Here is a 55511-nt window from a genome sequence, read left to right as displayed (position 1 = left end):
CGCGGCGATCCAGGAAGTCGGATTGCGCCGCGAATCCGGCGCGTCCGATCTCCCGATCGAACCGATGATCGAATGGCTGGCATCGATTGCCGCGCAGCCGTCGATCCGCTCGCTGGATGAGAAGGTGCATGCGTCGACGCTGAAGGCGCTCATCGAAGCGAAGCCGGAGATCGAGGCGATCTGGTCGAACCGCGCGGACGGCTCGTTCATCTTCTCCTTCCCGGAAGCCGGGCTGCTCAACGCGCGCGGAAGGGAATGGTGGAAGCGGGCGATGGAAGGCAGCACGTACACTTCCGAAATCTACGTTTCCGCCATCACGAAACGTCCCTGCCTGACCATCTCGATGCCGATTCCGGACGACCAGGGCAAGCCGGCCGGCGTCATCGGCATCGACATCCGGTTGGAACAGGCCGGGCAGGCGCGGCCGCGGGCGGCCGGCGGCTGAAGGCTTCAACCTGAATATCCCAGTCCGGCAGGCGGCTCGGTCTCCAGACCGAGCCGCCGTTCATTCGCGGGGTCCTTCCCGGCATGTCAAGATTCCATGTATACTGGACGTACCACATAAGCAGCAGGAGAGATGGACATGAACATGAAAATATTCGGGCGGGTCTTCTGGGGGCTGGTGCTGCTCGCCATCGGCGGCCTGTTCCTGCTACGGCAACTGAATCTGCTCCCTTTCAATTTCGATATCGGATTTCTGTTCTCGACGTTCTGGCCGATCATTCTGATCGCCATCGGCTTGCAGAGCCTGGTCAGCGGCGGCGGCTGGTGGGGCATGATCCTGGTCGGGCTCGGCGCGTTCTTCCAGCTTCAGAATCTGAATTTCATCCATTTGTCGCTCGGCGAAGTGATCCGGTATGGCTGGCCGGTGCTGCTGATCATCTGGGGGCTCAACATGATTTTCCGGCCGGGAAGGAAGAAGAGAAGCGAAGTCGGCTGGCAATCGTATCCGCCGAAAACGGGAGGTCCCTACCATGGCGGCGAACGCCCGGTTCCGCCTCCGCCTCCGCTCCATCCGAATCCGCTCGACCTCGATTACGAGCCGCCGAAAACCGGTGACACCGGCGCGGACGGACACGCCGGGACAAGCGGGCATCATGGAGCGGGCGGGCATCACGGTCCAAGCGGCTGGAACGGCGCGGGCGGCTGGAACGGTCCGGGCGGCAGACCGAAACATGCGGCGGATGACGATCGGCCGGACTGGATGCCCAACCTGAACGCCGAGAACCGGAGCGGTTTCATCGGCGACATCCACCTCGGCGGCGACTACTGGGAGCTGCGGCCGATGAACATTTCGCTGTTCATCGGGGATACGGTGCTCGATCTGACGAAAGCCCAGATTCCGCTCGGCGAGACGCGCATCAACGTTTCTTCGTTCATCGGCGACGTCAAGGTGTTCGTGCCGAACGACCGCGATCTGGGCGTCAGCGTCACCTCCAATTCGTTCATCGGGGATACGCGGGTGCTGGATCGGCATGAGGGCGGATTTTTCAAGAACGTGAAGTTCGAGACGCCTTATTATCATGAAGCGGACAAACGGATCCGGCTGATCGTCAGCTCGTTCATAGGCGACGTCCGCATCGTGAAGGTGGGATAATCGCCGATGTTGACCCGGATATGGCGCAGCAGCAAGTGGGAGCTGATTCTCATCGTGCTCGGGTCCTCGCTGATCTCGACGGTCATCGCGGCCGTCGGCACGTTCTATGCGGAGGCGGTGCTTCCGCCGGGCGACTGGCGTTCGGCGGCGGCGGCCGCTTTCGTGCTGGTGAACATCGCGATCGGCTACTGGGCGGCGCAGCGGATTCAGCGGCGCATCGACGCCCTTCACTTCGCGATCAAGCAGGCGGTAAACGGCAATCTTGCCGTCCGCATCCCGGAAGACAGCGCGCGTTCGTTCGCGCCGGTCTATCGGGATTTCAACGAGATGGCGGCCAAGCTCGAGGAGCGGCTGCAGCTTCTGCAGCGCATGGGCGAAGAGCAGGTGATGCGGGAGGCGGCATCCAATGAAGCGGCCGTGCTGGAGGAGCGCAAGCGGCTGGCCCGGGATCTGCACGACACGGTCAGCCAGCAGCTGTTCGCCATCCATGTGTCGGCGTCGTCGCTGCCGAAGCTGCTGGAGATCAATCGCGAGCGAGCGGAAGAAGTGATGCGGCAGCTCATCGAGATGTCGAACTCGGCGCAGCGGCAGATGCGCGGGCTGATTGCGCAGCTCCGTCCGCTCGAGCTTGAAGGCCGTTCGCTCCGCGAAGCGCTCGAGAAATGGTTCCCGGATTACTGCCGGCAGAACGGGCTGCAGGGCGAGCTGCGCTGGGACATCGACAGCCCGCTCTCGGAAGCGAAGGAGCATCAGCTCTTCCTGATCATCCAGGAAGCGATGGCGAATATCGTGAAGCATGCCGAAGCGCAGCGGGTGCAGCTGCACGCGACGGAGACGGAAAGGCAGTATGCGGTCACCCTGCAGGATGACGGCGCGGGATTCCGGACCGATCAGGTGAAAGCGGGATCTTACGGACTGACGACGATGCGCGAGCGGGCGCAGAAGCTCGGGGGCGATACGGAAATCATCAGCAAGACCGGCTCCGGCACGCGCATCCGCGTCACGATACCGAAGTACGGAAACGAAGAGAGGGAGACGCATGGGTGAAACGGCTGAATACCGCATCATGATTGTGGACGACCACGACATGGTCCGGACGGGCCTCAAGACGTATCTGATGCTGGAACCGAAATTTGAAGTGTGCGCCGAGGCGGGCAGCGGCGAGGAAGCGCTGAAGGCGCTGGAGACGCTGGAGCCGGACAGGCTGCCGCACATCATTCTGATGGACCTGATGATGCCGGGGATGGACGGCGTCGAGACGACGCGCGCGGTGCTGACGCGCTGGCCCGGCATCCGGATCGTCATGCTGACGAGTTTCCTCGAGGACGACAAGGTGGTCGCGGCCGTCGAGGCCGGCGCCACCAGCTACGTGCTGAAGACCGTCTCCGCGGAAGAGCTGATCTACGCGCTGAACGGCGCCGTCCGCGGCATGCCGGTCATGACGAGCGATGTCTCGCAGGCGCTCACGCGCGGACTGCGGCAGCGCAACGCCCAGGAGGCGGATGAAGGGCTGACCGAGCGGGAGAAGGAAGTGCTGCTGCTCATTGCGGAAGGCCGCTCCAACAAGGAGATCGCCGACGAGCTGCACATCAGCATCAAGACGGTCAAGACGCACGTCAGCAATCTGCTCATGAAGTGCGAGCTGGAAGACCGTACGCAGCTTGCCGTCTACGCCCATCGCAAAGGGCTGGTGAAGCCCGCGGGGCGGTAAGCGCGGGCGAGGCGAGGGAACAGTCGGCCGGACGCCGGGCGCGGGATCTGCATGGCGAATGGGCACGTGCGGTCGGATGTCGGGTGCGGGTTCGGCGTGGCGATTGGGTATATCCCGGTCCGATCAAGCGTTCGGCTGCATATTCGTGCGGAAGTGCGGGCAAGCTGATGGTATGCCAATTCATGCCTGAAAGGGTCGGTCGCAGGCCATGATACCAATCGATTCGAGACTCGAGAATCAGGAGTTCAAATTCGTCGACGTCCGCGGCGTGCTGGGCGATCTCGGCTTCACGCTCGGCGGCGGCTGGGAGTATGACGGCGGATGTTTCGACCGGGTGCTGGACGGGGAGAAGCGGGAGATGTGGCTCAGGCTGCCGTTCACCGCAACGTTCGGCAACATCGACGCCGAACAGGAAGACAGCGACGCGGTCATCCGTTTCGGCAAGCCGTACGCGCTGCGCCATGTCCATCAGGACGGCATAGACGAAGGCGCGGGCATGCGGCTGACCGCCGGCCTGATCGATCAATTCGCAGCCCCGGAGGATCCGGACGCCCGGATCAGCCCGGAATGGGCGGAACGGGCGGCGGAGATGCTGCGGGTCGCCGAATCGGCGCTGCTCCGGAACTGACGTGCCGGCTTCAAGGACGCTTGGGGTTTGCAGACTGCATGGGTAGAAAGCTGGACCGTCGGAGAGTCCCGGCAGCAGGCGGGATTCTCCTTTTTATTTGGCGGATGGCGTCTGTTTTCGCGTCGGCGTGTTTTTATTTGTCTTTTAACCTGGTTTAAGATTGAATTAATGTTGAAATGGCATGTTTGATAGCACAGAGACGACAACTTCGCGAAGCGAATGGGATACGGCAAGGAGGAGAGGCAACGATGGACGACAAGAACAATGTGAATCGGCCTTACGATGATTTCTTCCGGCGGCCTGAAGAGCGAAGCGATCTGAACGGCCGGGCCCGGGAGGAAGACAGAGGGACCGCGGACGGCGGCACGGCGGACGCCGCGGGTGGCACGGCCGCGAAGCCGGTCTATTACTACTCCTACGGCCCGTTCCGCTCCGGCGGCACGGATCGGGATGCTTCGGACGCCGAACCGGTGATCCGGCGCGAGACCGCGGCGGCGGAAAGAAATGACGCCGGCATGGTTGCCCGTCCCGCTCCGGCAGTGCGGACGTGGACGGTCAGGGAGCGCCGGCGCGGCTCGTGGTGGGCGCCCGTGGCCGCTTTTCTGGCGGGCATCCTGCTCACCGGCAGCCTTATGATCGCATCCGACCGGCTGAACCTGTTCACCGGCTCCGACCAGGCGCTGGCGCAGAGCCCGTCGGCCGGCGGCGAGACCGCGAATGCGGCGTCGGGCAGCACAGCCGCGGGCTCGTCCGGCGGCACGGTGTCGAACGCGGTGGACACGGTGCGGCCGAACAATATTGCGAAGATCGTCGAGCAATCGAGTCCCGCCGTCGTGAAGATCGAGACCTATGTGAAGACGCGGTCCCGTTCCAGCGGCAACAGCCTGTTCGATGATCCGTTCTTCCGGCAATTCTTCGGCGATTCGTACCGCATTCCGACGGAGAACGAAGACAGCCAGCAATTGCGGCCGAGCGGTCTCGGCTCCGGATTTTTCTTCGACAAGGAAGGCTACATTCTGACGAACCAGCACGTGGTCGGGGGCGCGGACAAAATTACGGTGACGGTGATCGGCTACGAGGAGCCGTTCGAAGCGGAACTGCTCGGCTCCAGCTACGATCTCGACCTCGCGGTGCTGAAGATCAAGGGCGACAAGGATTTCCCGACGCTGCCGCTCGGCGATTCGGATGCGATCAACGTCGGCGAATGGGTCGTGGCGATCGGCAACCCGAACGGTTTCGATCATACGGTGACGGTCGGCGTGCTGAGCGCGAAGGAGCGGCCGATCACGATCCAGGACACGGAAGGCACGCGGCAGTACCAGCATCTGCTGCAGACGGACGCGTCGATCAACCCCGGTAACTCCGGCGGTCCGCTCATCAACCTGGCGGGCGAGGTCATCGGCATCAACACGGCGGTTTCCACGACGGCCCAGGGCATCGGCTTCGCGATTCCGACCAGCACGATTGTCGGCGTGCTTGACACGCTGAAGGAGAACAAGCAGGTGCCGCAGCCGTTCATCGGCGCGACGCTGGCGGACATCACCAAGCAGGCTGCAAGCCAGCTCGGCCTGGACAGCACGAAGGGCTCGATCGTCGTGAACATTCTGTACAATTCGCCGGCCTACAAGGCGGACCTGCGTCAATATGACGTCATCGTCGGCATGGACGGCAAGAAGTACGACACCAAAGAGGATTTGATCAAGGCGATTCAGAACAAGAAGGTGGGCGAACAGGCGGTGCTGGATGTCATCCGCGGCGGCCGCCAGATTCAGATCACGGTGGAAATCGGCGACAAGAACGATTTCAACGTGCAGTAACGTGCAGGTAATGATTTCAACGTGGAGCAAGGATACGCTCGGCATGACAAGCGCAGCAGGCTTACGGCCGGTCTGCGCTTCTCGCATGTCCGAAAGCTGTGGACAGGGGGAATGCGGATGAGAGCGAAAATACTGGTGGTGGACGACGACGAGAAGATCACTTCCCTGCTCAGGAGAAGCCTGGCGTTCGAAGGTTACGACGTCTTGACGGCGCATGACGGGCGGGCGGGCCTGCAGACGATGCTGGAGACCGAGCCCGATCTCGTCGTGCTGGACGTCATGATGCCGAACCTTGACGGCTGGGAAGTCTGCGAGCGCATCCGGAAGAGCGGAAGCAAGGTGCCGATCCTGATGCTGACGGCGAAGGATGAAGTGAAGGACCGCGTCAAGGGGCTCGACCTTGGCGCCGACGACTATCTGGTGAAGCCGTTCGCCCTGGAGGAGCTGCTGGCCCGCGTCAGGGCGCTGCTGCGCCGAGGCAGCGGCGGCGCGGAGACGTCCGGAGGACGGCTCGTCTTCGAGGATCTCGTGCTCGATCTCGATTCGCGCGAGGCGATCCGCGGCGGGCGGACGTTCGAGCTGACGAGCAAGGAATTCGATCTGCTCCATCTGTTCATGTCCAACCCGCGGCGCGTGCTCACCCGAGAGACAATCATGGAGAAGATCTGGGGCTATGATTACAGCGGCGAATCGAACGTGCTCGAAGTGTATATCGCCATGCTGCGCCAGAAGCTGGAGGAGGGCGGCGAGAAGCGGCTGATCCAGACGGTGCGCGGCACCGGCTACGTCCTTAAGGGAGAGAGCGGTTGATGTCCATCCGGCTGCGGCTGACGTTGTGGTATTCCGGCCTGCTGGCGTTCACGATGCTGGTGCTCGGCGTCGGCATCTATTTGTTCGTATATTACAACACCTATGACAATACGCGGGAGCAGCTGCGCAGCCAATTCAAACAATTGAACGTGCGCGTTTCCTACAATCTGTTTCGCGATCTCCGGCTGGACCTGAGCGGCCGGCTCGGCTACGAAGGCACCTATGTGCAGCTGGTCAATTATGCGAACGGCGAAATCCGGTCTTCGGCGCTGTCGGTGGACGGCACGGAGGTTCATTTTCCGTACCCCGATCTGAAGGATTCGCCGAAGGAAGGGTACACGCGCTTCACGGCGTTCGGCTACCCGTTCATGGCTTACCAGTACCCGATCCCGCTGCCGAACGGCGAAGTGGTCGGCCTGCTGCAGGTCATCGCCAATACGCAGGCGGAAGACGCCTTCCTGGACGGGCTCAGGACCATTCTCATCATCACGTCGCTGGCCGTCATTCTGATCGCGTTCACGATCGGCCTGTTCATCGCGGATAAGGCGCTCCGCCCGATCGAGGAGGTCATCCAGGCGACGAACCGGATCGAGAACGGGGCGAACCTCAGCGTGCGCATCGCGCGGAGCGGGCCGAACGACGAGATGGGGCGGCTGACGGATACGCTGAACGGCATGCTGGCCCGGCTCGAGCGGGCGTACAACGATCTGGAAGAGGCGTACAAGGCGCAGCGCCGGTTCGTCTCGGACGCTTCGCATGAGCTGCGCACGCCGTTGACGACGATCCGCGGCAACATCGACCTGCTCGAGCGGATGTGGCGGGCCAGCGCGTCCGGCCGCCTTGAGGCGCGCGGCGATGCGGACGGATTGCGCGGCGCGGCGGGCGGCGGTGAAGCAGCCGGCGCGGCCGGCGGAACGGTTGCCTCCGCCGACGGAGACGCCGCTGCCGCGGCAGCCGGCGGGCCGGGCGTGCCGGCAGACCGAACGAGCGGGCCCGGGGCGATCGTGCTCGACGCCGAGCGCGCGGCGCTCTCGCTGGAGGCGATGCGGGACATCGCCGAAGAGGCCGAGCGGATGAGCCGGCTCGTCTCGGACCTGTTGTCCCTGGCGCGCGCCGACGCCGGCTATGTGATGGAGAAGACCGAGATCGAACTGCTGCCGATCGTCGAGGAAGCGGCGAAGGGCGCGGTGCATCTGCCGCGCAAGGCGGATTTTCGCGTCGGCGACCTGTCGCCGCTCGAAGGCGCGAAGGTTCTCGGCAACGCCGATTATCTCCGCCAACTGCTGTTCATTTTCATCGAGAACGCCTTCAAATATACGCCATCAGGCCACGTCCTGCTCCGAGCGGTGCGGGAGGCCGATCAGGTCGGCCTGGTCATCACCGATACCGGGATCGGCATGAGCAGCGAAGAAGTGCCGCATATTTTCGAGCGGTTCTACCGGGCGGACCTGTCGCGCGGCAAGACGTCCGGCACCGGGCTCGGGCTGGCGATCGCGAAATGGATCATCGACGAGCACCGCGGATCGGTCGAAGTCCGCACGCGGCAAGGGGAAGGCACGACGTTCACGATCTGGCTGCCCGTTTTGTTTCCCGGGGAGGCGGATTCCGTTATAATGGATGAAGCGGACCGGACGAACGAATGAACCGGTCGGAAAGCGGTGAGTGCTCATGGAAGTTGTGAAAATATCGCCCCGCGGCTATTGCTACGGCGTCGTCGATGCGATGGTGCTGGCGCTGCAGACGGCGCGGAACCTGGATCTGCCGCGGCCGATCCACATTCTCGGCATGATCGTGCACAACCGGCATGTGACGGAGGCGTTCGAGCGGGAAGGCATCATCACGCTGGACGGTGAGAACCGCCTCGAGATTCTGGACAAGATCGACAAGGGCACCGTCATCTTCACGGCGCACGGGGTGGCGCCGGAAGTGCGGCGGAAAGCCAGGGAGAAAGGGTTGACGGTCGTCGACGCGACCTGCCCGGACGTGACGAAGACGCACGACCTGATCCGCGAGAAGACGGCGGAAGGCTACGAGATCGTCTATATCGGCAAGAAGGGGCATCCCGAGCCGGAAGGCGCGATCGGCATCGCGCCGGATCGCGTGCACCTGATCGAGACGGAGGCGGACATCGACCGGCTCGATATCCGCACGGACAAAGTCGTCATCACGAACCAGACGACGATGTCGCAGTGGGATGTCCGCGGTCTCGTCGCCAAGCTGCTGGAGCGCTATCCCGCCGCCGAAGTGCACAACGAGATCTGCCTTGCCACGCAGCTTCGCCAGGAAGCCGTCGCCGAGCAGGCGAAGCAGGCCGATCTGTGCATCGTCGTCGGGGATCCGCGCAGCAACAATTCGAACCGGCTTGCGCAGGTTGCGGAGGAGATCGCCGGCGTCAAGGCGTACCGCGTCGCGGACGTGACCGAGATCAAGCGCGAATGGCTGGAAGGCGTCCGACGGGTGGCCGTCACCTCGGGGGCGTCGACGCCGACGCCGATCACGAAGGAAGTGATCGCGTACCTGGAGCAGTACGATCCGGAGAAGCCCGAGACATGGGAGATCAAGCGCACGGTGAACCCGGCCAAGCTGCTGCCGACCGTGCGCAGCCGGTCGGAGGAATAGAGGTTAGGATGTTGCCCTGCAGGCGGCGTCGCGTGGATGCGGCGCCGTTTTTTGCATGGGGAGGATAGCCGCAACGAAACTGACACACTTTATTCGATGCTAAACAGGCAAAACAGCGGTGTACGGTTTCGTGAGCCCATGCTCTGAGACGGAGGAGCGGCGGAGGCTTGGAGAAACATCAGACCTCGCGGACGGTCTCGACTACGCCGGCACGAACGCCCAACGGAATTCAGAGCCGTTATTTTGCGGATTTTCCCAGTTTGGAAATGCTAACGGAACAGGGTAAGCTTATTTGCCCGACGCGGACGGATTTCGCCCTATTCGAGCGCCGATAAGGTCTTCTGGTTCCGTTATCGTGCCAAAACCGCTTCAACCGTAATAAATAAAGACTGTGCGTTCCGTTGCAATTTCGCCTTGACGAAACGGGTGTCATGCTCTATAGTTACTTTAACGGATAAAAGCATAAAAGCTTAAAAGCGTATAAGCGTTGAAGTGTGAAAGGAGCCAGCGTCATGATTGTGGTAACCAAGCCGGATATCAGCGACGAACGCATTGAGGAGATCGTACAGTACATCGAACGGGCGGGCGTGCAGCCCCATGTGTCGAGAGGCACCGACCGGACGGTCATCGGCATCATCGGCAAGGCCGACCCGTCGCTTGCCGAACATCTGCGTTCCATGCGCGGGGTAGAGGATGTGATCAAGATTTCGAAGTCCTACAAGCTCGCGAGCCGCGATTTTCATCCGGACGATACGGTCATCGAGATCAAGGGCGTGAAAATCGGCGGCGACGAGCTCGTCGTCATGGGCGGTCCGTGCGCCGTCGAATCGCCCGAACAGATCGATGAGATCGCCCGGCTCGTCAAGGCGGCGGGCGGCCAGATTCTGCGCGGCGGCGCGTTCAAGCCGCGCACCGGACCGTACAGCTTCCAGGGCATCGGCGTGGAAGGCCTGATCATGATGGCCGAAGCCGGCCGCAAGCACGGCCTGCTCACGATCACGGAAGTGATGACGCCCGAGTACGTCGACATCTGCGCCGAATACGCCGACATTCTGCAAGTCGGCACGCGCAACATGCAGAACTTCGATCTGCTCCGCAAGCTCGGCACGATCAAGACGCCGGTTCTGCTCAAGCGCGGCTTCAGCGCCACCTACGACGAGTTCTTGAACGCAGCGGAATACATTCTCGCCGGCGGCAACCCGAACGTCATCCTGTGCGAGCGCGGCATCCGGACGTTCGAGCCTTACACGCGCAATACGCTCGATCTGGCCGCGATTCCGTCGCTGAAGACGCTCAGCCATCTGCCGATCATCTCCGACCCGAGCCACGGCACCGGCCGCCGGGAACTGGTCGAGCCGATGGCGAAGGCGTCGGTCGCCGCGGGCGCGGACGGTCTGATCATCGAGATGCACACCGATCCGGACAATTCGATGACGGGCGACGGCGTACAATCGCTCTTCCCGGACCAGTTCGCCGCGCTGCTGAAAGATCTGGAGAAGCTCGCTCCGATCGTCGGCAAACGGTTCGACACGCCGAAGGCGCCGGCGGAAGCGTTCCGCGAGTGGAAGAAATAAAACGCAAAGCCCTGAATCGGGAGAAGATCCCGCATTCAGGGCTTTGATCTTGTCGACCGTTATGCTCCGGTGTAGCCGAGCCCGCGCAACACGAACGCGGTCAGCTCCTCCGTCAGCCGCTCATAGTATTCCGCCGGATCGGCGATGTCGAGCAGCGGTCCGAAATGGTCAATCTTGTTTTGGAACAAAATGGCGCCGAGTACGGACAGGAGCGCATGATCCTTCGACCCGTAGGAGAATATGCCCTGCTTCCGTCCTTCCTCAATCGCCTGCAGCAGACGGCGCCAGACCGGAAAAGCGTGCTTGCGGATCAAGTCGCGCCGCGGCGAGTCGATCATCGTCTCCTGCTGCATGATCGCGATCATCTCCGGCTCCGACAGCTGAAACGCGACCACCCCCGCCACAATCTGGCGGACCGCCTCCGCCGGGTCGGCCATCGGCTGCGCGATCGCCTCCTCGATTCGCCGATGCGGCAGCGCCGTCTCGAACAGGGCGGCGAACACATTTTCCTTGCCGCCGAAGTGGTAGGAGATGAGGGCGATGTTGGCGCCGGCTTCCTCGCAGATTTGCCGGACGGTCGTCGCTTCATAGCCGTGTCTTGCGAACAGTTTCTTCGCCGCCGTCAAAATGCGCGTCTTCACATCCGGACCGTCCGCCTTCATCTTCAACCCTCCGTCCTGAAGTTATCTATCTTCATTATGCCGTGCCCGTTTGGAGGGCGCAACCGGAAGCGGGACGGTGCGCATCGCCCGGTCCGATGCGGTCAGTTCATGTTCAGGTCCGGAGATTTGACAGCGGCGGCTTGCACGGAAGGTCTCCGGATTGCGGTGGAAGCCGCGCCCAGAAGCAGCGCCGCGGCCAGGATGGCCAGCAAGCCGAGCGCTGCCCGGTCGGCCGGCGGTCCGCCAAACAGCAGATTCATCGCGCCTTCCACCGCATAGGTTGCCGGGAATACCTCGCTGATGGAACGGTAGAAATCCGGCAGCAGCTCGCGCGGCATCATCGCGCCTGACGAGACGAGCTGCAACGAGAGCAGCAGGATGTTGAACAGCATGCCGGCCATGCCGAACAGCATGAGGAACAACTGGGAAACGAGGATGAACGCCAGAATGAACAACGCCTCGAAGCCCCACAGCGCGAAGAAACCGCCGGCGGACTGGCCGCCCAGGCCAAGGATGAGCGACACTCCGATGAGGGAAACGATGACGGCCGCCGCGGCGTTGATGACCATGCGCGCCCCGAACCGCTGCCAACGGCCGATTCCCATTGCTGCCGCCGCCATGTTCGATTGTTCCAGGTTCATGCCCATGATCATGACGCCCACGTAGGAGGCGAGCACGATCATCATCGGCACCATCTGGTTGTTGATGCCCTGCACGGGGTTCGTGTACGTGATGTCCGCGGTTACGCGTTCAGACAGGGTTTCGGCCATCGTTCGGGTCTGCTCTTCCGTCATCTGCAGCTGAGAGAGCATTTGCCGCGCACCCGTCATGATCGCCTGCCGGTTGACGGAAGCCGTGATTTGGGCGGCGACCTGGGCCATCATGTTCTTGATCATCATCGGGTTCGATTCATTGATCGTGAATTCCAGCGCGGCCGTTCCGTCCGCTGCCGCCGCCTTCGCCGAGAAATCCGGCGGGATGCGCACGAGCATCTGGATGCCCCGATATTCGAGCTGCCGCGCCGCTTCGGCCGGATCGTCCAACTCGCGCACCCGGACGGGCAGCCCGTCCTTCAATTGCCGAACGATCGCCTCTCCCCACCGGGAGTCTTCATTGACGATGCCGATCACGAGCCGTTCTGTCCGGTCCTGCATACCGTCGTAGCCCGTCATCCAGACGACGGTAAAAATAAGCTGGAACAGCAGCGCCGCTGCGATGCCGATGATCGTTGTCGGCTGTTTCGCCAGCGCCCGCAATGCATTTTTCAATCGGATCTCCCTCCACAAACAGATTTAAACAAATGTTTTAAACATCGGTTTAAATTGTATTTCCAAAATCCGTGCGTGTCAACCGGAGATGCCGTTTGTATGCAGGTCAGAACGATTTCTTCGCTGTTGAAACAGGCTTTTCATCGGCTTTGTCGGACATTCTTCAAACAAGTGTAAGTTAATATAACATATTAGCGAAAAAATACATGACATAGCTATTGACGCAGCAGGAATTCAAGCACTATAATAACGACAGATTATTTGAAAAGTTGAACGTTCGGCGTTCAATTTTACGCAATCGTTCGGGAATGGAGGAAAAACCCATGGGTGCGCAACAAGTTTTGGAGACGATTAAAGAGAAAAATGTCCAGTTCGTCGATTTCCGCTTCACGGACCTGGCCGGCCGCTCGCATCACATCACGCTTCCGGCTGAGCAAGTTGATGAAGATACGTTCGTGAACGGCGTCGCGTTCGACGGCTCCTCGATTCCGGGGTTCCGCGGCATCGAAGAGTCGGACATGGTCATGATGCCGGACCCGGAGACGTCCTACATCGACCCGTTCACCGAGCATCCGACGCTGATCGTCACGTGCAACATCTACACGCCGGACGGCGAACGGTATGACCGCGACCCGCGGAGCATCGCACAGAAGGCGGAAGAATATCTGAAGAGCACCGGCATCGGCACGGCGGCCTACTTCGCGCCGGAATCGGAATTCTTCATCTTCGACGATGTCCGTTTCACGAGCGGCATGAACAAATCTTTCTATGAAGTCGACTCCGAGGAAGGGTTCTGGAACACGGGACGGACGGAAGAAGGCGGCAACCTGGGCTTCAAGGTCCGCGTCAAGGGCGGCTACGTTCCGGTGCAGCCGGTGGATTCGCAGCAGGACATCCGTTCCGAAATGGTGCGGCTGATGCAGGAAACGGGTCTGAAAGTCGAGCGCCATCACCATGAAGTCGCAACCGCCGGCCAGGGCGAAATCAATTTCCGTTTCGACACGCTGACGAAAACGGCCGACAACCTGATGAAGTACAAATACATCATCCACAACACGGCTCGCCAATACGGCAAGGTCGCAACGTTCATGCCGAAACCGCTGTTCGGCGACAACGGCAGCGGCATGCACGTGCACCAGTCGATCTTCAACGGCGAAACGCCGCTCTTCTATGAGAAAGGCGCCTACGCGAACCTGAGCGAGCTCGCGCTGAACTACATCGGCGGCATCCTGTTCCACGCGCCGGCGCTGATCGCGCTGACGAACCCGTCGACGAACTCGTTCAAGCGCCTCGTGCCGGGTTATGAAGCGCCGGTCAACCTCGTGTTCTCGAAGGGCAACCGTTCCGCGGCCATCCGGATTCCGGTCGCTGCGGTTACGCCGAAAGGCTGCCGGATCGAATTCCGTACGCCCGACTCGACGGCTAACCCGTATCTCGCGTTCGCTGCCATGCTGCTGGCCGGTCTGGACGGCATCAAGCGGAAGATCGATCCGCGGGCGCTGGGCTACGGTCCGCTCGACAAGAACATCTACGAGCTGTCCGATGAAGAGAAGCGCGAAATCCGCAGCGTGCCGGGCTCGCTCGACGAAGCGCTGGGTGCGCTGGAAGCGGACCACGAGTTCCTGACGGCAGGCGGCGTATTCACCGAAGGCTTCATCGAAAACTATATCGCGTTCAAGCGTGCAGAAGCGAAGGACGTGGCCATCCGCACGCATCCGCACGAATACAGCCTGTACTTCGATTGCTGATTGCCGGCGGGAGGCATCGGTTCAAGCCGCGTCTCACCGCTTCGCATAACGGCAAAGAGCGCCCCGGCGGCCGTCGCAAGACGGACCGGGGCGCTCTTGTGCTATTCACCGAACGGCGCCCGATGGAGGATCTCGTACATCGGGGAATGGCCGAGCCGGCTGCGGAACAGGCAGGCGTCCCGCGCGGTCCAGGACGCGCCGAACGTCTCGGCCGCCGCTGACGCCGGGTTCCATGGCGCTGCGCCCGCGTACTTGCGCGCGAGCGTCAGATGCGGCCGGACGGGCCGGCGGTCCGAAGGTGCCGAGGCCGCGCAGCTCCACGTCGAACGGGCGGGCGCCGGCCGCCGACTCGTCCAGCGCGCGGACGATCGCGGGGATCCGGTCCGCGTCCGTCTCGCCGATAAAATGCAATGTGATATGCCAATCATCCGGATGCGCCCAACGGGCGAAGGCGAATCGCTCCCGCCATCCGTCCAGCCGCATGAGCAGCTGCCGGCGGACGTCATCCGGAACGGCCAGGCCGATGAAGAGACGCTGCTTCTCGCTCAAAACCATTCCTCCTCGCATGGTATCGGGTGCATCTTTTCCCGCTTCCGTCACTTGATGCCTTTCCGCTTTCTTTGTTATCATAACCTATCATAGACAAGAGCAGGAGTGGAATCGGTGAGCGATCGCAGACACAACTTTAACGCCGGTCCGGCCGCGCTTCCGCTGGAAGTGCTGCAGCAGGCGCAGGAGCAGTTCGTCAATTACGGCGGCGCCGGCATGTCCATCATGGAAATGTCGCACCGCAGCGGCATTTACGAGCAGCTGAACAACGAGACCCAGGCGCTGATGCGGGAATTGCTGAACATTCCCGACCATTATCATGTATTGTTCCTCCAGGGGGGCGCAAGCACGCAGTTCGCGATGGTGCCGCTCAATCTGCTGACCGGCGGACGGGTCGCGGCTTATGTCGAGACCGGCAGCTGGGCGTCGAAGGCGCTCAAGGAAGCGAAGCTCATCGGCGAGACCGCCATTGTCGCCACTTCGAAACCCGACGAGTATCGCCGCATGCCCGATCTGACCAATCTCGTCCTGCCCGAGGGCGCAGCCTATGTGCATATGACGTCGAACGAGACGATCCAGGGGACGCAGTTCAAGTCGTTCCCCGATACGGGCAGCGTGCCGCTCGTCGCCGACATGTCGAGCGACATCATGAGCCGTCCGCTCGATATTTCGAAATTCGGCCTCATTTACGCGGGAGCGCAGAAAAATCTCGGCCCGTCCGGCGTCACCGTCGTCATCATCCGGGACGATCTCGCGTCCGGCGCGCCGGAGCATGTGCCGACGATGCTGCGCTATGATACGCACGTGAAGAATGAGTCGCTGTACAATACGCCGCCGACGTTCTCCGTCTATATGGTCAACCTGGTGCTGAAATGGATCAAGGCGAAGGGCGGGGTGGCCGCCATCGAGAAGGCGAACGCCGAGAAAGCGGCCCTGATCTATGACGAGATCGACCGGAGCGGCGGTTTCTACCGCGGCTTCGCCCATCCGGAGAGCCGGTCGCCGATGAACATCACGTTCCGCATTGCGGACGAAGCGCTGGAGCCGCTGTTCGTGAAGGAATCGGAGAAGGAAGGTTTCGTCGGCCTGAAAGGCCACCGCAGCGTCGGCGGGCTTCGGGCTTCCGCCTACAACGCGGTGCCGTATGAAAGCTGCAAGGCGCTCGCGGAGTTCATGGCCGATTTCCGCCGCCGCCACGGTTGATCCGCGGCGGGCGACAATCGAGCCCAAGGAAGAACCGCCCTCATCCCCTGCCGGAGCGAGGGCGGTTGCTTGTCGGAAGGCGCTCACGCCGTCGGCTCATCCGGCGGACCGGTCAGCTTGTAGCCTACGCTGCGCACGGTCATGATATACTCCGGCGAGCGGGCGTTCTTCTCGATCTTGTCGCGCAGATGGCTGATGTGGACGTCGACGATCCGGGTGTCGCCGACGATCGGGCAGTCCCAGACACCGTGCAGGATCTGCCGGCGGCTCAGCACTTTGCCGCGGCGGCGGCACATGAAGAGCAGCAGGTCGAATTCCTTCGGCGTCAGCTCGACCGGACGTCCGTCCAGTTCGACTTCGCGCGCGTCGGCGCGCACGGTCAGCCGGCCGATCCGGTGCACGCCTTCGCTTTCCGTCCGGGCCGGCTCCCCGGTTCTGCGGAAGATCGCGCCGATGCGCGCGATGAGCTCCTGCGGGCTGAACGGCTTCGTCATATAATCGTCCGCTCCGCCCGCAAGTCCGGCGATCCGGTCGGACACGTCGTGCAGCGCGGTCAGCATGATGACGGGCACTTCGTTCTTCTCCCGCCGCAGCCGGCGGCATACTTCCAAGCCGTCCATCCGGGGAAGCATCCGGTCGAGCACGATCAGATCCGGCCGGAAAGGTCCGAGCGCGTCGAAAACGGCTTCGCCGTCGGACACGCATCTGACGTCGTAACCGGCAAGCTGCAGATTGTATTCCAGCAGCGCGGCAATGGACGGTTCATCATCCACGACGAGAATGCGTCTGCGCACGTTCCATCCCCCTTCGTCGTCCGCTGTTTTCCATTATGGCGGCCGAGGTTGAGGGATGAATCAAAGCTGCGTTAAATCCATGTAAAAATCACGCGATCCGGCATAATGTTGAAAAGAGGAGGACCGGCATGCCGCTGCATATCGTGCTCGTCGAGCCGGAGATTCCGGCCAACACCGGCAACATCGCCCGTTCATGCGCCGCAACCGGCACGCACCTGCATCTTGTGCATCCGCTCGGATTCCGCACGGATGACGCGTCGCTGAAGCGGGCCGGCCTGGATTATTGGCCCGCGGTCCATGTGGAGCATCACGACTCGTTCGAAGAGGTGCGGAAGAAGTACCCGGACGGCAGATTTTTTTTCACCAGCACGAGGGCCGTGAAACGGTACACCGATTTCGAATTCCGGGACGGCGACTTCTTCGTGTTCGGCAAGGAGACGAAAGGGCTGCCGCAGGAGCTGCTCGACGCGAATCCCGAGATGTGCATGCGCCTGCCGATCACGGACAAGGTGCGCTCGCTCAACCTGTCGAACTCGGCGGCGATCGTCCTGTACGAAGCGCTCCGGCAGCTCGGATTTCCAAACATGAGGTAGACAGAATAGTTGCATGATATTAAGCAAAATTTTGGCTGGAGAAGGAAAAGCCGCTTCCTGATCGAAAGCTTATCGTAACGCAAGGTTTCTACAGATGTACAAGACAGACGGATACGGACACAGGAGAGGTGATATATGTGAAACCGGCAGGCGTTGTGCGCAAGGTCGACCAACTGGGACGCATCGTGCTTCCCAAGTCGCTGCGCAAGAGGTATCAGATGAATGAAGGAGATCCCGTGGAGATATTGGTGCAAGGCGACCACATCATCCTGGAGCGCTACCGGCCGCGCTGCGTGTTCTGCGGTTCGATGGACCAGGTCCGGGAGTTCAAGGAACGCTATCTCTGCGCGGCATGCATGAGCGAAATGGCTTCGCTTCGCAAGTGATGGAGAATACCCGCGAGCAGTAATTGAAGCTTCCCGAATGTCGGGAAGCTTCTTGTTTTTACAGGCCTTTCGTCTTGTCGTCGTTATACCCGGCCGTCAGGATCGGCACGATCATCAGCAGCATGACGATCATCACAATCCAGAAAGCGGTACTCATCGCGGACACCTCCAATAGCTTCCCTTATTATACCCGATTGCCGGACAAATGAAAACGAGTTCGCCTGTGAACATCTTGTTACGCGTCAGCCGGATCCGGGACGGCGGCGGATGCGGTTTCCGCGGCGAGCCCGGTCTCTGCGGCGAGATCGTTCTCCGCGGCGGCCGGCGCCCATGCCTTCAGGATGTCCGCATACTCCCGGAGCGCCTTCCGGCCTTCCTCGGCGAGACGGTACACGCCCTTCGCCGGATGCTCGAACCAGCCGTAGTGGTTGTCCCGCAGGATGTCGCCCGCCCGGGCGCAGCCGGCCAGTTCGCGCACGCGCCGGGGCGGCGCCTCGCCGCCTTCGGCGGCCAGCGCCCAGGCGCAGCGCAGCGCTTGTTCGCGGTACGCCGTCACCAGCTTGCGCTGCGTGCTGCCGCCGACGTTGTAGTCGCCGCTCCGCGCGGCAAACTCGGCCATGAGCCGCTCCCGCCGCTTGCGGCGGATACCCCGGAGCGGCGGTTCGCCCGGCTCGGCGAGCCATTCGACCAGCGGCGCCTTCGTCTTGAAGAACGTGACGGTCATAAGCCCGAGCCCAAGCCGGCGGCACAGCTCCGCGAGGTCGCCGAACCGCTGGCCCACCGCGCCGGATTTCTTCCGGTTCCGCTCGACGGCCAGGACGACGTTGTCGGCCAGCCGCTGGCGCTCGATGCCCTGCAGCAGCAGCTCGAGGTTGAACGAGCGCTTCAGTTCGACGATGACGGTCTCTTCCTTGCCGCCTTCGCCCCGCCGCACGGCGACAAGGTCGCAGTGCAGCACCTCGCTCTTCACCTCATAGCCCCGCGCCTCGAAAAAGGTCCGCACCGGCGCGTACAATTCGGTCTCGTGTCGGACGGCCACCGCAGTCGCTCCTTTCCGGTCCGTCAGATCCGTCTCCATGCGCGGCAAGCCCATTATACCACGATGCGCGCCGGCTGTAGGGAAACCAGTCGTTTTATGGGAGATTGATGAAGGAAATATGGAGCAATTTCGGTTCCGGCCATGCATATCTATGTATTACTGCGGCAGGCTCGGGGCAGTGTTCACCGCATGCGGGAACCATTCCGCGTGTCTGCATGAGGCTTCAGCGTCGGCCGGGGGCCGGCGCAGGGGCGGGCGGAATAGTCGAGGAGGAGGTGCGGCTGTGGATATTTTCAAACGGATCGCAGAATATAACGCCGAGAACGAAAAATTGGCCTGGTCCGGGACGTTCCGCGATTATATCGAACTGCTGCGCAAAGATCCATCGCCGGCCATGACGGCGCATGCACGGGTCTATGAGATGCTGAAATCCTATGGTGTGGAGGAAATAGACGGCCGTAAACGCTACAAATTCTTCGAACGCGAGATCTTCGGCCTGGATCGGGCGCTCGAACGGCTGGTCGAGGAATATTTCCATTCCGCTGCCAAGAGGCTTGACGTGCGCAAACGGATTCTGCTGCTGATGGGCCCGGTGAGCGGCGGCAAATCGACGATCGTCACGATGCTGAAGCGGGGGCTCGAGCAGTTCTCGAAGACGGACAAAGGCGCCGTCTATGCGATCAAGGGCTGCCCGATGCACGAAGAACCGCTTCATCTTATTCCGCACGAGCTGCGTCCGGAAATCGAGCAGGAACTGGGCGTCCGGATCGAAGGCAACCTCTGCCCGTCGTGCGCGATGCGGCTGAAAACCGAATATGGCGGCGACATCGAGAATGTCCTGGTCGAGCGGGTGATCATCTCGGAGGAAAACCGCGTCGGCATCGGCACGTTCAGCCCTTCCGACCCGAAGTCGCAGGACATTGCGGATTTGACCGGCAGCATCGACTTCTCCACCATCACGGAATACGGTTCGGAGTCCGACCCGCGCGCGTACCGGTTCGACGGCGAGCTCAACAAGGCGAACCGGGGGATCATGGAGTTCCAGGAGATGCTGAAGTGCGACGAGAAGTTTCTGTGGCATCTGTTGTCGCTGACGCAGGAGGGCAACTTCAAGGCGGGACGGTTCGCGCTCATTTCGGCTGATGAACTGATCATCGCGCACACGAACGAAGCGGAGTACAAGGCGTTCATCGCGAACAAGAAGAACGAGGCTCTGCAGTCGCGGATGATCGTCATGCCGATCCCCTACAATCTGAAGGTGTCGGAAGAGGAGAAAATCTACGCGAAGCTGATCGCCCAGAGCGACATGAAGCATGTCCACATCGCCCCGCACGCGCTGCGCGCCGCCGCCATCTTCACGATTCTGACGCGGCTGAAGGAATCGAAGAAGCAGGGCATGGACCTGGTCAAGAAGATGCGCATGTACGACGGGGAAGAAGTCGAGGGATTCAAGGAATCCGATCTGAAGGAGATGCAGGACGAGTATCTGGAGGAAGGCATGTCGGGCATCGACCCGCGCCATGTCATCAACCGGATCTCGAGCGCGCTCATCAAGCAGGATCTCCAGTGCATCAACGCCCTCGACGTGCTGCGCGCGCTGAAGGAAGGATTGGATCAGCATCCTTCGATCACGAAGGAGGAGCGCGATAGATATCTGAATTTTATCTCCATTGCCCGCAAGGAGTACGACAACCTCGCCAAAAAGGAAGTGCAGAAGGCGTTCGTCTATTCGTTCGAGGAGTCGGCGCGGACGCTGTTCGAGAACTATCTCGACAACATCGAGGCGTACTGCAACTGGACGAAGCTGAAAGACCCGCTCACCGGCGAAGAGCTCGACCCCGACGAGCGGCTGATGCGGTCGATCGAGGAGCAGATCGGCATCTCCGAGAACGCGAAGAAGGCGTTCCGCGAGGAGATTCTGATCCGCATCTCGTCGTACTCGCGGCGCGGCAAGAAGTTCGACTACTCCAGCCACGAACGGCTGCGGGAGGCGATCGAGAAGAAGTTGTTCGCCGATCTGAAGGATATTGTGAAAATCACGACCTCGACGAAGACGCCGGACGAAAATCAGCTCAAGCGGATCAACGAGGTGACGAAACGACTGATCGACGAACACGGGTACTGCCCGGTCTGCGCGAACGAGCTGCTGCGCTATGTCGGCAGCCTGCTGAACCGGTGAGGCCCCGCGAGTTCCTGCGGCGTGGTATTCACGCTACCACAGCGAGAATATGATCCAGACATTGGCGAGCCGCAGGCGACAGCGGCTCGTCTTGCCGTGTATAGAGGGCGATCGGATTGACGGCGTGGACGTCCGGCACATGGATGACAGCGAGCTCGCCCCGGGCCAGCTCGTCCCGCACTTCGAGGGCGGAGACGAAGGCGATGCCGCAGCCGGCCTTCACGGCGCGGAGCGTCTCGTACGGGCCGCTGGCCGTAAGGCCGACACGGGGCAGGCCGGCGTTCAGCGTCCGGCAGCAGGCCAGCAGCTTCTCGCGCGTTGAACTGCCTTCCTCACGGAGGACGAACGGATGCCGCACGACCTCGGCCAGGGGAACCGACCGGCCCGCGAGCGGATGGCCGGCAGGAGCGGCGAAGAGCATCTCGTCCTCGAGGAACGGCGTGCATGCCAGGCCGGCGGGCGCGGGACGGCCGCCGCCGACGACGGCGAAGTCGGCCTCGCAGCGGAGCAGCAGCTCGAACGCGGCCTTCGAGTTGACCGTCGTCAGCGACAGTTCGACCTGGTCGCGCCCGGCCTTGAACGCGGCGAGCGGTCCGGGCAGCAAATGGTTGGCCGGCAGCCAGGTGGCGGCGATGCGCACGCTGCCGGACTTGCCTTCCCGGTACTCGGCGAGCGTGCGCTCGATGTCGGCTTCCAGGCTGAACAGCCGCATGGCGCGTTCCGCAAGGAGGCGGCCGGCTTCGGTCAGCCGGACGCCGCGGCCGTCCGCTTCGAGCAGGGGCAGGCCGAGCTCGGCTTCGAGCTTCTTGATCTGCGATGTGACGGCCGGCTGGCTGATGCGGAGCCGTTCTGCGGCCCGCGTCACGCTGCCCGCTTCGGCAACCGCGCAGAACAGGCGGAGTGCGTGAAGGTTCATGGCGGCGGTCTCCTTTTGCAAATCATAACTTATGATTATGGAAACATTATAACAATATATTATACTTATCGTTCATTTTCCGCTATGGTTAAAGCAAAACCATGCGGGAGGCGGCGGAACAGATGGAGCTGGTCTGCATCGAATGCGGCAAAGCGCGGAGACCGGAGAACGTTTTTGCCATGAGCTGCGATTGCGGCGGACTGTTGGAAGTGAGGCAAGATTTCAGGCTGGCGGACGCGGAGCGGCTGAAGACGCTGTTCGATTGCCGGCTCGCGCTGCGGACGGGGCCTTACGCGAGCGGCGTCTGGCGGTACAAGGAGCTGATCGACCCCGAGCTGGAGGAGGCGCATATCGTCACGCGCGGCGAGGGCAACACGGGCTTGTACGACTGCGCGCCGGCCGCAAGCCACGCCGGCGTCCGGCGGGTATGGCTGAAGGCGCAGGGCGAGAACCCGAGCGGATCGTTCAAGGACAACGGCATGACGGCGGCCGTGTCGCGGGGCGTATTCGCGGGATATCGGGCGTTCGCCTGCGCGTCGACCGGCAACACGTCGTCGTCGCTGGCGATGTACGCGGCTTGGGCCGGCCTGCGGTGCGTCGTGCTCGTGCCGCCCGGCGGCGTTGCGGCGAACAAATTGATGCAGACGCTCGCTTACGGCGCGGAGGTGTACGGGATCGAGGGCGGGTACGATGCCGGCGTCAGACTGCTGAACCGCTGCGGGGAAGCGCTGGGGCTGTACGTGTGCAACTCGGTGAACCCGTTCCGGATCGAAGGGCAGAAAAGCATGATCATCGAGGCGGCGCACCAGCTCGGCTGGACGCTGCCGGACTGGGTCGTGCTGCCCGGCGGGGCGCTCAGCAACGCGTCAGCGCTCGGCAAGGGGCTGCTCGAGATGAAGGCGATCGGGCTGATCGGCAAGGTGCCGCGCATCGCGGTCGTGCAGGCGGAAGGGGCGAGCCCGTTCCACCGGATGATCGCCTCGGGCGGCGGGGAGCTCGTCCCCGAACCGGCGCCGCGGACGGCTGCCTCGGCGATCCGCATCGGCAATCCGCCGAGCTGGCGGAAGGCGGCGCGGGTGCTGCGCGATTGCGCAGGCGTGACCTGCGCCGTCTCAGACGAAGCGATCATGGCCGCGAAGCGCGTCATTGACCGGAGCGGCATCGGCTGCGAGCCCGCCGCGGCCGCGGGGCTGGCGGGCCTGAAGAAGCTGGCCGCTGAAGGCACGATCAGCAGGGACGAGACGGCCCTCGTCGTGCTGACCGGCCACATGCTGAAGGATGCGGACGCGCTCCGGGTGTCGGTGCCGGATCCCGGGCTTTCGCCGCTGGCTCCGGACGAACTCTTTTCCCGCCTGGCGGGTGTCCGCTAACCGAGAAAAAGGGCCGCGGCCTTCAAGCCGCAGCCCACTCCGTCACAAAAACCGGCGCGTTACTTTCTTCCCGTCGTAGCTGAACACGATCGGTTTGTCTTCGACGACGGTCTCGAGATGCACCGGCCGGCCCCAGAGCTTGTGCACGTAAGGCAGCGTCTTCTCGACGTATTTCAGATCAAGTTCGACGCCCTCGTAGCGGTGGGTCAGGTACAGCTCGCCCGCGCGGTTGAAGTCGCCGTCGGTGGCGACGATGTACGGGAAGCCGCCGTTCACCTTCGAGGTGACGAGCTGGTCGCGGATCGCCTCCCACGATTTGTCGGTGATCTTCCATTCCTGCCCCTTCTTCTCGAAGACGTACAGATCCAGCTCCTTCACCAGATCTTTCGTCAAATAGTTGCGCAGGAAGGAAATGTCCGAGTCGTTCTCGCGCACCTCGAAAATTTTCGCCCGTCCCTGGCCCGGCTTTCGTCCGAACCGCTCCTGTTCCTCCTTCGTCGGATTGTCCCAGCGCTTCTCGATGTCCTCGAATATTTTCAGTCCGAGGTAGTACGGGTTGATGCTGCGCCGCGAAGGCGCGGTCACGGCGGCGTTCAGCTTCGCGTACTCGATCGCCTCGTCGCTCGTCAGGTCCAGCTCCCGCACGATCCGCTGGTGCCAGTAGGAAGCCCAGCCTTCGTTCATGATCTTCGTCTCGATCTGCGGCCAGAAATAGAGCATCTCATCGCGCAGCATCGACATGATGTCGCGCTGCCAATCCTCCAGCACGGTCGAATATTCCTCGATGAACCAGACGACGTCTTTCTCCGGCTGGGGCGGAAAACGGCGCGGCGGTTCCGGTTCTTGCTGCTTCTCCCTGGTCCGCTCCTCCTCGTCCAGCTCCCACAGGTCATCGTACGGCGTCTTGCGTTCAGCGGCGCGCTCCGCCTCCCGCTCCATCTCCTTCTTCAGCATCTCGATGTACCGGTTCTTGTCGAGGCCGTACGGGCGGATCAGCGACGGATCGATATGCTCCTGGATCGCCAGCACGGCGTCGAGGAACTGCTCGACCTCACCGGCGCCGTGTTCGATCTCGTAGCGTCGGATGCGCTCGGCCGTCGCCGACATGCTCTCGACCATGTTCCGGTTCGACCGGCTGAAGCGGGCGTTGTTCTTGAAGAAGTCGCAGTGGGCCAGCACGTGCGCGACGATCAGCTTGTTCTGGATGAGCGAGTTGCCCTCGAGCAGGAACGCGTAGCACGGATTGGAGTTGATGACGAGCTCGTAGATTTTGCTCAGGCCGTAATCGTATTGCATTTTCATCTTGCGGAACATTTTGCCGAAGCTCCAGTGGCTGAAGCGCGTCGGCATCCCGTAAGCGCCGAACGTGTAAATGATGTCCGCCGGACAGATCTCGTACCGCATCGGATAAAAATCGAGACCGAACCCGCGGGCGATCTCGGTAATCTCGTCGATGGCCCGCTCCAGCGCCTTGATCTCGTCCTGATTCATGGGCGTTCCCCCTCCCGGTCGGGCAGTTCGGCTGCCGTCAGGCGGCGCCGTAGTACCCATTCTATGAATCCGCGCGCGAAACGTATGACGGGACAGACGCCAAAGTGCGAGCGAATGGTGGAACGTTCGAAAAATGGTGAAAATTGTCCCATTCTGGTCTATAATGGACCCGTCTGAATCCATAATGAACCAGTAAGAAAGGCGGGAAGCATCATGAAATTGTCGGCCAAATGGCAGCAAATGATGGATTACATCGGATTAACTGACGCAGACACGACGCTCTTGCACGGAAAGACCGCCGAGTTCGACAAAATTGCGGACGCCGTTACGGACGAACTGTATCGTCGCGTGACTGCCCGTCCGGAACTGAAAGCCATGATCGAACGGCACAGCACCATCGATCGGCTGAAGCAGACGCAGCGCGCCTATTTCATGTCCATGTGCACGGAGGGAATTGACGACGCTTACATTGAGCACCGGATGCGGGTCGGCCGGATTCATTCGCGAATAGGTCTTACGACGCATTGGTATCTGGGAACCTATATGATCTATCTGGATCTGGCAGTTGCGCATCTGCGCCAGGTCTGTCCGGATGATTGGATGGACGTGACGCTTGCGCTCTCGAAAATGTTCAACCTCGATTCGCAGATCGTCCTGGAAGTTTACCAGGAGGAAGAGAAGGCGAAAGTCGAACGGCTGGCGGAGGAGCGCGGCGGCATGCTGAGCGTCATCACGTCATCGGTGCAGGAATTGTCCGCGATGATGACCCAACTGGGCACGAGCAGCCGTTCGGCCGCCGACAACGCGCGGCAGTCGGTGCTCGCCCAGGAGCGCTCGGGCGCGTCGATCCGGGAGCTGGAACACGAAATTCACGAAATCTCGGAAATCGGCTCCGTCATGCGGGAGCTGTCGGACCGCACGCATCTGCTCGGGCTGAACGCGGCGATTGAGGCGGCCCGCGCCGGAGAGTACGGCAGAGGTTTCGAGGTCGTCGCGGGCGAAGTGCGCAAACTGGCCGCGTCGTCGAAGGAATCGCTGGATGAAGTTCATCGGAAGCTGGACCAGATCCGGCAGTCGATCCGGACGGCGGTCGAGATCTCGGAGCAGTCCGCCGAATACGCCGGCCGGCAGGCGGCGGTCGCGGAAGAGCTGAACGCCTATGTGCAAATGATCGAACGCGTGGTGGCGGAGCTGGAATCGCTCAGGGAAAGCGCGGTGGCGCAAGGCTGAGCGGCCGGTCCTGCCGGTCCTGCCGGTCCTGCCGAAATGTTCCGGCTTCCGATTGAAACGCGACAGGCCCCGAATCCGTATATTTGGGTGTGAATACAGGCAGCAAGGAGGGGGCATATGGAAGTCTACCAAGGCGGTTTGGACGGCAGGACGCGCAAGACGGTCGAGCTTCCGCCGGGATTCTGGAAGAAGATCGCGATCGGCGCCGTCGTCGTCCTTGTTCTGATCATCGGTTATACATCGTTCTATACGGTCGAGGAGCAGGAGCAGGCGGCCATCCTGACCTTCGGCAAGTATTCGGCGACGCAGGAGGAGCCGGGGCTGCATTTCAAGCTGCCGTACCCGATCCAGCAGGTGGTGAAGGTGCCGGCGAACCTGACGCAGAAGCTGCAGATCGGCTACCGTGAAGAAAGCGGACAGATCCGCACGGTCGAGGAAGAGGCGCTCATGATCACGGGCGACGAGAACATCGTGCATGCGGACGCCGTCGTGGAATGGAAAATTTCGGACGTGCGCGCCTATCTGTACAACATCGAAGATCCGGAGCGTTTCCTGCGCAACGCGGCCAGCAGCGCGATCCGCTCGGTCATCGGGTCGACGAAGCTCGATTACGCGATCACGGACGGCAAGACCGTCATCCAGACGGAAGTGAAGCAGAAGCTCGAAGAGCTGATGCGCCAGTACGACACGGGCATCTTCATCAGCGACGTGAAGTTCCAGGACATCGAGCCGCCGGAAGGCGAAGTGCAGCAGGCGTTCAAGGAAGTGACGAACGCCCGAGAAGAGAAGAACACGAAGATCAACCAGGCGCAGCGCTACGTCAACGACCGGCTGCCGAAGGCGCGGGGCGAAGCGCAGGCGCTTATCGAGTCGGCGGAAGCGGAGAAGCGTTCCCGCATCCTGAACGCGGAGGGCGACGTCGCGAAGTTCAACGCGATCTATGCGGAATATGTGAAGAATCCTTCGGTCACGAAGGAGCGGCTCGTGCTCGAGACACTCGAGCGGATTCTGCCGAACGCGAAGATCATCATCACGGACGGCAGCGGCAACACGGTGCAATATCTGCCGCTTGACCAGCTGCTGAACCGCTCCGGTTCCGGGAAATCCGGCGGTTCTTCCGGCTCGGCGTCCGGATCGTCGTCCGGTTCATCGTCGGGCGCGGCATCCGGCACAACGTCCGGCGCGACGGGAGGGGGAACGGAGCAATGAAGAAGCGCGGAATGTTTCTGATCGGGCTCGGCGTGCTGCTGCTCGTCATCGTGCTGTCCGGATCGATGTTCATCGCGAAGGAAGGGGAGTACAAGGTCGTGCTCCGCTTCGGCGAAGCGACGCGCATTCATACCGAACCCGGCATCAAGTTCAAGGTGCCGTTCATCGAATCCGTCCGGACGCTGCCGAAATACCAGAAAGTCTACGACAGCGAGCCGACGCTGATTCTGACGAACGACAAGAAGCCGATCTATGTGGACAACTACACGGTCTGGCGGATCAGCGATCCGCAGAAGTTCCTGCGTTCGCTGAATACGGTATCGAACGCGGAAAGCCGGATTTCCGACGCCGTGTACAACGCGGTGCGGCGGAAACTGTCGGAGATCGAATACGGCAACATTATCAGCGAGAATACGGCGCGCGGCGACCTGAACGAGGAAATTACCAAGATCGTCGCCGATGTCGCCGCGAATCAGGGCTACGGCATCGAAGTGATCGACGTCCGCATCAAGCGGACCGACCTGCCGCCGGAGAACAAGGAATCGGTCTATAACCGGATGATCTCGGACCGGCAATCGATCGCCGCGGGCTATCTGTCCGAGGGCGACGAGGAGTCGCGCAAGATTACGTCGAACGCCGACCGCCAGGCGAAGGAGCTGCTCGCCGAAGCCGAGGCGAAGGCGAAGAAGATCATCGCCGAAGGGGAGCAGGAAGCGGCCCGCATCTACAACGAAGCGTACGGGAAAGATCCGGAATTCTACGAGCTGTACCGCACGCTGGAAAGCTATGTGAAGACGTTCGAAGGCGAACCGGTCATCATGATGCCGATCGACTCGCCGTACGCCCGCCTGCTGCTGGGCGAATGATACGGGACATGCGAAAACGGCCGATCAGGAGATATTCTCCTGACGGCCGTTTTGGGTTGGCGGCGCCGGACCGGTTGGGTTGATCCATGAAACGTCGAATTCCGTCTGTTTATTTTCCGAGGCGTGTAGTAGAATGATGGGGAGTCGAATACTGCTTCGGGGAAAGGCAGACGGATCCGTCATGAGGAAACTGCGCGGCGCGCTGCAGCACATCAAGCTGGAACTTGGGCCGGACGCGTGGCACAATTTCCGGATCGATACATCGGCGTCGCTGCTGTTCGCTTTCTTCAATGTCGTCTACAACCAGTTCTACATTGCGATGGCCTTGCGCGCGGGAGCGACCGACTTTCAGGCCGGATTGCTCGCCGCGGCGCCGGCCGTCGGGCTGATGCTGTCGCCGGTATGGGCTTCGTTCATCGAGCGGTCGCAGCCGCGCCCGTACATGGTCTGGCCGAATCTGATCGGCCGCGCGTTGATCGTGCTGCCGGCGTTCTTCGGCGTGCCGGTCGTCTTCGTCGCGACCGCGCTGGTCTTCCAGCTGCTGATGGGGGTGCAGGCGCCCGCATACGCCGCGCTTATTCCGCGGATGTACCCGCCTCGCCACCGCGGCCGGCTCATGGGCAATGTCCGCGTCGCAATGGTCGTGCTCATGATCCCGATGGCCTACGCGGTCGGCCGGTGGATGGACGAAGCGGGGTCGGGCGGGCCGCTGGCGGCGGCGGCCGTGCTCGGCGTCCTGTCGATTCTTCTGTTCACGCGGATTCGGGAATCCGAGCCGGTGAAAACCTCGTCCGACCCGCCGCGGCGCGACGGACTCAAGGGCCAATGGCAGCTCGTGAGGGAGAGCAAGGAGCTGAGCCTGTTCCTGCTGGCCACGACGTTCACCGGCTTCTGCAACATCGCGGCCGGGCCGCTGTACCAGATCATCCAGGTGGACCGGCTGGCGCTCTCGAACGTGGAGATCGGCTATGCGCGGATCGTCTACTATGTCTTTCTGCTCGCGTCCTATTTCGTGGCCGGCTGGGTGATCGACCGGTATTCGGCGCGGCACACGGTGGTATACGGCCTCGCCGCGTTCGCGATCGTGCCGGTGCTGTACGCCCTGTTCGGCAATTACCCGGCCGTCCTCGCGGGCAGCGCCGTGCTCGCCATCGGCGACGCGATCTGGGACATCGGGTTCATGACCTACGTGTTCCGCCTGGCGCCGGGACGGGAGGCCGCAGCCTTCGGCCTGCACATGATGCTGTTCGGCATCCGGGGTACGATCGGCCCGATCCTGTCAACGGCGTTGTCCGGCATCGGCGTGCCGATGACCGCGCTGCTGGCCGCCGCCGCGCTGTTCGGCTGGATGGGCGTGGCGCTCTTCCTGCTCCTCGGCAGACGGACCCGACACGCATAAACGGAAGCCGCCGGCTTGCTGCCGGCGGCTTCGTACGTCATACGGCGGGCTGTTCGCGTCTGTGGAAGAACGATTTGAGCGCGGCGTAGACTTCATTTTTTTCCCGGATGACATAATAGAGAAACCGCGGATACGTGATATGTTTGTAGGCCGACATCAGCGTGCTGGACCGGTTGTACTGGTTCACTTCGCCGTAACCGAACAGGTTCGACCGCTTGAGCAGCTCCCCGATCAGCTTCACACAGCGCTCGTTGTCGCTCGTCAGGTTGTCGCCGTCGGAGAAATGGAACGGATAGATGTTGTACGAAGACGGCGGGTACCGGGAGTCGATGATCTCGAGCGCCTTCATATACGCGGAGGAGCAGATGGTGCCCCCGCTCTCGCCGCGGTTGAAAAATTCGTCCTCCGACACTTCCTTCGCTTCCGTATGGTGGGCGATGAACACAATTTCGACGTTCTCGTAGCGGTGCCTCAAGAAGCGGGTCATCCAGAAGAAAAACGTGCGCGCGACGTACTTTTCGAAGCTGCCCATGGAACCCGAAGTGTCCATCATGGCCAGCACGACCGCGTTCGATGTCGGCTGCACGATCTCTTCCCATGTCTTGTAGCGCAGGTCGTCCGGCGAAATGCCGTGGATGCCCGGTCTGCCGCTGAGCGCGTTGCGGCGGAGGTTCTCGAGAATGGTCCGCTTCTTGTCGATGTTGGACGAGAGGCCTTTCTTGCGGATGTCGTTGAACCGGATGTCCTTCGTCTGCAGTCGGTTTTTGTCCTTCGGGCTGAGAAAAGGCAGTTCCAGTTCGGCGAACAGCATCGTTTCGATTTCTTCGAGCGTCACTTCCGCCTCGATCACGTCTTCCCCGGGCTGATCGCCCGCTCCTTCGCCCGCTCCGCCGTTTCCGGACGGGTCAATGCCGATCACGTCGCCGACCGAGCTGTTGCCGTCTCCCTGGCCGACATGCCGGCTCTTGTTGTAATTGTAGATAAAACGGTATTCGTCCAGACTGCGGATCGGCACTTTGATGATCTGTTTGCCGTCGGAAAGGATGATGTTCTCTTCGGATACCAGGTCCGGCAAGTTTTGTCGGACGGCTTCCCGCACTTTCTGCTGGTGCCTCGCCTGATCCTGGTAGCCCTTGCGATGCAGCGACCAATCTTCCCGCGAAACGATGAACGACGGCTGGCCGGCTTCCATCATGGACTTGCACCTCCCGCATCGACAACTTGCCGTTTTCTATTCAATATATTCACGGCGAAGGCGGTTATGTGATGAAGGGCTTGCCCAATCCGGAAATGCCGGGACGAGGCGCGGGCGATTTGATTGCGGGGTTAGACGCGCGGTATAGTGATGACAGAGGGAAAAAGCGGCAGGCGGCCCGGCAACCCGGCCGCCTGCATGTTCGCGGTGTTTACTGAACGATGAGCCCGATCACGAACAGGGTGCTCGTGCCGGCAAGCAAAATGGCGTTGAAGACGAGTCCGAGAATGGCGAATACGCGCCGCCGGTTCCGGATGACGCAGCCGACGATGCCCAGCACGACGCCGACGACGGACAGCAGCAAGCCGAGGAGGATCAGCAAGGATCCGATCACGAGCGGGATGTTCCCGGCAACTTCATCCGGTCCCGGCATTGCGATCACGCCGCCCTCGGTCGTGTATTCGGCCATTCCGGCGAGCGTGGCGCCAAATCCGACAATCGCCAGCAAGATGCTGACAAGCCCGATGACGAAGGACGCGATGCCGGGGCCGGAATGCTTCAGGGGCGCGGAATTCACCTCCGGCTGCACAGGGGTCATGAATTGCGATTGTTCCTGAGACCCTTCCACTTGCCCATTGCCTCCCATTTGTCGTAATGTAACCATTATAACCTGACGGAATGGATGTGAAAACCTTGAATTGGAAAAAACATGCCGCCATCGGGGCGATTTATGCGGGACTTGCCGTCGCGTTCGGCGCGTTCGGCGCGCACGTGCTGGAGGCTCGGCTGTCCCAGGATTCGCTCTCGACGTATGAGACGGCCGCCCGCTACCATATGTACCATGCGCTCGGGCTCGTGTTGACGGCGATTCTGGCCGGACGCGCGGAAGCGGGTGCGTCCGGACGGCTGTTCGCCTGGTCCTTGCGGCTGCTGCATGCCGGAGTCTGGCTGTTCTCGGGCAGCCTGTATGTGCTTGTATTGACCGGGATGGGGTGGCTCGGCGCGATCACGCCGCTTGGCGGAGTGTCCTGGGTCGCCGGCTGGGGGCTGGCGGCTGCCGCGCTTCTGCGTTCCGGCCGCTAACTCTTCACGGGCGAAAATTGTAATTGCGATCACAAAAAAGATGCCGAATCCGGCCAAAATCCGGTATAATGAAGAAGATGAATTTTCCATCACCCCGCAAGCAAAACGGCCGGCTCCGTCCTCTTCCGGGCGGGCGCGTTCGTTCTGCGGTGAAATATATCTTGTATCATGTCGTGTCGGGAAGGATGGTTCGCGCAAATGGCATTGCATGATCCGGCCCACGAAGGCAAGCTGCGACGGGGTCCTTCCGCTTCGACCGCCGCCCCGGTGATCTGGATCAGCGGAGCGGTTGCCGCATGGGCCGCGGCGGCTCCCCTGTTGATGCCGGGACAGGCGGCCGTATGGACGACTGCCGTGGCGGCAGTGACCGGATTTGCCGCAGCAACGGTCCTCGCCTTCAGACGCCCGAAACGGGGAAGCGCGGCAGCCGCGCCTGTCCGTGAAGCGGGCGAGACGATTTTCCGACACGCTCCGTTTCCCATCGTCATCGCGGATGCGAAGGGACATGTCCGGGAAGCCAATGAAGAAACCTTGCAATTGTACGGGTATGAACGTGTCGAATTGAGCCGGTTTTCGCTGCCGGAACTGGCGCCCCCCGCCTCGCGAAGCGCGCTGATGGAAGGTCTGAAAGCGGCGGCGGCCGGGGAGAGGCGGCAGGTCGAACTGGCCATGCTGCACAAGAGCGGTTACGAATTGGATATCCGGCTTTTGCTTTCGCCCTGCCCCCTGCAAAGCGGCGAGCCCGGCGTCGTCGCACTCATCCAGGACATCGGGGAGCAGAAGCGCAGCTCGGAACGGATTCGCTATCTTGCGTACTACGACGACATGACCGGGCTGCCGAATCGGCGATTGTTCATGGTTATGCTGACGGAAGCGCTTTCCCGCCCGCGTCCGTCCGGACGGAAAGCGGCGGTTCTGTACCTCGATCTCGACCGTTTCAAACTGGTGAACGATTCGTTCGGGCGGGATTTCGGCGACATGCTGTTGCTGCAGGTGGCGGAACGGCTGTCGCGCAATCTGGGGGAGAGCGATCTGGCGGCGCGGATGGAGGGCGACGAGTTCGCCGTCCTGTACGACGATGTCGCTTCGGAATCAGAAGCGCTGGAACGGGCGCAGCTGCTGCTCCGGCTGCTGGAAGAGCCGTTCGAGCTGCAGGGTCATCCGTTCCACCTCAGCGCCAGCATCGGCATTGCCCTGGCCAGTGCCGGCTGCGATCCGGCCGGGGTGATCAAGCAGGCCGACATTGCGCTCGGCCTGGTGAAGGACAACGGCCGCAACGGCTGCATGCTCTACACCGGCGAGACGGACAATTCCTCGCTCGAGCGGCTGACGATGCAGCACGAGATGAAGCTGGCGCTTGCACGCGGAGATTTCCGGCTGTTCTATCAGCCGCAGTACGAGATCGAGACGGGACGCCTGATCGGGATGGAGGCGCTGCTTCGCTGGCAGCATCCCGAACGGGGCATGATTCCGCCGGGAGAGTTCATTCCGATCGCGGAGGAGAGCGGCCTGATCGTCCAGTTGGGCGATTGGGTGCTGGCCGAGGCATGCAGGCAGAACAAAACCTGGCAGTCCCTCGGACTGCCGGCCGTGCCGGTGTCCGTCAATCTGTCGATGCGGCAGTTTCTGCAGCGCAACCTGAAGGAGCGGGTGGAGCGCATTCTGGCCGAAACGGGACTGGAGCCGCAGTATCTGGAACTGGAGATTACCGAATCCATGACGATGGACGTGAAATACGCGACGGCCTGTCTGCTGGAGTTGGCGGAACTCGGCGTGCGCATCAGCATCGACGACTTCGGCACCGGGTACAGTTCGTTTCATCATCTGAAAAATTTCCCGATCCATCGTCTGAAGATCGACCGCTCGTTCGTCCGCGATATCCGGCAGGATCCGAACGACGCAGCGATCGTCGCGGCCATCATCGCGATGGCGCACAATTTGAATCTGCCGGTCATCGCGGAGGGTGTGGAGTCCGAGGATCAGCTCCACTTTCTGAAGACGCACCGCTGCGACGGTTTCCAGGGGTATTATCGCAGTCCGCCCGTGCCGGTGCAGGATGCGGAATCGCTGCTGCGCGAAGCCGGCGGGCGGGCGGACTGAAGCGGGCCGGCGGGATCAGGTCTCGATGAAATCGTCGATCTCGAACAGCCCGAACGTATAAACTTTCTTCTCGTCGACATGGTACACCGTGACGGTGTACATGGATTCGTCAAGATTGATAATGCGGCAAGGCACGCTCAGCTTGATGCCGCGCCCGCGGTTGACATTGAGCCGGACCAGCCGGTTGCCCGCAATGTATCCGCGAATGCGTTCCATCGCTTTGTCGATGCAGCCCGTGGAGTCGCCGTCATCGGCGGCTCCTTTTGCATTGCCGCCGGCCGTTTCCCGGGAGTTCCCGGTTGACGGGGCCAACGGCTCACTTGCTTCTGCCAGACGAAAGACTGATTCTGCTGCGACCGTTTTCCCATTTGCGAGCTCCGCCGGAGTCGGAAGCGGGTTCGATTGATGCGGTCCCTGGGCGGCCTGTTGGATGGGACTTCCGGTCTCGATGCCCGATTTGATCCGATAGTCCGTGAAGCCGCTTCGGTTCAGCGCCGACACGAGATGTTCCAGCGCCGTTGCGTCCGTGTCGCTTTCGATCATCAGATCCACGTTGAAAATGTACAGGTTTCTCCACGAAGTTTTGACTTTCATCTCTCTAACGCCCCTCACCTTTCCTGATCATATTGTATCACGCATGGGTCCGCCGGCATAGATTTTCACCCCAAAAAAGCAACGAAAAGAAGGACAGGACGCCTGCCCTTACGGGCCGGGAGCGTTGGGAATAGGTTAGGAATAGAGTTGCAGAAATTCCTGACAGAGGGTGATCGGAATGATCCGGCTGGTACCCATGCCGTTTGAAGGAGGCGTTGCCCTGGGCGTGGAAGTCCTTCTGCCGAAAACGACGCTCCTGGCTATCACGACCGATGTCGGATATATCATGTGTGGCGCACTGGATGTGGCGCTGCTCAACGAGAGGCTGCGCGACCGCGGCATCGTGGCGGGCAGGGCCGTCGGCGTGCGCACGCTCGAGCAGCTGATGGAAGCTCCGCTGGAGTCGGTGACGACAGCGGCCGAAGCGCGCGGCATCCTGCCGGGCATGCGCGGGGCCGACGCATTGAAGCGAATGATCTGAACGGTGGATGCAGGATGAACGCCCATGCCGATTGGCATGGGCGTTGTTTTGGTTTCGTTATTTGGTTTCGAACAATGCGCGCAGGTTGACATCGTAAGGCGGGCGTACAATGCCCCGCTCGGTGATGATCGCGTCGACGTACTCGGCGGGCGTCACGTCGAAGGCCGGATTGTAGACGCGGACGCCGCGCGGAGCCGTCCGGCGGCCGAATCCTTCGGTGATTTCCTCCGCCGGGCGCTCTTCGATCGGAATTTCCGCGCCGGTCGGCGTGTTCAGATCGATCGTCGACAGCGGGCAGGCGACATAGAACGGAATGCCGTGCGCTTTCGCCAGCACGGCGACGCCGTAGGTGCCGATCTTGTTCGCCACGTCGCCGTTCGCCGCCACCCGGTCGGTGCCGACGATGACCGCCTGCACCCAGCCGGCGCGCATGACCGCGGCGGCCATGTTGTCGCAGATGAGCGTCACGTCGATGCCGGCCTGATGCAGTTCGAATGCCGTCAGGCGCGCGCCCTGCAGCACGGGGCGCGTCTCGTCCGCGAACACTCGCAGCTTGATGCCGCGCTCGGCGGCGAGATAGAACGGCGCCAAGGCCGTGCCGTATTTCGCCGTCGCCAGGCCGCCGGCGTTGCAGTGAGTGAGCACGCCCATACCGTCCGCAAGCAGCGTGAGCGCATGTTCGCCGATCAGCCGGTTCGTCTCGATGTCTTCGGCGTGAATCGCTTCCGCTTCGCGGACAAGCGCTTCCTGGCAGCTTTCCGCCGGGGCGCCGCTTGCCGCAAGCGCTTCGGCGCGCGCGGTCATCCGGTCGAGCGCCCAGAACAGGTTGACGGCGGTCGGCCGGGATGTCGCCAGATATCCGGCGTGGCGCTTCACGGCCTCCAGCCATGCGTTCGTTCCGGCATGGACGGCCTTCGCGGAGCCGAGCACGACGCCGTAAGCGGCGGCGATGCCGATCGCGGGCGCGCCACGCACGGCGAGGCTGCGGATTGCCTCCCATACTTCTTCCGGCGTGTCCAGATGCAGATACTCGATGCGTTCGGGAAGCTGCCGCTGGTCCAGCAGTTCAAGCTGCGAACCTGTCCAGTTCAGCGGCGAGAGCGGTTGATGCGTTGTCGTCATGATGGATTATCCTTTCAGTGCGGCGGCCGCTTCGCGGGCCGCGTCGATCACGAAATCGATGGATTCGGCGCCGCGGTTGCCCTTGATCAGCGCCTTGCCGATGCGGAGCGCGACGCGCTGCGCTTTCTCCCGGACGGCTGCGTCGGGGATGCGGTCGATGTCGGCGACGTGCGCCAGACCGACGATGCGGCGGACCATTTTGCACCCGGCGTAACCGATCGAGTCCTGCAGCAGGCGGCGCATGTAGTCGTCCTGGTAGCCGGCCGCCCGCGCGGCGAGCCGGTCGACGTTCTTCTCGTTCCAATGCGCCCGGAACTTTCGGTCGAACTGCGTCCAGATGCTCTTCACCGTCTCCAGCAAATATTCGCGGTACGACGTTCTGGAAGCTTCGTCGGCGCTCCAGTGGAGCTGGCCGGCGTAGTTCAGCAGCAGGTTGCCCAGAACAGCGCCGATGTCGAAGCCCATCGGACCGTAGTATGCGAATTCGGGGTCGATCACTTTCGTCGAATCTTCGCGGACGAAGATGCTGCCCGTATGCAGGTCGCCGTGCAGCAGCGCCTGGCCCTGCGTCAGAAATTTCTCGCGCAGCAGCGCGACTTCGAAATGCAGCTTCCCGTCGGTCCGCAGCGCTTCGGCCTCGTCTTCGATCGCCGCGTCGTAATTGTTGTTCGACGAGACGGTGTACGGATCGTCGAAGATGAGATCTTCGGTGATCTTGCACAGTTCCGGATTGATGAACCGGCCGGCCTGCACTTTCTTCTCCTGCTGGTTCATGCCGAGATCGGACGTGAAGAACAGCGTGTTCGCGAGAAACGTCGAGATATGATCAGCGAACAGCGGATAGCGGCGGCACTGCATCAGGCCGCTGCGCATGATGATGTGGTCGCTCAGATCTTCCATGACGGTGAGCGCCAGATCCGGGTCGTACTTGTACACTTTCGGCACGAGACCCGGCGCAAGGCGGCCTTCCAGGATCAGCGCCTCGCTCTCGATGCGCGAACGGTCGAGCGTCAGCGGCCAGGATTCCCCGACGACCTTCGCATAGGGGAGCGCCTGCTTCAGAATGAGGCTGCGGCCCGATTGCTCGTCGCGGATATGGAAGACGAGGTTCAGGTTGCCGTCCCCGATCTCGCGGCACGTCAGCGCGGCTTCCTGCGGGAAGACGCCTTCAATCCGGCGGGCGAGCTCGATCGCTTCCGATTCGGTAAGCGGATGGTATTCGGACAATTGCGGCACCTCCGTGGCGTTGCCTTCAATAGTGACATTATCCCCAATAGTATAAAGAAGTTTTAATCTGATTGGAATACCCTCTATTGCTTCGTTTGCAGGGAATTCGCGGTCATGAATCGGCGCCTGCTTGTCGTCCGGATGTCATCGTTTTCCGCAGGCGGCGATGCGATTGCGACGTTCAAGCCGGACAGCCGGACGGTCCATGTCGGCACCGGCGCCTCCCGGGACGGCGGCCGAATGGGCGGCAGACAAGGCGGGCGAGAGGCCGTCGTCACTCGTTCTCCATAAGGCCGGCCGCCTGAAGGGGACCTTTTGCCGTAAGCAAGGACAATACCTTTGCCATTTCCTCCGGGGATTCCCTGCAGCCGTTGTTCAACCAACATTGGATCATGCTCAAATGCGCGCCGGAAATGTAAGAGGCAACATACTCGGGCGATATCGGCATCCGTTTTGGGCGGGTCCGTGATGCGGCCGTTCTTTCATATAATTGCTCCCACATCGTCTGTCTCAGTCTGGATTGAAAAGCAGGGTCGCCTTTGGGGCTGAGAAGAACTTTTAAAAAGTCCCGATTCCTGTAAAAGTATTGAAAAATGTCAATCGCAATCGGAAGTGAATCGCCGAAGGTTTTGCGGATGGCAGCATGTCTTCTCGCAATGTCCATGATTTCTTCCATAAATTCGGATTCATGGCTGGACAATCGCCTCAAGTGTCTTGGTCACGCGCTGATCTTGCTTTTTTTCCATCGTCCGACTCCCTTGCCCGACAAATTTGCACGGTATGTTGTTTAACCGTCAAACCCGGCAGCATTGCCTGTTGTTGCGGCTGCAGCTTTGATTTTATACCAAACACGCTGATGAATAAACAACACTGTGTAGGGGAGGAAGCAATGACTAATGGGGATCATGGACAAGCTGGCGAAAAGCCTGGCCACACGCGCAACGGTCATCGATAAAACCAAAGCGGCGGAGCACACGTATCGACTGACGATCCGGCCGCAAGGTTCTCAATCGTTTGCGTATCGTCCCCAGGACTTTTTGCGGATTCTTGTCCTGGATGATCCGAAAGTATCGTTGCGAGATCGTGTGCGGTCCTGTTCCATCTGGAACTTCGATGCCCGGACGCAAAGCCTCGATCTGGCGGTGTGCACATTTTCCAACGGCCCCGGAGCGCATTGGATCCAAAACGTGTGGGCGGGCGACGACGTTTATTTCATGAAGCATGCCAGCAACCTGTTCATCCATCGGGATGATGCCGACGCCGTGATGATCGGCGATATTTCCGCTCTGGGCCATCTTTACGGTCTGCGCCAGTTTTTCCGGCATCCGGAACGCGTAACCGGTTTGATTTTTGGCCGGGAACAAGCCGATTTTTTCCCGGATCTCGACGGTGAGTCCCCCTTTCAGTTCATTGCAGGCGGGCCGCATCAAGATCAAACGGTTATATCCGCGGTAGAAGCCGCACTGCCCCGCCACGCCGGCAAAACCGCCATTGATGTCGCGGGTGACGGCGAAATGTGCAAATTGCTTTATAAGTATCTGAAGAGTTTGGGATGGAGCGGCAAACAGGTCAAGGTCAAGCCGTTTTGGATCCAGGGGAAAAAGGGATTGGAGTAAACATGCCCCGGATGTTCGCAATCGGGCGTCGGTATCTGGTATAATGAAGACTCAGCATGGATCGGGGGGATGCCGGGCAATGGACGGAAACGTGACGCGGCTTGCCGGCGTGCGGGACGGCACCGCGCTGAAAGAATGGGCATCGGCGATTGAAGCGCTTGTCTGCGGGCGGCAGCTGATCCTGATGCGCAAGGGCGGAATCGCCGAGGAGACGCGGGATTTCCAGCTCGCCGCGCCGCAGTTCTGGCTGCTGCCGACCTACGAGCATCAGCGGGAGCACCTGCTGAAGGAAGAATGCCGGCCGCTGATCGGCCGCACGCTGGCCGAGCGCGAAGCGGCGGGAGGCCGGCTGCTCCTGAAGGCGTGGGCGGAGGCGGTGCGCGACATCGAGGTGACCGATGCGGAGACGCTGGCGAAGCTCGACCGTTTTCACATCTGGACCGGCGCGTTTGCGGACGAACGGTTGAAATGGAAGCGGACAAAACCGCTCCATGTGCTCATCCTTCGCGTCCATGCGGCTGAAGAGCCTGTCGCGATCCCGCACCGGGAGTCGTATGCCGGATGCAAATCCTGGGTGAAGCTCGAGGATGACGCGGCGGACGCACGGTTCCGTCCCGTGCTGTCGGCTGAGGAATTTCAGCGGCGGGAAGCGGAAATTCTGAACGCGTTGGCCTGAATGCCGGCGCAATGCCGCACAGCCGGGGCGCCGGTCTGTCAGGGAAGCTGACGGGACCGGGCCGGCGTTTGTTGCTTTGCGCGGGGAAATATATTAGAATAATTTTAAATTACATGGCGATTATCATTGATAATCACCTTTCAATACAGTTCAATGCGGAAGGAGACACCATACATGGCGACTCGATTCACGGTAAAAGGACTGCGGGCGTCGATTGAAGGCAAGGAGATCCTGAAAGGCATCGACATCGACATCCGCGGCGGCGAGATCCATGCCATCATGGGTCCGAACGGCACGGGCAAAAGCACGCTCGCGTCGGCGCTCATGGGGCATCCGAAATATGAGGTGACGGAAGGCGAGGCGCTGCTCGACGGCGAGAATCTGCTCGAGATGGAAGTCGACGAGCGGGCGCGCGCGGGCCTGTTCCTTGCGATGCAATATCCGAGCGAAATTACGGGCGTGACGAACGCGGACTTCCTGCGCAGCGCGATCAACGCGCGCCGCGGCGAAGGCAACGAAATTTCGCTCATCAAGTTCATCCGCCAGCTCGAAGCGAAGATGAAAGAGCTCGAGATGAACCCGGAGTTCGCCCACCGCTATCTGAACGAAGGGTTCTCGGGCGGCGAGAAGAAGCGGAACGAAATTCTGCAGATGATGATGCTCGAGCCGAAGATCGTCATCCTCGACGAAGTCGACTCGGGTCTCGACATCGACGCGCTGAAGATTGTCGCGGCAGGCGTCAACAGCATGCGTTCGGAAGACCGCGGCTTCCTGATCATCACGCACTATCAGCGGCTGCTGAACTACATCAAGCCGGATTTCGTCCACGTCATGATGCAGGGACGCATCGTGAAGTCGGGCGGTCCGGAACTGGCCGAGCGCCTCGAAGCCGAAGGTTACGACTGGATCAAGGAAGAGCTGGGCATCGTCGACGAGACCGTCGGTCAAGCCTGAGCGGAGAGGGGCGTTGACACGACATGAGTACGCAACTGAATGCTCCGGTAAGCCGTGAAAATATCGAAGCTTTGTCACAGGGCAGAGGCGAGCCCGGTTGGCTGACCGACATCCGGAAGGAAGCGGCCGCGCTGGCCGGCACGCTGGAATGGCCCAGACCCGAGAAAATGCGCATCGACCGCTGGAATCTGACGGCGTTCGGCGTCGACAGGCATCCCGAACTTGCGGGAGATTTGTCGCAGCTGCCGGAAGAGATCCGCGCTTCGCTGCCGCAGGATGCCGCGAATCTTGTCGTACAGCGCAATTCCGGCGCCGCGTACCGCAACCTGGCGGAAGAGTGGAAAGCGAAGGGCGTTATTTTCACCGATCTGGAGACGGCCGTCCGTGAACACGGCGATCTCGTGAAGAAGCATCTGTTCAGCGTCGTCAAGGCGGATGAAGACAAGCTGACCGCGTTGCACGCGGCGCTCTGGAACGGCGGCGTCTTCGTCTACGTGCCGGAAAATGTCGAAGTGGAAGTGCCGCTGCAAGCCGTTCTCTACCTGGACGATGCGGAAGCGGCTTTCGCGCCGCATATTCTGATCGTGGCCGATGCGAACAGCCGCGTGTCCTATGTCGACCGCGTGCTGGCGAGCGGCGCCGGCCGGTCGGCTGTCGCCGTGCATCATGCCGTGGTCGAAGTCGTCGCCGGCCCCGGCGCGCTGGTGCGGTTCGCGTCGATCCACCATCTGCCGGAGAGCGTCACGGATCTGTCGATCCGCCGCGCGACGCTGGCGAACGACGCGCGGATCGAATGGATCATCGGCGATCTGAACAACGGCAACACGCTGTCGGTCACCAAATCGGACCTGAAGGGCAACGGCTCCACGTCCGATTCGAAATTGATCACGATCGGCACGCAGTCACAGAACATGAGCATCACGACGCACGCCGTCCACTACGGTCTCAGCTCGGAGAGCGAGATGGAGACGCGGGCCGTCATGCGCGATTCGGCGACGGCGATCATCAATGGCGTCACGAAGATCGAGAAGGGCGCCACGAAGGCGAACGGCCATCAGACGGAACGGGTGCTCATGCTGAGCCCGAAGGCGCGCGGCGACGCGAACCCGATCCTGCTCATCGACGAGGACGACGTCAAGGCCGACCACGCCGCGAGCGTCGGCCGGGTGAACGAGGAGCAAATCTACTATCTGATGTCGCGCGGCATTACCCGTGAAGTGGCGGAACGTCTCATCATCCGCGGCTTCCTGACGCCGATCGTGTCCGAAGTGCCGATCGAAGCGGTGCGCGAGGAACTCGAGCGGATGATCGAAGGGAAGCTGAACGCATGAACCCGCTCGAGCTTCGCAAGCAGTTTCCGGTCTTGGACCAGCAGGTGAACGGGCATCCGCTCGTTTACCTGGACAACGCGGCGTCCTCGCAGAAGCCGCGCAGCGTCATCGACGCGATCGTGCGCTATTACGAGCACGACAACGCGAACGTGCACCGCGGCGTCCATACGCTTGCATCCCGCGCGACCGACGCCTATGAAGGGGCGCGGGCGAAGGTCGCGAAGTTCCTGAACGCGGCCAGCGAGCGGGAGATCGTGTTCACGCGCGGCACGACGACGGCGCTGAACATCGTCGCCCGCTCCTGGGCACGCGCCGCGCTGCGCGAAGGCGACGAGATCGTGCTCACGCCGATGGAGCACCACGCGAACCTGATTCCGTGGCAGCAGGCGGCGAAGGCGACGGGCGCGGTGCTGCGCTACATTCCGATGCAGCCGGACGGCACGATCCGGCTGTCGGACGTCGAGGCGACGCTGACGGACCGGACGAAGATCGTCTCCGTCACCCACGTCTCGAACGTGCTCGGCGTCGTCAACCCGGTGAAGGAAATCGCGGCGCTGGCGCACAAGCGCGGCGCGGTCATGGTCGTCGACGGTGCGCAGTCGGCGCCGCACATGAAGGTGGACGTCCGGGATCTTGATTGCGATTTTTACGCATTCTCGGGTCACAAGATGTGCGGTCCGACCGGAATCGGGGTACTCTATGGGAAACGGGAACTGTTCGAGAAGATGGAGCCGGTCGAGTACGGCGGCGAGATGATCGAGCACGTCGACTACTACGACGCAACGTGGAAGGAAGCGCCCTGGCGGTTTGAGGGCGGCACGCCGATCATCGCGGGCGCGGTCGGCCTGGCGGCGGCGATCGATTTCCTGACGGAGATCGGGATGGACAACATCGACCGCCACAGCGAGGCGCTTGCCCGCTACGCCTACGACCGTCTGTCCGAGATCGAAGGCGTCACGCTGTACGGCCCGCGCGAAGGCCGCGTCTGCCTCGTGACGTTCAACCTGAACGATGTCCATCCGCATGACGTGGCTACGGTCCTCGACACGGAAGGCGTCGCGATCCGTGCGGGGCACCATTGCTGCCAGCCGCTCATGCGCAAGCTCGAGGTGACGGCGACCGCCCGCGCCAGCTTCTATCTCTACAACACCGAGGAAGATGTGGAACGGCTGGCCGCGGCGCTAATCAAGGCAAAGGAGTTCTTCGGACATGCAATTGGATGAACTGTATCGAAGGGTCATCATGGATCACTACAAAAATCCCCGCAACCGCGGCACGATGGACGAAGACTCCGTGACGGTCAATCTGAACAATCCGACTTGCGGCGACCGGATCCAGCTGCAGCTGCGGGTGGAAGACGGCGTCGTCAAGCAGGCGAAATATACGGGAGAAGGCTGTTCGATCAGCATGTCTTCGGCCTCGATGATGACGGACGCGATCCGCGGCAAGTCGCTGGATGAAGCGCTCGGCCTGGCGGAGAAATTCAGCGCCCTGATGCAGGGGCAGCCCGTCGAATTCGAGGAGTACGAGGATCTCGAGGCGCTTTCGGGCGTCAGCAAGTTTCCCGCGCGGATCAAGTGCGCGACGCTCGCCTGGAACGCGCTGCGCAAAGGCATCGAAGCCGGGCGCCAGAGCTGACGGGTGGCTGGAAGGCACGGTTTTTTGAGGATCAGGCTGATTTTGGTGAGGAATGAATGAAGGAGGCTGAGGGCGATGGCGAAGAAGGCGCCGGAGTTGGAAGAATACAAATATGGCTTCCGCGACGAGCACAAGGCTGTCTTCCAGACGGGCAAAGGGCTTACGGCGGACGTCGTGCGCACGATCTCGCAGATGAAAGGCGAGCCGGAATGGATGCTCGAGTTCCGCCTGAAGGCGCTGGAGCAGTTCAACAAGATGCCGGTTCCGCGCTGGGGCGGCGATCTGGATGAACTCGATTTCAACGACATCCAATATTACGTCAAACCGTCCGAGAAGCAGGGCCGCACTTGGGAAGAAGTGCCGGCTGAAATCAAGGAGACGTTCGACAAGCTGGGCATTCCCGAAGCGGAACAGAAGTTCCTCGCGGGCGTGTCCGCACAGTACGAGTCAGAAGTCGTCTACCACAACATGCGTGAAGATCTGGCGAAGCAAGGCGTCATCTTCATGGACACGGACACCGCGCTGAAGGAGCATCCGGAGATCTTCAAGCAATACTTCGGCACGGTCGTGCCGCCGACGGACAACAAGTTCGCCGCGCTGAACAGCGCCGTATGGTCCGGCGGCAGCTTCATCTACGTCCCGCCGGGCGTGAAGTGCGAAATCCCGCTGCAGGCGTATTTCCGGATCAATTCGGAGAACATGGGGCAGTTCGAACGGACGCTCATCATCGCCGATGAGGGCAGCTTCGTCCACTACGTCGAAGGCTGCACGGCGCCGATCTACAGCACGAACTCGCTGCACAGCGCCGTCGTCGAGATCATCGTGAAGAAGGACGCGCGCGTCCGCTACACGACGATCCAGAACTGGGCGCCGAACATCTACAACCTCGTCACGAAGCGCGCGGTTGCGGAAGAGAACGCGACGATGGAATGGGTCGACGGCAACATCGGCTCGAAGCTGACGATGAAATATCCGGCCGTCATCCTGAAAGGCCGCGGCGCGAAGGGCAGCGTCCTGTCCATCGCGGTTGCGGGCAAAGGCCAGCATCAGGACGCCGGGGCGAAGATGATTCACCTCGCGCCGGATACGACGTCGACGATCATTTCGAAGTCGATCTCGAAGCACGGCGGCAAGGTGACGTACCGCGGTCTCGCTTCGTTCAGCCGCAACGCCGACGGCGCGAAGTCGAACATCAAGTGCGACACGCTCATTCTCGACAACCAGTCGACGTCGGACACGATCCCGTACAACGAGATCATGAACGACAACATCACGCTCGAGCACGAGGCGACGGTGTCGAAGGTGTCGGAAGACCAGCTCTTCTACCTGATGAGCCGCGGTCTGTCCGAAGCGGAAGCGACGCAGATGATCGTCATGGGCTTCATCGAGCCGTTCACGAAGGAGCTGCCGATGGAGTACGCGGTCGAGATGAATCGGCTGATCAAGTTCGAGATGGAAGGCAGCATCGGTTAACCCTTGAATTGACGGGGTTTTTGATCGGGGAAAGACGCGCTCGCCCACAATTTGCCCACAATTTTTATGATAGGTATCGGGCATAAAGGTCGAGCGCGTCTTTTTCTATTTTCTTCGTGACGTGCAGGTACTTTTCAGTGGTCTTTATGCTGGCGTGTCCGAGCCGCTCAGCGACGTAGCGGATCGTCGCCCCAGCCTCGAGCAGATGGACGGCGTGGCTGTGCCGGAGGGCGTGAGGCGAGAGCCGCGGCAATCCGGCTCGCTTGCATACCTCATACATATATTCCCTTACGACGTTGATCCGCAACCATTTTCCGTCTGGACCGTGGAACACCAGGTTGAGATCGGAACGTTGGAAACCGTACCGAAGGATGGTTTCCTTCTGGTTCACCCGGTACTCCTTCATAGCGCGGATCGTTTCCGGGTCCAGTTTGATTGTTCGGATGCTGGAGCGGGTTTTCGGTGTGGTCACGCGCGGATCCGTGTTGAGCGGATAGATGAGCGTTTTGGTGACGCTGACCGTGCCCTTGATAAGATCAATGTCATCCCAGGTGAGCGCCAGCGCCTCGCCTATTCGCAGACCGGTGCGAGCGAGCAGGGTAAACAATGCCTGATGCATCCGGGAGTGCTGATACTTCGCGTGTTTGACCGGCACGCACGCGGCCAGAAACCTGCTCAGCTCGTCCACCGTGAAAAACTTGATTTTCCCGGCATCCTCGTGCTCGTCACGGGCGATCTTGATTTTTTGCAGGGGGTTGTCCCGGAGGATCCCGAACTCATGGATCGCGTCGCTGATGGCGCTCGCAAAGATGCTATGGATTCGCCGCACTGTCCCCTCGCTGTACCTTTCCCGCAGCTCGTTGATCCAGCGCTGGTACTCGGCTCTAGTCAAATCCTTCAGCCTGTAGTTCCCCCAGCGCGGAATGATGTTGAGGCGGACGTTCCGCTCCTGGACGAGATAGGTATTCAGCTTCACTGCCGGACGTTTGTAAGTTTCGAGCCATTTTTCCAAATAGTTTGCGATCAGCTCATTACCATTTTCCGCAAACCCATGTTCTTCGATACGCAATTCTTCGGCGGCCGCGGCGAGCTCCGCTTCTTTCTTCGTTCGGAAGCCGCTTTTCGACTTTTCCCGATACTTTCCAGTTCGCCTGTCGATGTATCGGATACGGTATTCCCAGCCATTCGAGCGTTTACGGAATGAGGCCATGATGCTTTCCTCCTTTTCGACTTTTCAGATTTTTATGGTATTGAACGGGAACATGTGTTCGTATATAATAAATGGACAACCAGTCAAGGGAGGTAAACCATGGAAAAAGTAAAAGTTGAAACCGTTTACCAGCCGGAACTGCTTGTCCAAAAAATGTTCATTGCAAGGTCAATCTTCGTCAGCGAACAGGAGTTTTGCGACCTTCTTGATCTTTTTCTGTACATTCGGATCCGTCAGGTCGATGCCCAGCTCCCTCTCTAAGTCCTCAAAAAACCGCAACCGAGGATCGGTTTTTATGACCGTAGACCGGAAGCTAGGGTCAATGTCGTCTTTCGAGACATCGAGCGCCAGAGCGATCTTCTGTATGTTGCCAGGGGGAGCGAGCACGTTCCCCCTAAAATATTCGGAAAGCGTGCTAACAGGTATGCCTGTTTTTTCGCTGAGTTGTTTCTGGGTCATGCGCCGCTTATCTATGAGCCGGCGCAGATTTTTTGCGATTTCGTTTTTTAAATACTCCTCATAGTCCCTCTTATTGTCGACCATCTTTTCATCATCCCCTTTCAACATACTTATTATATCCGATGATCGCCGAAAAGTAAAGAAAAAAATCCGAAAAAAATCGGTTGACAATCCGATGTTTGTCGGATATCATGGGAGTACATCGGGAAGGAGGTGCAGACCTTGAGCCAAGAGATACTCATCACTCTAGAAGCCGCCCGGGTGAACACCGGCTTAACGATTGCTGAAGCGGCGCCACTTTTCGGCATCCACCGGGACACGTTGTGGAAGTACGAGCAAGATTCCACAAACGTCCCCCGAACCTTTATGATCAGGGCGGAAGAGGTATACGGCATCCCAGCGAAGCATCTTTTTTTCGGAAAAAAATCCGACTTTCATCGGATTAGGAAGGAGGGGGCCTGATGAACGGAGGCAATCAGGCTCCGATCCTCTCCGTCCAAGTCGACGAATCAGCAGTGCAAGATGAGATCCGTCGGCAGGTTTCCGAAAGGCTTCGCGAAGCCGACACTGATCTGGTGTTCTGGGATGCCAAAGAACTCATGCGCCGCACTTGCATGAGCTGGAATTTCATTCAGCAGCAATTCTTTTTCGACCCTCGCTTTCCGAAGGTAAAAGTCGGAAACAAATGGTACTTCCCGGCCCGGGAAGCGCGGGAGTTTCTAGAACAATGGATTCGGGAGCAAATGAGGAGGGTTGTCTCATGATCGGCATCCATCCCGTACATCGCCGCCTGGCCGAGCTGCAGATCAAGGCCGATCGGCGCGGCGGATACGACCAGCTCACGATCCGCGAGCAAATGGATCTCCATCACTGCCTGCGAGTCAACGCGACGCTGGTTAGGCAGATGGATGAACTCAAGCAGCTGTCGTTTATCGCGTATCTGGCCGGTGACATGGATTGGATGGCGGACATTTGCCGGCAGATTGACGAGTTGGAAGCGAAGATGATTTGAAGAAGGGAGCGACATACATGTCCAAAACACAATACCTGCGCGAAGCATCGGTAAAGCTCGAAGAATCCATTGCAAAGCTGCGCCGTGCCAAGGCGGATCTGCTCCACGCCCGCTCCGACCAGCACGTCCGGCTGGCGCTGGCGCTGGCCGAGATCGAGGAAATTTACGAAATCCTGACTGACCCGGTCTGCACACCAGAAATGTACCTCGATGACGATGTGCCGGATCCGGATTGTGGCGACTTCGACGACTGTCGCTGGGACGGCGACCGGATCGAGGCGACGAAGACACTGTTGTTTCGCGAGCATATTGGGAGGAGGTGACGCCTCATGACCACTCACGACGAATACCGCGCCGCGCTCGTCGAATACCGGGCCGCCCAGCGTCTGTTTGACCAGGCTGAGCCCGACCGGGTGGACGAGGCGGTGTACCGGCTGCGGGCGGCGGAGCTCAGGCTGGGGGCGGCGATCCTGGCGCTGAAGGAAGAGCAGCGGGCGGGGTAATGGCCGTGCGCAACCCATACGACTGGTATATCACGCCGGAAGAGTACGAGACGGCCGCGGCAAATGGCATCTCCGCGGGCACGCTCGAAACCCGTATCCGCAGACTGGGGTGGCCGAAAGAGCTCGCCATGACCAAGCCGCCGAGGATGTTGTCGAAAATCCCGCGCGAAATCGTTGAGCTCGCCCAGCGCAACGATATCCCATATCAAACCCTGTACTGGCGCATATACGCCGGCTGGGCGCCGGAGCGCGCAGCGACGGAGCCGGTCGCGGATCGAGCGGAGCGCATCAGACGGGCACACGATGCCCGACGAAAGATTCCCGCCGATATTATCGAGCTCGCCGATCAAAACGGAGTCAAGTACACGACGCTCTGGAAACGGATCAATACGCTCGGATGGGACCCAATGACGGCCGCCACGACGCCGATCATGACGAAAAGCGAGAGCGGGCGACGGGCCAAAGCGAAGCGAGAAATCGTACACAAATGGATTTTCGCGAGGAGGTGACCGGCCCGTGCAAGCTGACGCGCAGTCGCCGGCAACCCGGCGGGTGTACCGGCAGCTGTTGGCCATCGAAGACATGATCGAAGCACATCGGATTGCGGAAGGAGGTGAACAGAGTCAATGAACATTACGATGCAAGACGTTCGCGTGCGTAAGGCGTTGAAGTTCATCAAGTCTCCCGGGCTGAGCGACCTCGAAGGTCTGAAGATCAACGAAAACCGCTTCACCATTGGAACCGGACTCTTTGTCGAAAACGGCATCATCATGGAGATTCCCGAGGCGTTCCGGTTCCGTACGAGGCTCGAAGTCGCTTCAACTGAAAACGGCGACAAGTTCTTGATCCTCTCGCAGCTTCTGACGGGAGGCCCGAATGCCTGGGACATGGAGGATGCCTTCTACCGGATCGGATTCAAGGATCCGGAAATCGAAATTCAGCTCCGAGCGCTCTGTGACGAGCTCGTGTCCCGCGGGCTCGCGGAATGGGTGGAAGAATGACCGCAAAAGGAGGTGGACAGAGCCAATGGGCGACAACAAGTGCGCCCGCTGCGGCCGAAAGCTGAAAGACCCGAACGCCGAATACGGCCCAATCTGCGCGCGGAAGGTGGCGGCTGAACAGGGCATCGCCGAGCAACCGGCCAGCAGCATCACGATCCAGACGACGATCCGCGACGGATACGCCGGCATGCGGACGCCGGTCGGTCCGGTGGTGGTGCGGATCCGGAACGGCGTGCAGAAGCCGCTGCGGCATCTGGTCCGTCACAGCCCGGACGGCTTCAACTGGGGCTACGGCGGCAGTGGGCCATCGGATCTGGCGCGGAGCATCATCGCCGACGCGCTCGGAACGACCGACCCGGCCATCTATCAAGAATTCAAATGGGAATTTGTTGCGAAGTGGGGCGACAGTTGGGAAATCTCGCTGGACGAGATTCTCGCATGGGCAGGAGTCGGCAAAGAAAAATCCACCGCGGCAACGGTGGAATAAATCAGGATTCAGCTCCATCATACCACAGGTGGGGCGGGGAGGGGAAGACATGGACAAGTACATGGGAGGCGTCGCATACCCGCGCGAAGGGACGCACACGGTCGAGGTATCGCTCCAGTGGGGCAAGTACAAAGGGACGATCATCTGCAAGATTGGTGGCAACACGATGGGCGCGTCGATTATCGACTCCGCATTGGATTCCCTTGTTGACGGCGATTTTCAGCCGGATATGAGCCTTGGGCAGAATCATAGACACATCGTACCAATCAGCAGCGGCACGGAAGCCGGATATGTGAAGTATTACAGACTTTTCAATGCGTCCGGCGACGAGTTGCAAATCGATTACGACGATATCGCGGATTGCATCGTCGGGGTCCGGATCGTCGGCTGGGAAGCCGGGTGACAACCATGCTGCAGCTCAAACCCACCATCACCCTCGAGCTCGACGGCCAAGAAGCCGCCATCATCGGCAGCGCGCTGCTGGAGCAGGCGCTGAGATGTCATGACGAGACCCGAGCGCGGCTCAATCGACTGATCGCCACGAAGGTCTTCGAGGCGCGGCGGCGACATCATGAGGCGGCTGCGGCCGTCTTGACGGAGCGGTATCGTCTGTGACGGTCCTCAAAGGCGATCGCGTCAGGCTGCAGACCGGCGAAACCGGCATCGTCGTCGAGGTGTGGGGAATCGCCCGTACCTGGCTTAAAGTCGACACGGGCAGCGGTCATGTCATCTGCATGGCCGCTGCTGTTGAACGGATCATCAATCGTGATAAAGGGAGGAAATGGCGTTGAGCGTCAAAATCAATAGGCTCGAAATTGAGAACGTGAAACGGGTCAAGGCCGTGAAAATCGAGCCGACGCCGAACGGCCTGACCATTATCGGAGGAAAGAACAACCAGGGTAAGTCCAGCGTGCTGGACGCCATCGCGTGGGCGCTGGGCGGAAACAAACACCGGCCGTCGCAACCGGAACGCGAAGGATCGGTTACACCGCCCTATCTCCATATCGTGCTGTCAAACGGCCTCATTGTCGAACGAAAGGGCAAGAACAGCGACCTGAAGGTCATCGACCCGAACGGCCAGAAGCACGGTCAGCAGCTGCTGGACAGCTTTGTCGAAGAGCTGGCGATTGACCTTCCCAAATTCCTGAATGCTACGAACAAAGAGAAGGCGAATATCCTTCTGCGGATCATCGGCGTTGGCGATCAACTGTTTGAACTTGAACGTAAAGAGCAAGAACTTTACAACCAGCGGCATGCAATCGGCCAGATTGCCGACCAGAAAACAAAGTTTGCGAAGGAACAGCCGTACTATCCGGACGCGCCGAAGGAACCGGTGTCGGCCGCGGACTTGATCAAAAAGCAACAGGAGATCCTCGCCAAGAACGGCGAGAACCAGCGGAAACGGCTGCGCGTACAGCAAATCCAGGCTGAGTTCGAGCAGCAAGGCAAAGAAGTGGCCCGGCTCATGGCCATGTTGAACGCTGCTCAGGAGAAGTACAACCAGCTGCAGCAAGACCTTGCCATCGCGCAGAAAGACGCACAGGATCTTGTTGACGAATCGACCGCCGAGCTGGAAGCCAGCATCGCGCAAATCGACGAGATTAACCGGAAAGTACGCGCGAACCTGGACAAGGAGAAAGCCGAGGAGGACGCGCGAGAATATGCGCGGCAATACGAGTCGCTGACGAAGGAGATCGAGTCGGTTCGGAAAGAGAAAATCGACCTGCTCACGAACGCGAATCTGCCGCTCCCGGGCCTGTCGGTGCAGGATGGCGAACTTATCTACAACGGTCAGAAGTGGGACAACATGAGCGGATCCGAACAGCTCAAAGTAGCCACGGCAATCGTACGCAAACTCAAGCCGCAATGCGGGTTCGTGCTCATCGACAAGCTGGAGCAGATGGACATGGACACGCTGCGCGAGTTCGGCCAGTGGCTCGAGCAGGAGGGGCTGCAAGCGATCGCGACGCGCGTGAGCACCGGCGATGAGTGCAGCATCATCATTGAGGACGGATACGTCGTCGGCGAGGAAGGCATCACGATCCAGCAGCCGAAGCCGGAAGGCGAAATCGACGCCGGCCCGACATGGAAAGTGGGTGAGTTCTGATCATGTTTGAAATCATCAGCGGCAAGATCCAGAAGGCAAAGAAGGTCGTGCTGTACGGTCCGGAGGGGATTGGCAAATCCTCTCTGGCCGCCCGATTCCCGAACCCTGTATTTATCGATACCGAGGGTTCAACGACAGAACTGGACGTGCAACGACTTCCGAAGCCGACAAGCTGGGAAATGCTCAAACAGCAGGTGCAGTGGGTGAAACAACAAAGGCCGTCTCGATTCGGTACTCTTGTAATAGATACGATCGACTGGGCCGAAATGCTCTGCAATGACGCCGTCTGTGCCCAACACAACAAAAAAGGCATCGAGGATTTCGGATACGGCAAAGGATACGTATTTGCCGCGGAGGAGTTCGGTCGTTTTCTGAACATGCTCTCCGATGTCATTGAGGCCGGTATCCACGTCGTGCTGACGGCTCACAGCCAGATCGTCAAGTTCGAGCAACCGGACGAGATGGGAGCCTATGACCGTTACCAGCTCAAGCTCGGCGCCAAGACCGGATCGCGGACGGCCGCACTGGTCAAGGAATGGGCGGATATCGTGCTGTTTCTGAATTACAAGACATTCAGCGTCGCCGCGGACGACAGCGGCCGCAAACACAAGGCACAGGGCGGCGCGCGCGTCATGTACACAACACATCACCCGGCCTGGGACGCCAAGAACCGGCACGGTCTGCCGGACGAGCTGCCGCTCGACTATGTGCATATCTCGCACATCTTTGCCGGACCGACAGTGGCCACGGCTCCACCGGTCACTTCACCGCCGGTGCAGCCTGCGCCCGAGACGACAGCAGAACCGGCACAACCCGCCGCGGAGCAGCCCACCGCGCCGGTCGAGCCCGCCAGTGAGCCGGTTACGGCGCCGGCGAACGCCTCCACGAACACGACTCCGGAGCAGTCGATCAATCCGAATATCCCGGCTTCGCTGCGGGATCTCATGATCCAGCACAAGGTTGCAGAGTGGGAGATCCAGCAAGTGGTGGCAAAACGCGGGTACTATCCGGCAGATACGCCGATCACGAACTACGATCCCGGATTCATTGATGGGGTGTTGGTAGCCGCATGGCCGAAAGTGTTCGCCATGATCGAAGAGATGCGCGACGAAGTTCCTTTTACCTAATACCAAACAGGAGTGATGAGACATGACGATGCAAGAACGTGAGCTGAACTGGGACGACACAATCGAGCGCGACGGCGGCGGGGAGTACGTACTCCTCACCCCCGGCGACTACAACTTTACGGTCACGAAATTCGAGCGCGCCCGGTTCCAGGGCAGCCAGAACCTGCCTCCATGCAACCAGGCGAAGCTCGAAATCACCATTCATTCGCCCGAACACGGTGATGTGGTCGTGTTCCACAACCTGTTCCTGCACACGAAGACGGAGGGTTTGCTTTCCGCATTCTTCACGGCGATCGGCCAGAAGAAAAAGGGTGAACCGCTGCGCATGAACTGGAATGCCGTCGTCGGCGCCAAGGGCCGCTGCCAAATCGAACATTACAAGTACACGAAAGACGGCCGTGAATACGTCAACAACCAGATCAAACGCTTTTATCCCTATGATGAGTACCTGAAATACGTCCAGCAATCATCTGCACAGCATCAGCCTCCATTCCCCACCGCCCAGCAAGGAGGCTGGCAACAAGGACAGTTTTAGGTGATGGCCATGGAACTCAGACCATATCAACAAGAGGCCCGTGAAGCCATCCAGAACGAGTGGACGAAAGGCGTCAAGAGAACGCTGCTGGTTTTGCCTACCGGCTGCGGAAAAACAATCGTTTTCAGCAAAGTCATAGAGGATCGCGTGCGGATGGGCGAGCGAGGGCTCGTCCTTGCCCACCGCGGCGAGCTGCTCGACCAGGCGGCCGAAAAGTTGGAAAAGGCCACTGGGCTGAAATGCGCAGTCGAGAAGGCTGAGCAATCCGCACTCGGCAGTTGGTACCGAGTTGTCGTGGGCAGCGTACAGACCATGATGCGCACCAAACGGCTCGAACAATTTTCTCCTGATTACTTCAACTTCATCATTGTCGACGAAGCGCATCATTGCCTCGCCGACAGCTACCAGCGCATCCTGAAATACTTCGATGGCGCCAACGTCCTCGGCGTCACGGCGACGCCGGATCGCGGCGATATGCGCAACCTCGGCTCCTATTTCGAGTCGCTGGCCTACGAATACACGTTGCCGCGGGCAATTAAAGAGGGGTATCTCAGCCCGATCAAGGCCATGACCATCCCGCTCAAGCTCGATCTTTCCGCGGTCCGAGTGCAATCCGGAGATTTTGCGGCCGGCGACTTGGGCACGGCGCTGGATCCGTACCTGGAACAGATTGCGCATGAAATGTGGAACGTGGCCAAGGACCGGAAAATCGTCGTTTTCCTTCCGCTCGTCAAGACGAGCCAAAAGTTCGCCCGGATCTTGAACGCGATCGGTTTCCGGGCCGCGGAAGTGAACGGCGAATCGGATAATCGAGCGGAGATCCTGGCCGACTTCGAGGCCGGAAAATACAACGTCCTTTGCAATTCCATGTTGCTGACGGAGGGATGGGATTGCCCGAGTGTGGACTGTGTAGTCGTGCTCAGGCCGACGAAGGTCCGCAGTTTATACAGCCAGATGGTCGGCCGCGGCACCCGGCTATATCCCGGGAAAACGGAACTGTTGTTACTCGATTTTCTCTGGCATACAGAACGCCATGAACTCTGCCATCCAGCACATCTGATTGCTGAGAATGAAGAGATCGCCAAAGCCATGACCAAGCGGATTGAGGAAGCTGGGGCGCCGGTTGATCTGGAAGAAGTAGAAGAGAAAGCGGCGTCGGACGTCATTGCGCAGCGCGAGGAAGCGCTCGCGAAGAAGCTGGAGGAAATGAAGCGAAGGAAACGTGCGCTGGTCGATCCGCTGCAATTCGAAATGAGCATCCAAGCGGAGGATCTGGCCAATTACGTCCCGGCGTTCGGTTGGGAAATGGCACCGCCGAGTGAGAAGCAGCTTCGCACGTTGGAGAAGCTCGGAATCTTCCCGGATGAAATCGACAACGCCGGTAAAGCTGCGAAGTTGCTTGACCGACTGGAGAAACGCCGGATAGAGGGGCTGACCACACCGAAGCAGATTCGTTTTCTCGAGGGACGCGGCTTCCAGCACGTTGGAACATGGTCGTTTGACGCCGCCCGAAAGCTGATCGATCGCATAGCGGCCAACGGCTGGCGGGTGCCGAGCGACATCGATCCGAGAACGTATAACCCTGAAATGGTACTCACCTCATGATGGAGGGCATGAACCATGTGGTATGGACGAGCGGTTACCACCACAGGAACACCTGTCCCGAAACGCGATATTGAGGAGAAATCCAGCGGCAGCGGGCCGGTCATCACGTACCGGCTGAGTCCGGAGGAACTGGAGCGCGTGCGCCGCGGGGAGAAACTCGAGAAGAAGGAGGAACAAACCATGTCAACGACAACGGCGCCGAAAGCGCCGGATAAGATGGAAGTGCTGCGCCGGCTGGCGGCCGGGTGGAAGGTCAGCCGAATCGAGGAAGAGCTCGGCCTGAGTAAGGGAGCGCTGCACTATTGGATCGGGAAGTG

Annotated in this window: 61 protein-coding genes (1 of these 61 running past the window's edge); 46 read left to right on the top strand and 15 right to left on the bottom strand. The window is 60.7% G+C overall.

Features of this window, described 5'->3' with window-relative positions; all coding sequences use genetic code 11:
- The 10 genes from C6W55_RS12900 to aroF all read left to right on the top strand — a co-directional run.
- Positions 1 to 445, top strand: the end of a protein-coding gene (locus tag C6W55_RS12900) for a methyl-accepting chemotaxis protein (protein WP_286892990.1). 995 nt of this gene lie to the left of the window's left edge; only the last 445 of its 1440 coding nucleotides appear in the window; the start codon falls outside the window, past its left edge; it ends in the stop codon at positions 443 to 445.
- Positions 446 to 583: 138 nt separating this feature from the next.
- Entirely contained in the window at positions 584 to 1597 is a 1014-nt protein-coding gene (liaF, locus tag C6W55_RS12895; RefSeq protein ID WP_015255536.1) for a cell wall-active antibiotics response protein LiaF, read from the top strand.
- A gap of 6 nt (positions 1598 to 1603) precedes the next feature.
- Positions 1604 to 2644 (top strand): HAMP domain-containing sensor histidine kinase, encoded by a 1041-nt coding sequence (locus C6W55_RS12890; RefSeq protein WP_015255535.1) that lies wholly within the window; start codon positions 1604 to 1606, stop codon positions 2642 to 2644.
- The gene (locus C6W55_RS12885; protein WP_286892987.1) at positions 2637 to 3308 is read left to right on the top strand and encodes a response regulator; all 672 of its coding nucleotides are present in this window, start codon (positions 2637 to 2639) and stop codon (positions 3306 to 3308) included. Before C6W55_RS12890 ends, C6W55_RS12885 begins: the two co-directional genes overlap by 8 nt.
- 208 nt (positions 3309 to 3516) lie before the next feature.
- The gene (locus C6W55_RS12880) at positions 3517 to 3936 is read left to right on the top strand and encodes a YugN-like family protein (protein WP_286892986.1); all 420 of its coding nucleotides are present in this window, start codon (positions 3517 to 3519) and stop codon (positions 3934 to 3936) included.
- A 248-nt stretch (positions 3937 to 4184) separates the two neighbouring features.
- Positions 4185 to 5753, top strand: coding sequence for a S1C family serine protease (locus C6W55_RS12875; protein ID WP_286892984.1), 1569 nt, complete (start codon positions 4185 to 4187; stop codon positions 5751 to 5753).
- A gap of 117 nt (positions 5754 to 5870) precedes the next feature.
- Positions 5871 to 6563 (top strand): response regulator transcription factor, encoded by a 693-nt coding sequence (locus C6W55_RS12870; RefSeq protein ID WP_286892982.1) that lies wholly within the window; start codon positions 5871 to 5873, stop codon positions 6561 to 6563.
- Positions 6563 to 8206, top strand: a complete 1644-nt coding sequence (locus C6W55_RS12865) for a sensor histidine kinase (RefSeq protein WP_286892981.1) — start codon at positions 6563 to 6565, stop codon at positions 8204 to 8206. The genes C6W55_RS12870 and C6W55_RS12865 overlap by 1 nt, the downstream gene beginning before the upstream one ends.
- A gap of 25 nt (positions 8207 to 8231) precedes the next feature.
- The gene (locus C6W55_RS12860; protein WP_286892979.1) at positions 8232 to 9182 is read left to right on the top strand and encodes a 4-hydroxy-3-methylbut-2-enyl diphosphate reductase; all 951 of its coding nucleotides are present in this window, start codon (positions 8232 to 8234) and stop codon (positions 9180 to 9182) included.
- Positions 9183 to 9694: 512 nt separating this feature from the next.
- Entirely contained in the window at positions 9695 to 10756 is a 1062-nt protein-coding gene (gene aroF, locus C6W55_RS12855; protein WP_015255528.1) for a 3-deoxy-7-phosphoheptulonate synthase, read from the top strand.
- Between the two features lie 59 nt (positions 10757 to 10815).
- Here aroF and C6W55_RS12850 read toward each other — a convergent pair whose 3' ends face one another.
- The gene (locus C6W55_RS12850; RefSeq protein ID WP_286892976.1) at positions 10816 to 11418 is read right to left on the bottom strand and encodes a TetR/AcrR family transcriptional regulator; all 603 of its coding nucleotides are present in this window, start codon (positions 11416 to 11418) and stop codon (positions 10816 to 10818) included.
- A gap of 101 nt (positions 11419 to 11519) precedes the next feature.
- Positions 11520 to 12686 (bottom strand): YhgE/Pip domain-containing protein, encoded by a 1167-nt coding sequence (locus C6W55_RS12845; RefSeq protein ID WP_286892975.1) that lies wholly within the window; start codon positions 12684 to 12686, stop codon positions 11520 to 11522.
- Positions 12687 to 13009: 323 nt separating this feature from the next.
- Between C6W55_RS12845 and glnA the strand changes: the two genes are divergently transcribed.
- Positions 13010 to 14434 carry a type I glutamate--ammonia ligase gene (gene glnA, locus C6W55_RS12840; RefSeq protein ID WP_286892973.1) on the top strand — a complete coding sequence of 475 codons (1425 nt, stop codon included), beginning with the start codon at positions 13010 to 13012 and terminating at the stop codon, positions 14432 to 14434.
- A gap of 105 nt (positions 14435 to 14539) precedes the next feature.
- On the opposite strand, the gene thpR is transcribed toward glnA, so the two are convergent.
- The gene (thpR, locus tag C6W55_RS12835; RefSeq protein WP_286892971.1) at positions 14540 to 14983 is read right to left on the bottom strand and encodes an RNA 2',3'-cyclic phosphodiesterase; all 444 of its coding nucleotides are present in this window, start codon (positions 14981 to 14983) and stop codon (positions 14540 to 14542) included.
- A 114-nt stretch (positions 14984 to 15097) separates the two neighbouring features.
- On the opposite strand from thpR, the gene serC reads away from it, so the two are divergent.
- Complete coding sequence (serC, locus tag C6W55_RS12830) at positions 15098 to 16186, top strand: 3-phosphoserine/phosphohydroxythreonine transaminase (protein WP_213485934.1); 1089 nt, start codon at positions 15098 to 15100, stop codon at positions 16184 to 16186.
- An 83-nt stretch (positions 16187 to 16269) separates the two neighbouring features.
- On the opposite strand, the gene C6W55_RS12825 is transcribed toward serC, so the two are convergent.
- Positions 16270 to 16980 (bottom strand): response regulator transcription factor, encoded by a 711-nt coding sequence (locus tag C6W55_RS12825; RefSeq protein WP_015255521.1) that lies wholly within the window; start codon positions 16978 to 16980, stop codon positions 16270 to 16272.
- 128 nt (positions 16981 to 17108) lie between these two features.
- Here C6W55_RS12825 and trmL point away from each other — a divergent pair, with 128 nt between their 5' ends.
- Positions 17109 to 17573, top strand: coding sequence for a tRNA (uridine(34)/cytosine(34)/5-carboxymethylaminomethyluridine(34)-2'-O)-methyltransferase TrmL (gene trmL / locus C6W55_RS12820; RefSeq protein WP_286892968.1), 465 nt, complete (start codon positions 17109 to 17111; stop codon positions 17571 to 17573).
- 137 nt (positions 17574 to 17710) lie between these two features.
- The gene (locus tag C6W55_RS12815) at positions 17711 to 17959 is read left to right on the top strand and encodes an AbrB/MazE/SpoVT family DNA-binding domain-containing protein (protein ID WP_015255519.1); all 249 of its coding nucleotides are present in this window, start codon (positions 17711 to 17713) and stop codon (positions 17957 to 17959) included.
- Between the two features lie 235 nt (positions 17960 to 18194).
- On the opposite strand, the gene C6W55_RS12810 is transcribed toward C6W55_RS12815, so the two are convergent.
- Positions 18195 to 18998, bottom strand: coding sequence for a DUF2161 domain-containing phosphodiesterase (locus C6W55_RS12810; protein ID WP_286892966.1), 804 nt, complete (start codon positions 18996 to 18998; stop codon positions 18195 to 18197).
- A gap of 283 nt (positions 18999 to 19281) precedes the next feature.
- On the opposite strand from C6W55_RS12810, the gene C6W55_RS12805 reads away from it, so the two are divergent.
- On the top strand, positions 19282 to 21177 hold the full coding sequence (locus C6W55_RS12805) for a PrkA family serine protein kinase (RefSeq protein ID WP_286892964.1): 1896 nt from the start codon (positions 19282 to 19284) through the stop codon (positions 21175 to 21177).
- Between the two features lie 28 nt (positions 21178 to 21205).
- On the opposite strand, the gene C6W55_RS12800 is transcribed toward C6W55_RS12805, so the two are convergent.
- Positions 21206 to 22093, bottom strand: coding sequence for a LysR family transcriptional regulator (locus C6W55_RS12800; RefSeq protein ID WP_286892962.1), 888 nt, complete (start codon positions 22091 to 22093; stop codon positions 21206 to 21208).
- A gap of 122 nt (positions 22094 to 22215) precedes the next feature.
- Between C6W55_RS12800 and thrC the strand changes: the two genes are divergently transcribed.
- On the top strand, positions 22216 to 23463 hold the full coding sequence (gene thrC, locus C6W55_RS12795) for a threonine synthase (protein WP_286892960.1): 1248 nt from the start codon (positions 22216 to 22218) through the stop codon (positions 23461 to 23463).
- A gap of 42 nt (positions 23464 to 23505) precedes the next feature.
- Here the strand turns inward: thrC and C6W55_RS12790 are convergent, their stop codons facing one another.
- Complete coding sequence (locus tag C6W55_RS12790) at positions 23506 to 24954, bottom strand: SpoVR family protein (protein WP_015255514.1); 1449 nt, start codon at positions 24952 to 24954, stop codon at positions 23506 to 23508.
- Between the two features lie 213 nt (positions 24955 to 25167).
- Here C6W55_RS12790 and C6W55_RS12785 point away from each other — a divergent pair, with 213 nt between their 5' ends.
- From C6W55_RS12785 to C6W55_RS12770, 4 genes are all read left to right on the top strand, one after another.
- On the top strand, positions 25168 to 26184 hold the full coding sequence (locus tag C6W55_RS12785; protein WP_015255513.1) for a globin-coupled sensor protein: 1017 nt from the start codon (positions 25168 to 25170) through the stop codon (positions 26182 to 26184).
- 117 nt (positions 26185 to 26301) lie between these two features.
- Positions 26302 to 27393 (top strand): FtsH protease activity modulator HflK, encoded by a 1092-nt coding sequence (gene hflK, locus C6W55_RS12780; protein ID WP_286892957.1) that lies wholly within the window; start codon positions 26302 to 26304, stop codon positions 27391 to 27393.
- Entirely contained in the window at positions 27390 to 28259 is an 870-nt protein-coding gene (hflC, locus tag C6W55_RS12775; protein WP_015255511.1) for a protease modulator HflC, read from the top strand. The genes hflK and hflC overlap by 4 nt, the downstream gene beginning before the upstream one ends.
- 181 nt (positions 28260 to 28440) lie before the next feature.
- Positions 28441 to 29658, top strand: a complete 1218-nt coding sequence (locus tag C6W55_RS12770; RefSeq protein ID WP_015255510.1) for an MFS transporter — start codon at positions 28441 to 28443, stop codon at positions 29656 to 29658.
- 37 nt (positions 29659 to 29695) lie between these two features.
- Here the strand turns inward: C6W55_RS12770 and yhbH are convergent, their stop codons facing one another.
- Together yhbH and C6W55_RS12760 are read right to left on the bottom strand one after the other, a co-directional pair.
- The gene (yhbH, locus tag C6W55_RS12765; RefSeq protein WP_015255509.1) at positions 29696 to 30853 is read right to left on the bottom strand and encodes a sporulation protein YhbH; all 1158 of its coding nucleotides are present in this window, start codon (positions 30851 to 30853) and stop codon (positions 29696 to 29698) included.
- A 211-nt stretch (positions 30854 to 31064) separates the two neighbouring features.
- The gene (locus tag C6W55_RS12760) at positions 31065 to 31481 is read right to left on the bottom strand and encodes a hypothetical protein (protein ID WP_213485954.1); all 417 of its coding nucleotides are present in this window, start codon (positions 31479 to 31481) and stop codon (positions 31065 to 31067) included.
- Positions 31482 to 31531: 50 nt separating this feature from the next.
- On the opposite strand from C6W55_RS12760, the gene C6W55_RS12755 reads away from it, so the two are divergent.
- Together C6W55_RS12755 and C6W55_RS12750 are read left to right on the top strand one after the other, a co-directional pair.
- Positions 31532 to 31936: a DUF423 domain-containing protein gene (locus tag C6W55_RS12755; protein ID WP_041853912.1), complete on the top strand. Its 405-nt coding sequence runs from the start codon at positions 31532 to 31534 to the stop codon at positions 31934 to 31936.
- A gap of 198 nt (positions 31937 to 32134) precedes the next feature.
- On the top strand, positions 32135 to 34036 hold the full coding sequence (locus C6W55_RS12750) for a putative bifunctional diguanylate cyclase/phosphodiesterase (RefSeq protein ID WP_286892953.1): 1902 nt from the start codon (positions 32135 to 32137) through the stop codon (positions 34034 to 34036).
- Positions 34037 to 34051: 15 nt separating this feature from the next.
- On the opposite strand, the gene C6W55_RS12745 is transcribed toward C6W55_RS12750, so the two are convergent.
- Complete coding sequence (locus C6W55_RS12745; protein ID WP_213485959.1) at positions 34052 to 34630, bottom strand: hypothetical protein; 579 nt, start codon at positions 34628 to 34630, stop codon at positions 34052 to 34054.
- Positions 34631 to 34808: 178 nt separating this feature from the next.
- Between C6W55_RS12745 and C6W55_RS12740 the strand changes: the two genes are divergently transcribed.
- Positions 34809 to 35111, top strand: coding sequence for a YunC family protein (locus C6W55_RS12740; RefSeq protein WP_286892952.1), 303 nt, complete (start codon positions 34809 to 34811; stop codon positions 35109 to 35111).
- Between the two features lie 57 nt (positions 35112 to 35168).
- Here C6W55_RS12740 and mtnA read toward each other — a convergent pair whose 3' ends face one another.
- The 3 genes from mtnA to C6W55_RS12725 all read right to left on the bottom strand — a co-directional run bounded on the left by mtnA (position 35169) and on the right by C6W55_RS12725 (position 38136).
- Entirely contained in the window at positions 35169 to 36233 is a 1065-nt protein-coding gene (gene mtnA / locus C6W55_RS12735) for an S-methyl-5-thioribose-1-phosphate isomerase (RefSeq protein ID WP_015255503.1), read from the bottom strand.
- 6 nt (positions 36234 to 36239) lie between these two features.
- Positions 36240 to 37460: an S-methyl-5-thioribose kinase gene (mtnK, locus tag C6W55_RS12730; protein ID WP_015255502.1), complete on the bottom strand. Its 1221-nt coding sequence runs from the start codon at positions 37458 to 37460 to the stop codon at positions 36240 to 36242.
- Between the two features lie 274 nt (positions 37461 to 37734).
- Positions 37735 to 38136, bottom strand: a complete 402-nt coding sequence (locus C6W55_RS12725) for a TetR-like C-terminal domain-containing protein (protein WP_286892950.1) — start codon at positions 38134 to 38136, stop codon at positions 37735 to 37737.
- A 220-nt stretch (positions 38137 to 38356) separates the two neighbouring features.
- Here C6W55_RS12725 and C6W55_RS12720 point away from each other — a divergent pair, with 220 nt between their 5' ends.
- The 7 genes from C6W55_RS12720 to sufB all read left to right on the top strand — a co-directional run bounded on the left by C6W55_RS12720 (position 38357) and on the right by sufB (position 45148).
- A complete protein-coding gene (locus tag C6W55_RS12720; RefSeq protein WP_286892949.1) occupies positions 38357 to 39076 on the top strand; it encodes a siderophore-interacting protein in 720 nt (239 codons plus the stop codon).
- A gap of 79 nt (positions 39077 to 39155) precedes the next feature.
- Positions 39156 to 39752 carry a DUF1802 family protein gene (locus tag C6W55_RS12715; protein WP_286892947.1) on the top strand — a complete coding sequence of 199 codons (597 nt, stop codon included), beginning with the start codon at positions 39156 to 39158 and terminating at the stop codon, positions 39750 to 39752.
- Positions 39753 to 39926: 174 nt separating this feature from the next.
- The gene (gene sufC, locus C6W55_RS12710) at positions 39927 to 40706 is read left to right on the top strand and encodes a Fe-S cluster assembly ATPase SufC (RefSeq protein ID WP_286892945.1); all 780 of its coding nucleotides are present in this window, start codon (positions 39927 to 39929) and stop codon (positions 40704 to 40706) included.
- A gap of 23 nt (positions 40707 to 40729) precedes the next feature.
- Complete coding sequence (sufD, locus tag C6W55_RS12705; protein ID WP_286892943.1) at positions 40730 to 42037, top strand: Fe-S cluster assembly protein SufD; 1308 nt, start codon at positions 40730 to 40732, stop codon at positions 42035 to 42037.
- A complete protein-coding gene (locus C6W55_RS12700) occupies positions 42034 to 43260 on the top strand; it encodes a cysteine desulfurase (protein ID WP_286892940.1) in 1227 nt (408 codons plus the stop codon). The genes sufD and C6W55_RS12700 overlap by 4 nt, the downstream gene beginning before the upstream one ends.
- Positions 43247 to 43675 (top strand): Fe-S cluster assembly sulfur transfer protein SufU, encoded by a 429-nt coding sequence (sufU, locus tag C6W55_RS12695; RefSeq protein ID WP_286892938.1) that lies wholly within the window; start codon positions 43247 to 43249, stop codon positions 43673 to 43675. Before C6W55_RS12700 ends, sufU begins: the two co-directional genes overlap by 14 nt.
- A gap of 75 nt (positions 43676 to 43750) precedes the next feature.
- Positions 43751 to 45148, top strand: a complete 1398-nt coding sequence (sufB, locus tag C6W55_RS12690; protein ID WP_286892936.1) for a Fe-S cluster assembly protein SufB — start codon at positions 43751 to 43753, stop codon at positions 45146 to 45148.
- A 64-nt stretch (positions 45149 to 45212) separates the two neighbouring features.
- Here sufB and C6W55_RS12685 read toward each other — a convergent pair whose 3' ends face one another.
- Positions 45213 to 46358, bottom strand: a complete 1146-nt coding sequence (locus tag C6W55_RS12685; RefSeq protein ID WP_286892934.1) for a tyrosine-type recombinase/integrase — start codon at positions 46356 to 46358, stop codon at positions 45213 to 45215.
- Positions 46359 to 46526: 168 nt separating this feature from the next.
- On the bottom strand, positions 46527 to 46901 hold the full coding sequence (locus C6W55_RS12680) for a helix-turn-helix domain-containing protein (RefSeq protein ID WP_286892932.1): 375 nt from the start codon (positions 46899 to 46901) through the stop codon (positions 46527 to 46529).
- Positions 46902 to 47039: 138 nt separating this feature from the next.
- Between C6W55_RS12680 and C6W55_RS12675 the strand changes: the two genes are divergently transcribed.
- From C6W55_RS12675 to C6W55_RS12600, 16 genes are all read left to right on the top strand, one after another.
- Complete coding sequence (locus tag C6W55_RS12675) at positions 47040 to 47279, top strand: helix-turn-helix domain-containing protein (RefSeq protein WP_286892930.1); 240 nt, start codon at positions 47040 to 47042, stop codon at positions 47277 to 47279.
- A gap of 23 nt (positions 47280 to 47302) precedes the next feature.
- Positions 47303 to 47581, top strand: coding sequence for a group-specific protein (locus tag C6W55_RS12670; RefSeq protein WP_286893000.1), 279 nt, complete (start codon positions 47303 to 47305; stop codon positions 47579 to 47581).
- The gene (locus C6W55_RS12665; protein ID WP_286892928.1) at positions 47578 to 47829 is read left to right on the top strand and encodes a DUF7667 family protein; all 252 of its coding nucleotides are present in this window, start codon (positions 47578 to 47580) and stop codon (positions 47827 to 47829) included. Before C6W55_RS12670 ends, C6W55_RS12665 begins: the two co-directional genes overlap by 4 nt.
- Positions 47830 to 47846: 17 nt before the next feature.
- Positions 47847 to 48152 (top strand): hypothetical protein, encoded by a 306-nt coding sequence (locus C6W55_RS12660; protein WP_286892927.1) that lies wholly within the window; start codon positions 47847 to 47849, stop codon positions 48150 to 48152.
- 6 nt (positions 48153 to 48158) lie between these two features.
- A complete protein-coding gene (locus C6W55_RS12655; protein ID WP_286892925.1) occupies positions 48159 to 48332 on the top strand; it encodes a hypothetical protein in 174 nt (57 codons plus the stop codon).
- Entirely contained in the window at positions 48332 to 48841 is a 510-nt protein-coding gene (locus C6W55_RS12650) for a hypothetical protein (RefSeq protein ID WP_286892923.1), read from the top strand. Before C6W55_RS12655 ends, C6W55_RS12650 begins: the two co-directional genes overlap by 1 nt.
- Positions 48842 to 48958: 117 nt before the next feature.
- Entirely contained in the window at positions 48959 to 49333 is a 375-nt protein-coding gene (locus tag C6W55_RS12645) for a hypothetical protein (RefSeq protein WP_286892921.1), read from the top strand.
- A 25-nt stretch (positions 49334 to 49358) separates the two neighbouring features.
- Entirely contained in the window at positions 49359 to 49820 is a 462-nt protein-coding gene (locus C6W55_RS12640) for a DUF6166 domain-containing protein (RefSeq protein WP_286892920.1), read from the top strand.
- Between the two features lie 49 nt (positions 49821 to 49869).
- The gene (locus C6W55_RS12635; protein WP_286892918.1) at positions 49870 to 50223 is read left to right on the top strand and encodes a DUF5406 family protein; all 354 of its coding nucleotides are present in this window, start codon (positions 49870 to 49872) and stop codon (positions 50221 to 50223) included.
- Positions 50224 to 50228: 5 nt separating this feature from the next.
- The gene (locus C6W55_RS12630) at positions 50229 to 50435 is read left to right on the top strand and encodes a hypothetical protein (protein ID WP_286892917.1); all 207 of its coding nucleotides are present in this window, start codon (positions 50229 to 50231) and stop codon (positions 50433 to 50435) included.
- The gene (locus C6W55_RS12625; RefSeq protein ID WP_286892915.1) at positions 50432 to 50611 is read left to right on the top strand and encodes a hypothetical protein; all 180 of its coding nucleotides are present in this window, start codon (positions 50432 to 50434) and stop codon (positions 50609 to 50611) included. Before C6W55_RS12630 ends, C6W55_RS12625 begins: the two co-directional genes overlap by 4 nt.
- Entirely contained in the window at positions 50608 to 51927 is a 1320-nt protein-coding gene (locus C6W55_RS12620; protein ID WP_286892914.1) for an AAA family ATPase, read from the top strand. The genes C6W55_RS12625 and C6W55_RS12620 overlap by 4 nt, the downstream gene beginning before the upstream one ends.
- Positions 51928 to 51929: 2 nt before the next feature.
- Positions 51930 to 53054 (top strand): ATP-binding protein, encoded by a 1125-nt coding sequence (locus tag C6W55_RS12615; RefSeq protein ID WP_286892913.1) that lies wholly within the window; start codon positions 51930 to 51932, stop codon positions 53052 to 53054.
- A 22-nt stretch (positions 53055 to 53076) separates the two neighbouring features.
- Entirely contained in the window at positions 53077 to 53589 is a 513-nt protein-coding gene (locus C6W55_RS12610) for a hypothetical protein (RefSeq protein ID WP_286892912.1), read from the top strand.
- A gap of 9 nt (positions 53590 to 53598) precedes the next feature.
- A complete protein-coding gene (locus tag C6W55_RS12605) occupies positions 53599 to 55194 on the top strand; it encodes a DEAD/DEAH box helicase (protein ID WP_286892911.1) in 1596 nt (531 codons plus the stop codon).
- A 15-nt stretch (positions 55195 to 55209) separates the two neighbouring features.
- Positions 55210 to 55511: hypothetical protein (locus C6W55_RS12600; RefSeq protein WP_286892909.1), on the top strand; the 302-nt coding region annotated here is incomplete at its 3' end.

Origin of the sequence: Thermobacillus sp. (assembly GCF_003390775.1) — a bacterium.
Taxonomy (GTDB): Bacteria; Bacillota; Bacilli; order Paenibacillales; family Paenibacillaceae; genus Thermobacillus; species Thermobacillus xylanilyticus.
The sequence above is the reverse complement of the archived record's forward strand: the minus strand, read 5'-3'. Positions and strand labels throughout refer to the sequence as shown.

What these genes read in the sequence shown, in the direction of transcription:
- liaF (WP_015255536.1), top strand. Translation starts at nt 584, where the DNA reads ATGAACATGAAAATATTCGGGCGGGTCTTCTGGGGGCTGGTGCTGCTC.
- C6W55_RS12890 (WP_015255535.1), top strand. Translation starts at nt 1,604, where the DNA reads ATGTTGACCCGGATATGGCGCAGCAGCAAGTGGGAGCTGATTCTCATC.
- C6W55_RS12885 (WP_286892987.1), top strand. Translation starts at nt 2,637, where the DNA reads ATGGGTGAAACGGCTGAATACCGCATCATGATTGTGGACGACCACGAC.
- C6W55_RS12880 (WP_286892986.1), top strand. Translation starts at nt 3,517, where the DNA reads ATGATACCAATCGATTCGAGACTCGAGAATCAGGAGTTCAAATTCGTC.
- C6W55_RS12875 (WP_286892984.1), top strand. Translation starts at nt 4,185, where the DNA reads ATGGACGACAAGAACAATGTGAATCGGCCTTACGATGATTTCTTCCGG.
- C6W55_RS12870 (WP_286892982.1), top strand. Translation starts at nt 5,871, where the DNA reads ATGAGAGCGAAAATACTGGTGGTGGACGACGACGAGAAGATCACTTCC.
- C6W55_RS12865 (WP_286892981.1), top strand. Translation starts at nt 6,563, where the DNA reads ATGTCCATCCGGCTGCGGCTGACGTTGTGGTATTCCGGCCTGCTGGCG.
- C6W55_RS12860 (WP_286892979.1), top strand. Translation starts at nt 8,232, where the DNA reads ATGGAAGTTGTGAAAATATCGCCCCGCGGCTATTGCTACGGCGTCGTC.
- aroF (WP_015255528.1), top strand. Translation starts at nt 9,695, where the DNA reads ATGATTGTGGTAACCAAGCCGGATATCAGCGACGAACGCATTGAGGAG.
- C6W55_RS12850 (WP_286892976.1), bottom strand. Translation starts at nt 11,418, where the DNA reads ATGAAGGCGGACGGTCCGGATGTGAAGACGCGCATTTTGACGGCGGCG.
- glnA (WP_286892973.1), top strand. Translation starts at nt 13,010, where the DNA reads ATGGGTGCGCAACAAGTTTTGGAGACGATTAAAGAGAAAAATGTCCAG.
- trmL (WP_286892968.1), top strand. Translation starts at nt 17,109, where the DNA reads ATGCCGCTGCATATCGTGCTCGTCGAGCCGGAGATTCCGGCCAACACC.
- C6W55_RS12800 (WP_286892962.1), bottom strand. Translation starts at nt 22,093, where the DNA reads ATGAACCTTCACGCACTCCGCCTGTTCTGCGCGGTTGCCGAAGCGGGC.
- thrC (WP_286892960.1), top strand. Translation starts at nt 22,216, where the DNA reads ATGGAGCTGGTCTGCATCGAATGCGGCAAAGCGCGGAGACCGGAGAAC.
- C6W55_RS12790 (WP_015255514.1), bottom strand. Translation starts at nt 24,954, where the DNA reads ATGAATCAGGACGAGATCAAGGCGCTGGAGCGGGCCATCGACGAGATT.
- C6W55_RS12785 (WP_015255513.1), top strand. Translation starts at nt 25,168, where the DNA reads ATGAAATTGTCGGCCAAATGGCAGCAAATGATGGATTACATCGGATTA.
- hflK (WP_286892957.1), top strand. Translation starts at nt 26,302, where the DNA reads ATGGAAGTCTACCAAGGCGGTTTGGACGGCAGGACGCGCAAGACGGTC.
- hflC (WP_015255511.1), top strand. Translation starts at nt 27,390, where the DNA reads ATGAAGAAGCGCGGAATGTTTCTGATCGGGCTCGGCGTGCTGCTGCTC.
- C6W55_RS12770 (WP_015255510.1), top strand. Translation starts at nt 28,441, where the DNA reads ATGAGGAAACTGCGCGGCGCGCTGCAGCACATCAAGCTGGAACTTGGG.
- yhbH (WP_015255509.1), bottom strand. Translation starts at nt 30,853, where the DNA reads ATGATGGAAGCCGGCCAGCCGTCGTTCATCGTTTCGCGGGAAGATTGG.
- C6W55_RS12755 (WP_041853912.1), top strand. Translation starts at nt 31,532, where the DNA reads ATGGATGTGAAAACCTTGAATTGGAAAAAACATGCCGCCATCGGGGCG.
- C6W55_RS12750 (WP_286892953.1), top strand. Translation starts at nt 32,135, where the DNA reads ATGGCATTGCATGATCCGGCCCACGAAGGCAAGCTGCGACGGGGTCCT.
- C6W55_RS12745 (WP_213485959.1), bottom strand. Translation starts at nt 34,630, where the DNA reads ATGAAAGTCAAAACTTCGTGGAGAAACCTGTACATTTTCAACGTGGAT.
- C6W55_RS12740 (WP_286892952.1), top strand. Translation starts at nt 34,809, where the DNA reads ATGATCCGGCTGGTACCCATGCCGTTTGAAGGAGGCGTTGCCCTGGGC.
- mtnA (WP_015255503.1), bottom strand. Translation starts at nt 36,233, where the DNA reads ATGACGACAACGCATCAACCGCTCTCGCCGCTGAACTGGACAGGTTCG.
- C6W55_RS12725 (WP_286892950.1), bottom strand. Translation starts at nt 38,136, where the DNA reads ATGGAAGAAATCATGGACATTGCGAGAAGACATGCTGCCATCCGCAAA.
- C6W55_RS12720 (WP_286892949.1), top strand. Translation starts at nt 38,357, where the DNA reads ATGGGGATCATGGACAAGCTGGCGAAAAGCCTGGCCACACGCGCAACG.
- C6W55_RS12715 (WP_286892947.1), top strand. Translation starts at nt 39,156, where the DNA reads ATGGACGGAAACGTGACGCGGCTTGCCGGCGTGCGGGACGGCACCGCG.
- sufC (WP_286892945.1), top strand. Translation starts at nt 39,927, where the DNA reads ATGGCGACTCGATTCACGGTAAAAGGACTGCGGGCGTCGATTGAAGGC.
- sufD (WP_286892943.1), top strand. Translation starts at nt 40,730, where the DNA reads ATGAGTACGCAACTGAATGCTCCGGTAAGCCGTGAAAATATCGAAGCT.
- C6W55_RS12700 (WP_286892940.1), top strand. Translation starts at nt 42,034, where the DNA reads ATGAACCCGCTCGAGCTTCGCAAGCAGTTTCCGGTCTTGGACCAGCAG.
- sufU (WP_286892938.1), top strand. Translation starts at nt 43,247, where the DNA reads ATGCAATTGGATGAACTGTATCGAAGGGTCATCATGGATCACTACAAA.
- sufB (WP_286892936.1), top strand. Translation starts at nt 43,751, where the DNA reads ATGGCGAAGAAGGCGCCGGAGTTGGAAGAATACAAATATGGCTTCCGC.
- C6W55_RS12685 (WP_286892934.1), bottom strand. Translation starts at nt 46,358, where the DNA reads ATGGCCTCATTCCGTAAACGCTCGAATGGCTGGGAATACCGTATCCGA.
- C6W55_RS12680 (WP_286892932.1), bottom strand. Translation starts at nt 46,901, where the DNA reads ATGGTCGACAATAAGAGGGACTATGAGGAGTATTTAAAAAACGAAATC.
- C6W55_RS12665 (WP_286892928.1), top strand. Translation starts at nt 47,578, where the DNA reads ATGATCGGCATCCATCCCGTACATCGCCGCCTGGCCGAGCTGCAGATC.
- C6W55_RS12660 (WP_286892927.1), top strand. Translation starts at nt 47,847, where the DNA reads ATGTCCAAAACACAATACCTGCGCGAAGCATCGGTAAAGCTCGAAGAA.
- C6W55_RS12655 (WP_286892925.1), top strand. Translation starts at nt 48,159, where the DNA reads ATGACCACTCACGACGAATACCGCGCCGCGCTCGTCGAATACCGGGCC.
- C6W55_RS12650 (WP_286892923.1), top strand. Translation starts at nt 48,332, where the DNA reads ATGGCCGTGCGCAACCCATACGACTGGTATATCACGCCGGAAGAGTAC.
- C6W55_RS12645 (WP_286892921.1), top strand. Translation starts at nt 48,959, where the DNA reads ATGAACATTACGATGCAAGACGTTCGCGTGCGTAAGGCGTTGAAGTTC.
- C6W55_RS12640 (WP_286892920.1), top strand. Translation starts at nt 49,359, where the DNA reads ATGGGCGACAACAAGTGCGCCCGCTGCGGCCGAAAGCTGAAAGACCCG.
- C6W55_RS12635 (WP_286892918.1), top strand. Translation starts at nt 49,870, where the DNA reads ATGGACAAGTACATGGGAGGCGTCGCATACCCGCGCGAAGGGACGCAC.
- C6W55_RS12630 (WP_286892917.1), top strand. Translation starts at nt 50,229, where the DNA reads ATGCTGCAGCTCAAACCCACCATCACCCTCGAGCTCGACGGCCAAGAA.
- C6W55_RS12615 (WP_286892913.1), top strand. Translation starts at nt 51,930, where the DNA reads ATGTTTGAAATCATCAGCGGCAAGATCCAGAAGGCAAAGAAGGTCGTG.
- C6W55_RS12610 (WP_286892912.1), top strand. Translation starts at nt 53,077, where the DNA reads ATGACGATGCAAGAACGTGAGCTGAACTGGGACGACACAATCGAGCGC.
- C6W55_RS12605 (WP_286892911.1), top strand. Translation starts at nt 53,599, where the DNA reads ATGGAACTCAGACCATATCAACAAGAGGCCCGTGAAGCCATCCAGAAC.